Genomic DNA, 57,671 nt, shown 5'->3' with positions numbered 1-57,671 from the left:
TCTTATGTATGAAGATCAATATGGACAGACGCAGCAGATCTCTTATTCGCCGTTTGAAGGCGGTATGTTTGGGACGGCCCCTAACGGGAAGTCGGGGAGCGTGAGTTTTCAGTTAGATAACAATCTCGAAATGAAGATCAAGTCGGATCGCGATTCGACAGGTGAGCGTAAGATCAGTCTGATCGATAAGTTGTCGTTGGGGATGAGTTATAATATGGCGGCCGATTCGTTCAAGTGGAGTGACTTGAGTGTAGGCTTGCGTCTCAAGTTTTCGAAGAGCTATACATTGAACCTGAACGGTACGTTCGATACCTATACCTATGGCTACGATGAAGCGACGAAGACCGTTCGCCGGTTGGATATTCCGCGTTGGCAGGCCGGTAAAGGATTAGGCCGTTTGCGCCAGACCGGTACGAGTTTCTCTTATACCTTTAATAATGATACGTTCGGCAAATTGTTCGGCAAGAAAGATAATAACGACGATTCCAACAACCCTCCGACAGACCCCAATGCATCGAACGATCCGGAATTCGAACAAATCTCTTCGGGAGAGGAAGGGGACCAACAGGGTAAAATGGAAGGAGGCCGATTGCGTGGTGCCAAGAAAGATACGGGTGAGTTCGATTCGTATGGCTATATGGTCAATAAAGTGCCCTGGAGCCTTTCGTTCAGCTATAGCATGCAATTGCGTTATGGAGACTTTGACCCGAGCAAGCTCGAATATAAGTACAAGCTTACACATGCATTGAGCTTTAACGGTAATATTCAGCCGACGAAGAACTGGCGTTTTAACTTTAATGCCACCTATGACTTCGATACGCATAAGATATCCTATATGACTTGCAATATCACTCGCGACCTGCATTGCTGGCAGATGACTGCCAGTTTTGTGCCGGTGGGACCTTATAAGTCCTATACCTTCAATATTGCAGTAAGTTCGTCTTTGCTGAAAGACCTGAAATGGCGCCAGAGCAGCAACTATCGTGACGGGCAGAAATGGGAGTAATTCCAATTGTCAATTGATAATTACCAATCTATTGGTGTCTGTCCGGTTGCGATCAGATAATCATTTGCTTTGCTGAAATGCTTGTTCCCGAAGAATCCGCGGTAAGCGGAGAGGGGAGACGGATGAGCCGATTTCAATATCAGGTTGCGGGAGGCGTCGATGAAAGCGCCTTTCCGTTGTGCATACGACCCCCACAGGATGTAAACGATATGGCTTCGCTCTTCTGTCAGGCGGTGGATTACGGCATCCGTGAATTCTTCCCAACCTTTATTCTGGTGTGAGCCGGCTTGGTGTGCACGAACCGTCAGGGTTGCATTGAGAAGCAGGACGCCCTGGTCCGCCCAACGGAGCAGATTGCCGGTTTGCGGTATGGGTTTGCCTAAATCGCTTTCGATTTCTTTGAAGATGTTGACGAGCGACGGGGGAAAGGGTGTCCCGTCTTGGACGGAGAAACAAAGTCCGTGTGCCTGTCCGGGTTCATGATAGGGGTCTTGTCCGAGAATGACTACTTTGACTTTGTCGAACGGACAGTGTTCGAACGCACTGAAGATACAGGGACCAGGAGGATAGATGGTTCTTTGGCGGTATTCTTCTTTAACAAAGGTGATCAACTGGCTGAAATAATCCTTTTCAAACTCAGAACTTAATCGTTCTTTCCAGCTCTGTTCTATCTTGACGTCCATAACGGTAATTGAAAATTGAAAATTAGAAATTGGAAATTCTCTTTATTACGCGAATATCAGAAATAATTATCAATAATCCATCCTTAATTTTCAATTTTCAATTTTTAATTATCAATTAGATCAAGTACATACCGGCAGCACGGGCTTCACGACGCATTTCTTCCGGCCATATACTTGCTTGAATTTCACCGATATGGGCTTTGCGGAGGTAAAACATACACAAGCGACTTTGTCCGATACCTCCCCCGATACTTAGAGGCAGTTCGTTGTTTAGCAAGCGTTTGTGGAAATATAGTTCTTTTTTTTCTTCCGCGTTGCAAATCTCCAACTGGCGGAGCAAGGCTTCCTTATCCACACGAATACCCATGGAGGACAGTTCGAGCGAACGGTTCAGTACTTCGTCCCAGACGAGCAGGTCGCCGTTTAATCCGACTTGTCCGTTTTCTGCAATTGTCGACCAGTCGTCATAGTCCGGAGCGCGTCCGTCATGTTTCTCTCCGTTGCTTAACTTACAACCGATACCGATAATGAAAACGGCTCCGTATTCTTTCGTAATCGCATCTTCCCGTTCTTTCGGCGTGAAGGTCGGATATTTTTGCAATAAATCTTCGGCGTGTATGAAATGGATTTGCTGGGGCAATGTAGGACGGATTTCGGGAAACATCTCATAGACCAGATATTCGGTACGTACCATGGCTGCGTAGATGCGACGTACGATTTCTTTCAGAAAATCTACATTCCGTTCTTCGGCTCCCATGACGCGTTCCCAGTCCCATTGGTCGACATATAAAGAATGTAGGTTTCCCAACTCTTCGTCAGAGCGGATAGCGTTCATGTCGGTATAGATACCGTAGCCTTTTTCGATTTGATAATCAGCAAGAGTAAGTCGTTTCCATTTGGCAAGCGAATGGACGATTTCAGCTTTGGCATCGTCCAAATCCTTGATCGGAAACGTGACCGCACGTTCCGTTCCGTTCAGGTCGTCATTGATACCCATCCCTTTTAAAACGAACAACGGAGCAGTGACGCGCCGCAACCGTAATTCGGAAGACAGGTTTTGCTGGAAAAAGTCTTTGATCTTTTTGATACCCATCTCGGTCTGCGATAAGTTCAATAAAGCCTTATATCCTGCTGGTTTAATTAAGTAACTCATATACTTGTTGTGCTTTATGTTTGTGAATAATGTGTGGCAAAGATACTAATTAATGGCAAAATAGCAATTATGTGCCTTTTTTTATTTGCAAAATGGAAGTGATTATCGTTAGGATGCTTGCAAAATATCAAAAGTAATCTTTTTTTGTCCGTTCATTTGTTTTCCTGCAAGATTATATATACTTTTGCGCTGTCTTTGGCTGGGTAGCTTAGCTGAATAGAGCGTCAGATTCCGGTTCTGAAGGTCGTGGGTTTGAATCCCACCCTGGTCACAAAAGGATTTCCAAGTGTTGGAAGTCCTTTTTTTATGGGGTTACGCGTAAACTTTTCTTTTTTATTTATGTTTTATAAATGAATAACTAATTTAAGAAAGAACAAAGATTATGTCAGTGGTTTATAAATTTCTTTTTCCTGCCAAGCCGGTAGGAAATGCTTTTTCTCTTTTTTTGTTGGCGTTGCGTATCCTTTTCGGAGTATTGCTGCTTTCGCATGGTATCCAGAAATGGACGAATTTTAGTGCTATGTCGGAATCTTTCCCGGATCCATTGGGTGTAGGAAGTACGTTGTCGTTGGGGCTGGCTGTTTTCGCTGAGGTATTTTGCTCCGTAGGCTTTATATTCGGTGCGTTTTATCGTCTGGCTATGATCCCGATGGTCTTTACAATGGGAATGGCTTTTTTTGTGATACACGGGAATGATCCGTTTGCCGTGAAGGAACTGGCCTTTATTTATCTGGTGGTATTTGTGCTGATGTACATAACGGGACCGGGTAAATTTTCTATCGATCATGTCATATCTTCTGCATTATATAAAAAGAAACGGTGAGGTTCTATAGGGGAAGCCGTTAGGTGTATACGAAAGGAAACAAAAAGGCGGGAATTATTATTCCTGCCTTTTTTGTTGTGTTAGCCTTCTTTTAAAGAATAGTGGGAGAATAAGGTGTTTCTTTGTGTTGGTTGGGAAATAAAAAAAGCAATCAAAAAAAAGTGGGCGTTGACGGATTCGAACCGCCGACCCTCTGCTTGTAAGGCAGATGCTCTGAACCAGCTGAGCTAAACGCCCGAATATGAAATCATTTTGGTGATGAGTGGGCGTTGACGGATTCGAACCGCCGACCCTCTGCTTGTAAGGCAGATGCTCTGAACCAGCTGAGCTAAACGCCCAAAGTGAAATCAATTCGTTATGAAAGGTGGGCGTTGACGGATTCGAACCGCCGACCCTCTGCTTGTAAGGCAGATGCTCTGAACCAGCTGAGCTAAACGCCCTTTCATTTGTTCATTAAGTTTGATATGCTCTATCTCTCTAAAGCGCTGCAAAGATACGGCTTTTTTTATTACCTCCAAATATTTTTGCGAAAAAGTAGAAAAAAACTTCATCTCCGCCTATATGTATTAAGATTTATAGTAACTTTGCAACTCCATATTAATAATGTATATGATATTTTCGACACTGACAGCAATTTCGCCTGTAGACGGGCGATATAGAAATAAAGCCGAGAACCTGGCGGCTTACTTTTCAGAGTATGCGCTCATTAAATACAGAGTGCAGGTTGAGATCGAGTATTTTATTACTCTGTCTGAATTCTTACCGCAGCTTCGTGCGTTGGCGACTGGGGAGAATAAAGAGGCTTTGCGGAAAATTTACCGCGAGTTTTCGGTTGAGGACGCTACCCGTATTAAAGAGATCGAGAGTGTGACAAATCATGATGTAAAGGCTGTTGAATATTTTATAAAAGAGAAATTCGATTTGTTGTCTTTGCAGGAATATAAGGAATTTATCCATTTCGGATTGACTTCCCAGGATATTAACAATACATCCGTTCCATTGTCTATCAAGGATGCACTGAACGAAGTGTATTTTCCCGGTTTGCAAGAAGTGATCGACATGTTGAAGAAATATGCCGAAGACTGGGCGGATGTTCCCATGTTGGCCAAGACACATGGGCAGCCGGCTTCTCCTACCCGTTTAGGAAAAGAAGTGATGGTGTTTGTTTACCGTTTGGAACAACAGGTGAAGCTGTTGAAAGCTACTCCTGTTTCTGCTAAGTTCGGTGGAGCAACCGGTAATTTCAATGCGCATCATGTGGCTTTTCCGGAATATGACTGGAAAGCTTTCGGGAATAAGTTTGTGAATGAAGTGTTGGGACTGAGCCGTGAGGAATGGACGACACAGATTTCCAACTATGACAACATGGCTGCTATTTTTGACGGGATGAAACGTATCGATACGATTTTGATCGATTTGTGCCGTGATTTCTGGCAGTATGTTTCTATGGAGTATTTTAAACAGAAGATCAAAGCCGGTGAGGTCGGTTCTTCTGCTATGCCGCACAAGGTGAATCCGATCGATTTCGAAAATGCGGAAGGTAATTTGGGTATGGCAAATGCTATCCTGACGCACCTGGCAACCAAGTTGCCGATTTCACGTTTGCAGCGCGACCTGACAGACTCTACAGTCCTTCGTAATGTCGGTGTGCCGATGGCTCATGTCGAAATCGCATTCAAAAGTTTAACAAAAGGGCTGGGTAAGTTGTTATTAAACGAGAAAGCATTGTACCGGGATTTGGATAACTGCTGGGCTGTAGTGGCCGAAGGAATTCAGACTATCCTTCGTCGTGAAGGGTATCCGAAACCTTATGAAGCATTAAAAGCCTTGACTCGTACAAATGAAGGTATCACAGCCGAGTCGATCAGTAATTTTATTGATACGTTGCAGGTTAGCGATGCTGTTAAAGCTGAATTAAAGGCGATAACGCCGCATAATTATACAGGTATTTAGTGAGAAACAATGGGTAGCCGTGAGGTTACCAAGTAGTTAATTATCATTTAATTTACATCAAATGAGCACAGAAGAAAGAGATGAATCTCAACCGCGTCCAAGAAAGGTGATACCAAGTATCAGACGGGAAAACACAGACCAGGATTCTGAAAGAAGACCTTACAATCAAGGTTATAACAGACCTGAGGGAAACAACTATGAACGGAGACCATATAACCGCGGAGGTTATAATTCTTATGGGGACAACCGCTCTTATGGAGACAGACCGAGTCGCCCGCGTACGTATGATAACCGTGATGGCGGTTACAACAAACCGTATAACCGCGATAATGGTGGAAACCGTAGCTATGGCAACTCTAATCGTGAAGGCGGCTATAACAGCAGACCTTCTTATGGTAGCAATCGCCCTTACGGTAACAACGATCGCCCTTCTTACGGCAATGACCGTTCTTATGGGAACGATCGTCCGTACAATCGTCCGTCTCGCCCGAACTATGAAGACAGAGGAAAGGCTTATTCGGCTACTCCGTCCGGCGAAGGTGTTTCGGGTGATGGTGTAAAGAAAAGAAGACCGCGTGTAGGTGATACCCGTGTAAGTTCGTCTTACGATAATCGTGATAATCGTGGTGGCAGACCTTCATACGGTAATAACAACAACCGTTATGGAAATGGCGGCGGACGTGGCGGCTACAATAACAACAGACGTCCGAACAACAATCGCCGTACCGGTGATTACAATCCGAATGCCAAGTATAACTTCCAGAAGCAGTTGAAGTATAAAGAAGTGCTGGCAGATCCTAACGAACCGATCCGCTTGAATAAGTTCTTGTCCAATGCAGGTGTTTGTTCTCGTCGCGAGGCGGATGAATTTATCCAGGAAGGAGTTGTTCAGGTAAATGGTCAGGTTGTAACTGAATTGGGAACAAAGATTACGCGTCAGGATACGGTGTTGTTCAAAGACCAGCCGGTTCAGATCGAGAGTAAAGTGTATATCGTCCTGAATAAGCCGAAGAACTGTGTGACAACTTCGGATGATCCTCAGGAACGTCTGACTGTCATGGATTTGGTAAAGAACGCTTGCCAGGAACGAATTTATCCGGTGGGACGTCTGGACCGTAATACGACAGGTGTACTGTTGCTGACGAACGATGGCGATCTGGCTTCCAAGCTGACGCATCCTTCTTTCAAGAAGAAGAAAATCTACCATGTATGGTTGGATAAGAACGTATCTATCGAAGATATGGAAAAGATCGCTAACGGATTAGAGCTTGAAGACGGAGAAATCCATGCTGATGCCATCAGTTATGCAAGCGAAGATGATAAGAGCCAGGTCGGTATCGAAATTCACTCAGGGCGTAACCGTATCGTCCGTCGTATTTTCGAATCACTGGGCTATCACGTGGTTAAACTGGATCGTGTATATTTTGCCGGTCTTACAAAAAAGAACCTTGGACGTGGAAAGTGGCGTTATCTGAACGAACGTGAAGTGAACGCGCTCCGCATGGGGGCTTTCGAATAATATAGAGTTTAGCCGGTTGGAAAAGCCGGCTAACTTGTTTTGATTACCTAAGAATAAAAATATAAACATGGAAGCAATTAAAAGAACAAAAATTGTAGACGTACTGAAAAGCGAAGCTTTCGGTACGACCGTTAACGTGAAAGGATGGGTCCGTACCCGCCGTGGTAGTAAACAGGTTAGTTTCATAGCCTTGAATGACGGTTCTACAATAAATAATGTTCAGATCGTTGTAGACGTGGACAAGCTGGGCGAAGAATTTCTGAAGCCGATAACAACAGGTGCGAGTATCAGTGTAAACGGTACGTTGGTGCAGTCGCAGGGAAAAGGCCAGAATGTGGAGATCCAGGCTACTGAAATAGAAATTTACGGTTCTGCCGATCCGAATACTTATCCTTTGCAGAAAAAAGGCCATTCGATGGAGTTCCTGCGTGAGATCGCTCATCTCCGTCCACGTACGAATACATTCGGTGCGGTGTTCCGTATTCGTCATAACATGGCTTATGCCATTCATAAATTTTTCCATGACAGAGGGTTCTTCTATTTCCATACACCGCTGATCACAGCTTCCGACTGTGAAGGTGCGGGTCAGATGTTCCAGGTGACGACCATGAACCTCTATGATCTGAAGAAGGATGAAAGCGGATCTATCGTTTATGATAACGATTTCTTCGGTAAACAGGCGAGCCTGACCGTTTCCGGACAGTTGGAAGGTGAATTGGCGGCTACGGCTTTGGGACAGATTTATACATTCGGTCCGACTTTCCGTGCGGAAAACTCCAATACGCCGCGCCACTTGGCCGAGTTCTGGATGATCGAGCCGGAAGTGGCTTTCAATGATATCCTGGACAATATGCAGTTGGCGGAAGAGTTCATCAAGTATTGTGTACAATGGGCTTTGGACAACTGTATGGATGATGTCAAATTCTTGAACGATATGTTCGATAAGGGTTTGATCGAACGTTTGCAGGGAGTGTTGAAAGACGATTTCGTCCGTTTGTCTTATACGGAAGGAATCAAGATTCTGGAAGAGGCCGTTGCTAAAGGCCACACGTTCGAGTTCCCGGTATATTGGGGTGTCGACCTGGCTTCTGAGCATGAACGTTTCCTGGTTGAAGAGCATTTCAAACGTCCGGTAATCCTGACTGACTATCCGAAAGAGATCAAAGCTTTCTATATGAAGCAGAATGAGGATGGCAAGACGGTTCGTGCGATGGATGTGTTGTTCCCGAAAATCGGTGAAATTATCGGTGGTTCCGAGCGTGAAGCCGATTATGACAAACTGTTGAACCGCATCAATGAAATGGGAATTCCTATGAAGGATATGTGGTGGTATTTGGATACCCGCCGCTTCGGTACGGTTCCTCATTCCGGTTTTGGTTTGGGCTTCGAACGTCTGCTGTTGTTTGTGACAGGTATGACAAATATTCGCGACGTGATTCCTTTCCCTCGTACACCGAAGAATGCCGATTTCTAATTTCGCATAGAATTGAAAAATCAAAACTCCGCATAGAACGTTCAGAGGACTATGCGGAGTTTTTTATTTAATCTTCATCTTCCAAGTCGATTGGGATCTGCCGTTTGAACGCTTCCTTGAAAGAGATCAGCGATTCGGTTCGGGCAAGGCCTAACGGTTGAAGCTTATTATGGATAATGCTTAGCAAATGCTGGTTATTCTTTGCATATATCTTTATGAATAAATCATATTGTCCAGTCGTGTAGTGACATTCAACCACCTCCGGGATTTCCTTCAGAGCCTCCGTCACCGATGGAAACTGCCCGGGAGATTTGAGGTACAAACCCATGTATGCACAAGTTTCATAACCTACTTTTGTGTTGTCGACGATAAATTCAGATCCTTTGATTACACCCAGGTTGGTAAGTTTTTGTATACGTTGGTGTATTGCTGCACCCGATACATTACACTCCCGTGCAACTTCGAGGAAAGGCATACGGGCATTGCCTATGATTAGTTTTAATATCTTCTCGTCAAGTTCATCCAGTTGATGGTGTGCCATAATTTATCTATATTTGTATATCTGTATAAATCAGTTCTTACAATCTTAATACAAATATAAATAATCTCTAATGATTAACCTCTATTTTTTAGTGGAATATTTTAGTTTGTAAGTTTCTTTAGTAATAATAATCTTCAATTTTATAGTTTTATGAGTTTACAATCAGTAGTAGCATGTAGGTCTGTAAAAGACTTTTCTGATCCGGTATTGGATCTGATAGAGAGAACGTACACAGAATCTTTTCCGGAAGTGGAACGCCGTGACTTTTCGCTTGTCCGCAATTTGGTTAGAGACGAATCCCGGTTTATCGTGTATGCTTTATCAAAAGAAGACCGGTATGTCGGCTTCATCACCGGTTGGCTTTTTGACGGTTATACTTATGTGGAGCATTTTGCAATTGATCCGGCGGCCCGTAATGGAGGAATAGGGGCTGAGGCAATGAAGCAATTTCTGGTCTTCTGCGGTACTCCGGTTGTTCTGGAAGTAGAAATGCCTACTGATGAGATGAGCAAGCGCAGGATTGGCTTTTATGAACGTTTGGGCTTTAAACTGGACAATCAGGTTTATCACCAGCCTCCTTACCGGGAAGGTGGAGAATGGCTGGAGATGCGGCTTATGACATATGGCGATGTTGATCTGGAGCATTCTTTCGAGCAGGTGAAGAATTGTCTTCATAAGAATGTGTATGGAGTGAAAGATGGGCTCACCCGGTGATCGTTTTGCACATTGCCTATTTGTTTTCTCGTTCTAATTCGACGATTTAAGTGGCAGTAGCCATGTTTCTGTTGTCAAACAGTCCAACTGTAGAGCTTTTGCCCTTAGTCGAATGTGCTTTCGCCCTTGGTCAAAAGCGCTTTCGACTAAGGGCAAAAACCTTTTCGACCAAGGGCGAAAAGTAAAAAAGTAGTAGCTATTGCTGTAAATAGCTATGTGTCTATTTATTATTGGATGGGTGTCATCTCCTTTGAGGGAAAGGGCTCTGATCGGTGACTAAAAGGCAATAAAAAAGGCGGGGTTAGAAACCTCGCCTTTTTTATTTTGTATATCCAGAGATTAGTCAGCAGCCTGACGGGCAGAATAACTAATCTTCAATGCGTATGCTTCACGAAGCGCCTGCTTAACGTCTGTGATCAGACCCATCTTGGTTTCCTTATCGGCCTTGATGGACACTGTCATAAACGGCTGGTCTTCTTCTTTCATACTGGATTTTTCCTGAGCGATGTAGTCCTGAATTTCCGATACTTCAGCGAACTTGTCGTTCAACTGCAAGCGGGCTTCAGAACCCATTTTAGCCTGATATTCTTGGGTCGGCTTTCCTACATAGATGAATGTAACCAACGATTTCTTTTCCAGCTTCTGAAGTTCAGTAGCCTGTGGAGCGCGGAATTGCACCATCAATGTTACTTCACGCATGGATGTTACCATCATGATGAAGAACAAGAATGCGAACACCAAGTCAGGTAATGATGACGTATTCAATTCGGGCATTTCACGTCCGCCCGCTTTACTAAACTTTCCCATTACTTCTTATCTCCATAATTTTTAGGTTCTGCCTCAGAAATCTTTTGCGGATAAATCTGCTGCACAGCCTTTTGTTGATCTTCATCTAGATCTGCGAATAATTTTCCGAATTTCTTTCTGGAAATATCATCACGCAATTCGTTGTATGCCTTTGCCAATTCGTTCTGAACGCTGATATAAGCCTGATATTCGGTACCACGGTCATTCTGTAAAGAAATTACGTGTTTTTTAGCGGTCATTACTTTTCCGAAGAAAGGAACGTCCTCTTCAACCTTTTCAGGTTTATTTGCGTCATTATACGGGTTGTCAATGAACTCTTTTACCTTGTCTTTCAGTTGCTTGATGTCGGTAGGTTCACCGTTAAAGAGGATTTGGTTACTGCTGTTGATCAGCACGACAACCAAGTTTCTCTTGTTAACATCAACATCATTCTTCTTTTGGTCTTTAGGAACAGGAGGCGGCAAACGTCTTGCCAGACCTTTATCTGTATCCATGGATGTAGTAATAAGGAAGAAGATAAGCAACATGAAAGCAATATCGGCTGAAGACGATCCATTAATACCCGGTGTCTTTCTTTTACTACCCATTTCTTTCTTGTTTTATCAATTCGTTATTACTATTATTTACCGAGCATTCTTTTGACAGAGCCCCAAACCACACATGCAACGATTAAAACCAGCAGGACAACTGTAGACCAAATCCACATATCTGTGATTTGCAACCAACCGGCTGTGTTATATTTCTGAGAATCTGCATTCAGACCTTGTAACGGAGTTCCATCACCGATTGAATAAGTGATAAACAGCATTGCAACGAAAGCAACTACGACACCTAAAGCAGAAAGAGCTGATTTAGGATTAACTTTCAGCAGGGTGATAAACTGCCAAACAGCAAATAACACCATGCAAATGATTGTGACGAAGAATAATGCTGAAGTCCAATTAAGCAAAAGACCTGTATATACATATTCTTTCATTTCTTCTCCCGGATTCGTGATGCCTCCGCCGAAGAACATACCCAGAACGACAATACTGATAAGCGATACTATCAGTAATGTCCAACTGGACATTTTTCTTATTTTAGTAACTGCCATAGTTGTTTCTTATTTTTTAAATTTGAGGTTATATTTAATAACTAAGTCCAGCAAAGTGATAGAAGCATCTTCCATCTGGTTCAGGATAGCTTCCAGTTTGCTCAACAAATAGTTATAGAATATCTGAAGGATCAAAGCAACGATCAAACCACCTACTGTTGTGATCAAGGCCACTTTCATACCACCTGCTACAACCGTCGGGCTGATATCACCAACCTGTTCGATTTTATCGAACGCCATGATCATACCTACTACAGTTCCCAAGAATCCTAATGACGGAGCCATTGCGATAAACAATGTGATCCAAGACATGTTCTTTTCCAAAAGACCACCCTGAACACCACCATAAGAAACAATAGATTTTTCAACAACATCAATACCTTGGTCGATTCTCATCAAACCCTGGTAAGCGATAGAAGCGATAGGACCTCTTGTGTCACGAGCAATAGCTTTTGCACCTTCTACATCACCTTTATCCAAAGCATCTTCGATACCTTTCAGCAATTTGCTGGAGTTAGTTTCAGCCAAGTTCAGGTAAATGATTCTTTCCAAGCAGAAAGCCAAACCGAAAATCAATGCGATGGCAACCAAACTCATGAAGTCGGCACCACCTTCGATAAACTTAGTCTTCAAAGCCTGGTACATGCCACCTTCAACAGCGGTTTCGGTAGCTTCTTGCGCGAATGCTACAGAAGAGATTCCAAGAGCACATAAACTCATGAACGTTTTTGCAAAATACTTTTTCATTGTGTGTTTAATTTTTAAGATTAATAATTCTCTTATTTGTTTTTATTTTTTGTTATTAATAATCGTCATGGTATCTTAAAGCGGAGAGAGCGGGATTCGAACCCGCGAAACCCTTTAGGGGTTTACACGCTTTCCAGGCGTGCCTCTTCAACCACTCGAGCATCTCTCCAAAAACGAGCTACCGCTTCTCTAAAACGGGTGCAAAATACGAAAAAAATCGCATATCCAAACGTTTCAGTGCACAAATCTATAGTTTTTGCCTGACATATACACAATATCTGGTGGATAAATTTTGAATACGCGCGAAAATATCTCACGATATTGGTTTATTCTCGATTTTAAATAGTTTTAGAGCATTTATCCGTGTTGTTTCAACGGTCTCTTCGAGTGTCAGTCCATAGGTCTGGGCTACTTTTTCAGCCGTTTTCCAGATATAGGCCGGCTCGTTCCTTTTTCCTCTGTAGGGAACAGGGGCGAGATAGGGGGCGTCTGTCTCCAATACTATTTTTCGGATGTCTGTCTGCCGGATGATTTCCGACAGCCTGGAGTTTTTAAATGTAATGACTCCATTTATCCCGATTTTGAAATTATTTAATTTTTTAATCTCTTCCAATTCGGCTTCATTACCGGTAAAACTATGAAAGACTCCGGTGAGCGTGTCGGCTCCTACCTTATATAGAGAATCGAAAACTTCCGGGTATGCTTCGCGGGTATGAATGGCGACCGGCAGGTTGAGGTCGATGCTCCATCTGAGCTGTTCCTCGAATACTTCTTTCTGCTCCTTCAGGTATGTTTTGTCCCAATACAGGTCTATACCTATTTCCCCGATTCCGCAATAAACACGTTTACCGAGCCATGACTCTGTTTCCTTCAGATTTTTTGCATAATGCTCGTCAACGCTGGTCGGATGCAGTCCCATCATCGGATAGGCGAAATCCGGATAACGGTCGCATAAGTCATGCATCCGCCTGATGGTGCTCGTGTCGACATTCGGAAGTAGCAGGGTGTCTATGCCCGACTCTTTTGCGATTGTGACCAGTTGATCCTGTTCCGGATCAAAATCCTCTAAGTACAGATGGTTGTGTGTGTCGATCAGTTTCATTTTAAGACTGGCGGTTCATTAAACGGGCGCTGACTTCTTTCAGTATGTTTAGCCTTTCGGGAGCTACGTTTAATGAGGTTAGGCAGTTCATTGCCTGATTATAATATGCGTGTATTTTTTCTTCGGACAACTCTTTTAACCGCAATTGGTCATAGATGGCTGTTACGGCGGCGATTTTCTCTGCCGGATCGAATGTCTTTTTACCTATCCAGCTGTTCAGTTCCGCTTTTTGAGTATTTGAAGCAAGGCGTAAAGCGTTGATCAGCATGAATGTCTTTTTGTTGCAGAGTATGTCTCCTCCAATATTTTTGCCGAAAGTGGCCGTGTCTCCGTAGACATCCAACAGGTCATCCTGCAATTGGAAGGCCAGTCCGATGTTGATGCCGAACTGATACAGCGTTTCGGCATCGGCTTTCGGAGCGTTCCCCATGATGGCTCCCATCTTCAGGGCACAGGCTAGCAATACGGCCGTTTTCAGTCGGATCATTTCGATATATTCCTCTTCCGTTACATCGGTTCTCGATTCGAACTCCATGTCGTACTGCTGCCCGCCGCATATTTCAAGCGCCGTACGGGTAAACAGGTCTAATATTTCTTTTAATGATTCGGATTCTGTTTCGCCGATCAGTTGATAGGCTGCGATCAGCATGGCATCGCCGGATAGGATGGCTGTGTTGGCATTCCATACTTTATGGACGGTCGGTTTGTTTCTTCTTTTATCGGCATCGTCCATCAGGTCGTCGTGCAAAAGGGTGAAGTTATGGAATACTTCAAGCCCTAACGCCGGATTGACGGCTGTATCTACGTTTTCCTTATATAAGTTACATGCCATCAGTACGAGTGCCGGACGGATTCTTTTTCCACCGAGTGAAAGTATGTACTCGATTGGGGCGTATAAGCTTTTGGGCGGATAGGTGAATTGGAGCCGGGTAATTTCCTGCTCTATTTTCTGTAGGATGTCATTGAAAGCGAACATAGATTATTTGTTTAAATAAAAAAGGCTGCGATAGAAGCAGCCTTTTTGTACTATTTACATGTTATTATTGCAGTCTGAATGTAACAGGCACTGTGTATTTAACACGTACGGGTTTACCTCTCTGTTTGCCCGGTGACCATTTCGGCATGCTGTTGATCACACGGAGAGCCTCTTTATCCAGTGACGGGTCAACACCACGGATAACTTCTGCGTCTACGATAGAACCGTCTTTGTTAACCACAAACGAGCAGGATACACGACCCTGGATACCGTTTTCCTGAGCAATAACCGGATACTTGATTGATTTTGCCAGGTATTGTAACAAAGCTCCTTGTCCGCCGGGGAATTCAGGCATTGTTTCTACAACAGTAAAGATCTGCTGTGAAGATTCCTCTTCTTCTTCAACTACTGTGGGAGGAGTATAAGCTTCAACCTGTGCAGAAGCGGCATCGTCTTCGGATGATACGATTTCGACGTCGTCCAACTTGACGTCATCTTCTACAACGGTTAATACTTCTGCCACAGCAGGTGCGGGAGGTGGCGGTGGAGGGGGAGGAGTGTCCTCCGGTCTCGTAATTTCAACTTCTTCTTCTGCGATGATATCAGCAACGCCCTGATCTTGGACGATTGTGATTTCACGGTCGCTCCATTCGAAGCCCACGAACAGTACTGCAAGTCCGACGATCATACCCATCAGGATACCCATCGTCTTACCTTTTTCCAGGTCCGCTTTCGGTGATTTCTTAACTTCCATATCTCTTAGTGTTTAAAGATGTGTTTTTCTTCTGCGACAAATATACGGAGTTATTTTTTAAATCCGAACAATTCGTATTAAATATACGCTATTTTTACTTTTTTTTTGACTGAGAATAAAAATAATAGCTCCCAATATACCTTTTTCGGCTTTTTCCCGTTTCTGTAAGTGGGGTGTATGTACCCGTTTTATTTATCTTTGTATGCATTTTACCAGAGAAATATGAGAAATATTCTATTTATATTCTTCTTTTCCTTCTTGTTACGGGCTGTTGTCGCGCAAACCGGCGACACCGGATATACTTTTCTTCGCTATCCTTCTTCGGCAAGAGCCAATGCGATGGGAGGCAATACGATGTCTCTGGTCGAAAGGGATCCTTCCCTGATTTTTCATAACCCGGCTTTATTGGGAGCCGAGATGGACCAGATGGTTAATCTGAATTACCTGAACTATATATCGGATATCAATGTCGGGAGCGCTCTTTTTACCAAGGCGTATAAAGAAAAAGGAGCTTGGGGTGTGGGAGCCTCGTTCTTCAGTCAGGGAAAGATACGGGGAATGTCGGAAGAAGGTCTTCCGACGGGAGATTTTACGGCAAAGGACATCAGTGTGAACGGTTTCTTCTCGTATGACCTTTCCGAGCGCTGGCGTGGCGGGGCTTCGTTGAAGTTTTTATATTCGGGTATCGGCGATTATACTTCGATCGGCATGGTGGTCGATGCCGGTTTGAGTTATTATGATTCTGAAAAAGGATTTTCTTTCGGTTTTGCTTTTAAAAATATCGGAGCCCAATTGAAAGCCTATGAAGATGAGCGCCAGAAGATGCCCTGGGATATCCAGCTGGGGATCACCAAACAGATGGCCCATGCGCCGATCCGTTTGTCGCTGACTGCACAGTATCTGACGAAATGGAAGGTTGAGTATGTAGACGATTACGACAGGGAGTATACAGGAGATAATTTTTTCAAGTCTTTTGTGAAGCATCTGGTGATCGGTGTTGATTATATCCCTTCCGACAACTTCTGGCTCGGTATCGGGTATAACCCCAAGACGGCGTTGGACATGAAATTGCAGGGAAGTAACGCTCTTGCCGGTTTTTCCGGTGGTGCCGGTGTGCGGATCAAGATGTTCGACGTCGGTTTTTCCGTAGCCAAATACCATCCTTCAGCTCTTTCCATGATGTTGAGCATCTCCACTACGATCAGCGATTTCTAAGTAAATTCGGTTTTTCGTTCTCCTTTACGATAGGACCTTTTGCCAATGGATTACTGGTCCGTTGGCTTCTTTGTCGTATCTCATAGATCGTCCGCTTGGCTGCGAACGGTTTCCGGATTATATGGAAAACAATAAAATATAAGGATGAATAGGATAATTTATAAGGAAGGGAGCGATAAACTGTTGTATATTTGCATTTCCTTTACATTAATATATGTAGTGATGAAAAAGATAATTATAGCGATAGATGGTGTCTCTTCTACCGGGAAGAGCACGATGGCAAAAGATTTGGCAAGGGAGCTGGGATATACCTATATCGATACAGGGGCAATGTACCGGGCTGTCACTTTGTACAGTTTGCAGCACGGTTTCTTTACAAGCGGTGGTATCGATGAACAGAAGTTGCAGGATGCCATGAACGATATCGATATCTCTTTCCGCTTTAACCCGGAAACCGGACGTCCGGATACCTATCTGAACGGCGTGAAAGTGGAGAAAGAAATACGGGGGATGGAAGTGGCCAACCGCGTGAGTCCGATTGCGGCTTTAGGTTTTGTACGCCGTGCGATGGTCGCCAAGCAACAGGAAATGGGGAAGGCGAAAGGGATCGTGATGGATGGTCGCGATATCGGTACGGTTGTCTTTCCGGATGCGGAACTGAAGATTTATGTGACAGCCAGCCCGGAAGTGCGTGCCCAACGGCGTTTGGACGAACTGAAAGCCAAAGGCGAGGTTGCTTCTTTTGAGGAAGTCCTTGAAAATGTGAAGACGCGTGACCATATCGATATGACTCGTGTAGAGAGTCCGCTTCGTAAAGCTGATGATGCGCTGGAGCTGGATAACTCGCATTTGACGATTGCCGAGCAGAAGGCTTGGCTCTTGGAACAGTATGAAAAGGTCGTTACATCAGACTAGCCATGATAGAAGTCGAGATAGATAAGGGTTCCGGCTTTTGTTTTGGCGTGGTAACGGCTATCGAGAGTGCAGAACGCGAACTGAAAAATACGAATACGTTGTATTGCCTCGGAGATATCGTGCACAATAGCTTGGAAGTGGAACGGTTGGAAAAGTTGGGACTGCGGACGATCGGGCACGACGAGTTTACCCGTTTGAAGGGAGAAAAGGTGTTGCTTCGGGCGCATGGGGAACCGCCTTCGACCTACGAGATCGCCCGGCGGAACAACATCACGATCGTGGATGCGACCTGTCCGGTGGTGCTCCAGTTACAACGTAAGATTCATAAATGCTACGTGGCTACGCGCGATAGTCATACGCAGGTCGTGATCTATGGAAAGAAAGGGCATGCCGAAGTAAATGGTCTGGTCGGGCAAACGGAAGGGACGGCCATCGTTATCGAGAAGGTACAGGACCTCGGCCGGTTGGATTTTAGCCGGAATATCTGCCTCTTCTCGCAAACGACCAAGTCGCTTGACGGGTTTCGTGAAGTCGTGGCTGAGATCCGGCGGCGTATTGCAGATGGGGTACAATTCGAGTATTTCGATACGATCTGCCGCCAGGTGGCCAACCGTTTACCGAACATCAAGGCGTTTGCTTCCAAGCATGATTGGGTGTATTTCGTTGCCGGAAAGAAGAGTTCAAATGGCAAGATGCTGCTGGAGGAATGTCGGAAGGCAAACCCGAACACGGTCTTTATCTCGGAGGTAAAGGAGATTACCGAGCCGTTGCCTGAAGATGTGGGGAGTGTCGGGGTGTGCGGGGCCACATCCACTCCGAAGTGGCTGATGGAAGAGGTGGCTGTGCGTATTCGTGAATTGAATGCCAGCCGTTGACTTTTAGGGGTAAGATTTGATGAAGTTTTGGAAAATAGACAGGTTTTTGGCAAATAATTATTACTTTTGCCGCGAACATATAAAATATAAGACGCTATGTCTACAGTTAAGTGTATTGGCATTTTAACGTCCGGAGGTGATGCTCCCGGAATGAACGCTGCCATTCGCGCAGTGACACGTTCCGCTATTTATAACGGAATGTCCGTTAAGGGTATCTATCGTGGATACAAGGGTTTGATAACCGACGAAATTGAAGATTTCAAGACTCAGAATGTAAGTAATATTATTCAGCGTGGCGGTACTATCCTGAAGACGGCCCGTTGTGCGGAATTCAAGACGCCGGAAGGCCGTAAGCAGGCTTACGACAAACTGATGGAGCATGGCATCGATGCTTTGGTCGCCATCGGTGGTGACGGAACGCTGACGGGGGCTCGCATCTTTGCACAGGAGTTCAATTATCCGATTGTCGGCCTGCCTGGTACGATTGATAATGACCTGTATGGCACGGATATCACGATCGGCTACGACACGGCTTTGAATACGATCATGGAATGTGTCGATAAAATCCGTGACACGGCAACCTCCCACGACCGTCTGTTCTTTATCGAAGTGATGGGGCGTGATGCCGGATTCCTGGCTCTTAACGGAGCGATTGCATCGGGAGCCGAAGCGGCTATCATTCCGGAGATATCGATGGAGAAAGACCAGCTGGCCGAGATGATCGAAACTGGTTTCCGTAAGTCCAAGAACAGCAGTATCGTCCTTGTTGCGGAAAGTGAGGTGACCGGTGGTGCGATGGGCGTGGCTGAACGTGTAAAGAAGGAATATCCGCAGTTTGACGTACGTGTTTCAATTTTGGGACACTTGCAGCGCGGTGGTTCACCGACTGCACAAGATCGTATCTTGGCAACCCGGATGGGAGTGGCTGCCGTCGACGCGTTGTTGGATGACCAGCGTAACGTGATGATGGGGATCCAGAATGATGAGATCGTTTACGTTCCTTTCTCCAAAGCGATCAAGAACGACAAACCGATCAATCGTGATTTGTTGAATACGCTTCGTATTTCTTCTATTTGATCTGTTATTGGCAAGTATATGAAAAGCCCCGCGGATATTTTTCATCCGCGGGGCTTTTTGCATATAGAGTTCAGCTCTTGTTTACTCGTTGCATTTGAAAGCATAAACATTGCCTCCGAAATCGGTTGCGAAGATCATGTTGCCGTTTGTTGACAGGGTGGAGAATAGCGGAGCTCCCGTTTTATGTTTCCATCTCGTTTGCCCGCTTTCCTTATCTATGCCATAGATGATGCCGTCGGATGCTCCGAAGTAAATCGTATCTCCGATGAGTAGGGGGCTCGTTTCGACCGTGGCAGCCGGATGGCGGGAATAGGGAGCCGTATAAACCAGAGCTGGAGATGTCCGGGCTTTCCATCTGACCTCGAATGTCTCACGGTCGAGTGCGACCAGGCCATCAGTCTGCGTCCCGAAAACAATCAGTTTATCCGTGACCAACGGGGTCGAATTGACTTGGACATTGAATGGTAACTCTTTACGGACAATGACTTCCCCCGAATGGCAGTCGATGATAAATAAAGACTGGCGCGAAGTAACATAAAGCAGATTACCGTCATATGCCGGTGTTGCGCCTCTATCCGTAATTCCGTCTTTATCGAGTTTCCAAAGCAACTCTCCCGTTTGTGCGTCGTTGCCGTAGAAGCCTCGCCAGTTGGCGCCTGAAATAACTACTCCGTTTGCCAGCAGAGGAGTCGATGTCGTGGCTTCTCCTTGCGGCCAGCCTTTGTTCAGCCAGACTGCGTCACCCGTTTTACCGTTGTATGCTCCGAATGCCTTTCCACTTCCGGCATAGACAATGCCATTGGTGGCTGTCAGCCCGTCCACAAGGACAGGAAGGCCGGCGACATCCATCTTTTTGTCCCATTTTAGTTTGCCAGTCTGTGAGTCGATGGCGTATAAATAACCTTCCGCATCTTGTGCGAAGACGGTTCCTTCGTCTACGGCAATCGTGTTTTTGATGGAGTTGCGAACCGGATATCTCCATTGTAATTCACCAGTCTTTGCATCCAGAGCGAAGATTGCACCTTCTCCCTTCAAATCTTCATCGAGAGAAGCGACATACACTTTACCGCCGGCAACGACCGGAGAAGAGAAATACAGGTTGGCATTTACGTTACGGGTCCATGCCAGTCGGAGTGTTTTGCCGATCTCTTCCGGCTGGTATACGAATGAGGAACGGCTGATTGCTGTTTCCCCATTGTTGAACAACGCTTTGGCTGTAATGAAAATCCGTTTGCCTTTACAGTCTGCCGGGAGTTTGGCCATTCCGGACCAATTCCAGTCTGTATTTTGAGTAAGCTGTGTTTCCGGTAGGACAGTATTGCCGTCTACGACGCAACTGTAAGTGACACGTATGGCAGGAGCAACCGCATTGTAGGTGTTGACCGATACCGGAATCTTTCCGTCTGATGTCATTGCACATGCATCATTCGCGATAGAGGCGGTTTCGATGGACTTGTTTATATAGGTATAGCGGAGCATAGTCTGGACATCTCCTTTCCGATCCACATCTACCACACGGAAAGCGGAAGTCGAGTGGTCGATTCCCCCTTTGTCGAGTGTTGCGGTCGAGATTGTCAGGACATCTCCTTGTTTCCGCACGAAATGATTATGCCAATGGCCGTACAGCCACGCTTTCAGGTTATGTTCGTTCAGGTTAATCTTCTCGTTATCGTCGATACCGAAAACAAACTCGTTTCCGGAAGTCAGCAGGTCATGGTTAAAGACGATGATCGGTTTTCCTGTCGGTACTTGCGCCAGGTCATTCTTTAACCAGCGGTATACATCTTCTTTTGTATAGCCGGGCTGATGATCTCCTCCTGCCATTGGTGTAACGACGTAGTGGACATTTCCGAAGTCGAAGGAATAATAAACCGGACCGTAAACATTTTCAAAAACCTCTTCTCCATATTTCCCTTTTACAAGGTCATGGTTACCGATGCAGTAGAACATCGGGCAGTCCATGTTTGACGTGTTCATCAGATGGATATGGTTCTTCAATCCATTTTCATAGCAGATATCACCGGTATGGATGATAAATGAGATATTCTCGTTAGCCGCATAATCCCGGATGTTATTCGCCCAGTCTTCTTGGTTTTCCGTATTGAATATCTCGGTATCGGAAATATGGATGAACCTGTGACTGCCATTCGGCTTGATGCGTCCTTTCCAGGGTTGCAGGCCGAAATCGTATGTTTGCCCTGTGCCGTTGATCCGCCGGTAATATTGATTGTCTGTCCTATAGCCGGAAGGAGTGGTGATGAAGATAAATCGTTCTCGTTTGTGTCCGGGAAGTGTATATACTCCTTCGGCATTCGTTTTGACAACGTTCAACCCGTCGGAAACCCGGATGCCTTTTAAGACTTTCTCTCCTTTGTCGTAGATTCCGTTCCGGTTGGAGTCTACATATACGTGGCCTTGATAGGCAGCATGAGCCTCCGTGATTACCGCGCAACTTAGTAATAGCAGTATAAGTTTTTTCTTTTCCATTTATTTATTTCTTTGCAGACAGATTTTCCAAGAACAGGTCCATCATCCGTTTGGCTGCAACGAACGAACTGATCTCGTTATTCAATACCTGCTGCTCCGTGAAGTTCAACATTTTTTCTACCGCCGGATTGTGGTAGAACGTTTCGCGGAGTGTGTCGTTGATACTTTCGTACATCCAATATTTGGCTTGTTCGTTGCGCTTGTAGTTGAAGTAGCCGTTCTTTTGAGTGAATTCCATATATTCTCCGACCATATCCCAGATTTCTTTAATCCCCAAATTGTAATAACCGGAATAAGTCAATACTTTCGGGCTCCAACCGGATTCGGGGGCCGGAAACAGGTGCAAGGCGTTGCGGAATTGCGCCGCTGCCAGTTTTGCTTTTTCGAGGTTGTCACCATCCGCCTTATTGATGATGATCCCGTCCGCCATCTCCATGATCCCGCGCTTGATGCCTTGCAATTCGTCTCCAGTACCGGCAAGTTGGATCAACAGGAAGAAATCGACCATCGAGTGGACAGCCGTCTCGCTTTGTCCGACACCGACCGTTTCGACAAATACCGTATCGAATCCGGCAGCTTCGCAAAGAACGATCGTTTCACGTGTTTTACGGGCAACGCCACCTAAGGAACCTGCTGATGGCGAAGGACGGATGAAAGCGTTCTTTTCACGGGACAAGGCCTCCATACGAGTTTTGTCGCCGAGGATGCTGCCTTTCGAGCGTTCGCTGCTGGGGTCGATTGCCAGCACAGCCAGTTTACGTCCTTGCCCTATCAAGTGCATGCCGAACGCATCGATCGAGGTGCTCTTACCTGCTCCCGGTACTCCGGTGATGCCGATACGGACAGACTTTCCTGCATGCGGCAGGCATTTTTCGATAATTTCCTGTGCCATTTGCTGGTGTTCGTATTTGGAGCTTTCCACCAGTGTTACCGCCTGGCTGAGGATCGTAATGTTTCCTTTCAGGATACCTTCTACAAATTCGGCAGGCGTATATTCTTTGCGTTGAATCCTTTTTTTTAGATAAGGATTTACGGTCGGTACATCGGCTACTCCCTTGTTCACCTTTAATCCTTTGTACAGATCGTCGTTTTCGGGATGTTCCATAATTTAGTTGAAAGTTGAAAGGTGAAGGTTGAAAGGTGGAAGAGGAAGCTGTTTTAACTTTCACCTTTCAACTTTCACCTGGTTATTTATTGGCTGTCACCTTCACAAGCCGTACCGGACCGTTCGGGTCGTTGCATACGAAATTGATGAGGGCTTCCAGTTTTGTTTTTATCTCTTTCGGGCGTACTGTCACTTTGAAAGTGGCTGTCGTGCCCGGCTTTATTTCTCTTTTGCCACCGGAAACAGCTACGCGTTCGTCTTCGCAGGTCACACTATAGATGACAAGCGGTGATTTTCCTGAGTTGGTAATTTCGATCGTGCCGCTCACCCGACCGCCGACCAGTGGGATGAAACTGCTTTTGTCAGGTAGTTTGCCGAAGTCGAGCAAGGTACCCGATAGCTGGGCTACCGGAGCTTTCGCCTTCTCCGAGGCAGTCAGTTTGCTGAAGTCGTCTATGATATTGGCTGCAACATGTAGTTTGCCTTCTGTTCCTTTCTTCTGACCGATACTTTCGACCGTTACCGGAATTTCGGCTGTCATGCGGCCTTTCCGTTTTGCCTCTTTCGCATTCATGAGGATGGATATTTCGCCTGTTTCACCCGGAGCCAGTTTTGTAGGATTGGCTACGACGTTCAGATAATGAGGCGTCTTTCCTAAATGGATGTTCAGGGATGTTTTTCCTTCATTGATCAGGTTGATCTTTTCTCCCAATGTTTCTTCGGGGCGGATCGTGCTGTAAAGAATATTTTTTGTTTGCAGTTTCAGGTCGCCGATGCTATACGGATAAATCAGTATGGGTTGAGCTTCTTTAGGGGTTACGTTTCCTTTGATACCTAAGGAGAAACTGCCTTTTTTCCCGTTACTGTAGATCGCTATAGTTTTGTAAAAAGGGCCGGGACGTCCTTTCGGGTTGTAGGTTACTTTTACTTCTCCGGTCTTTCCCGGAGCGATGGGCTCTTTGGTCCATTCGGGCTGCGTACAGCCGCAGGATGCTGTGATCCTCGTGATGACAAGCGGACCGTTACCTGTGTTTTTGATCGTAAATATGTGACTTGCCAATCCATCGGATTCTCCAATCGTACCGAAGTTATAGATCAGCTCATCTGCACTGATTCGGGCGTTATTTTGTGCCGATATACTGCTTATTGCAAACAGTATACCGGCAAGAATAAAGACTAGTTTGTTTCTGTTCAACATTCTTTATCGTTCAGTTTTCCTGTTATTATTCTACTTCTCCCCGGATCGTCAGGATAAAACTACCGGTTTTACCATTACTGTATACGGAAATAGTCTTGACAAAAGGACCGGGGCGGTCTTTCGGATTATAAGTGATTTTGATATCACCTGTTTTACCCGGAGCTATCGGTTCCTTTGTCCATTCCGGTGTCGTACAGCCACAAGAGGCGATGACACGTGTCAAGACCAACGGTGCTTCGCCTGTATTCTTTATTTTAAAAGTGTGCGACACATTGCCGTTCGCTTCCTTGATCGTTCCGAAATCGAAAGAGGTTTCATCTGCCGAGATTACAGCTTTGTTTTGAGCTGAAGCTATTCCTGTTGCCAGCAGGATTGCCATAAAAATAAAAATAATCTGTTTCATCTTCTCTTTTTATTTAGCTATTGTTTAAAATGCAAAGATAATGTTTACTACTGAATTAGTTTCTTTAAAAAATAAAATTCTGCTTCCATCGCGAGTCGGGGATACCGGATTTGTGTGCACTTGCCATCGCTGGGAGTCTCACTCAATCTACCTTGATGATGTTTCCTTCCGTATGCGATACGAATTCCGGTGCGTACAGGCATTGGATCGTACTGATTCCTCCTGCATATTCACCGGTACGTGACACGTATACGGCATATTCTAATACAAAAGTCCCCTGGGGCAGGCGTTCGAAGAAGAAATTCTCCGAAACATCCGTCGGCGACTGGTAATACCAGACCCCGTCCCTATAGATAGAACCGGAAAGTTGGTCTGCCGGTTCAAAACATCCGGCTCGGAGGTCTTTCAGGAAGACGTAATCCATTTCGCGATCGGTACGGACCACAAGGCGGACGACCACTTTGTCGCCGACACTGAGCGGTTCATCCGGGGTGACCGGACGAAGTTGCCGCTCAGTCCCGTTATTGGTTTCTACGAATAGCAGCTTTTCTACGTTCAGGACGCCTTTCTGTTTTTTTACCTCGTTGATGTTCTGGAAGTATTGCTCGTAGACAGCTCCCCATGCAGGCGCCGAGCCTTCTTTCCGGATAGAGATGGAGGTTCCTTCGGATGAGGTCGCTTTTTCATCCGATATGGTTACTTTCAGATAGCCGGTGGCCAATTCGCCGCTTGTCGTGCTATAGGTTTGCTTGCCCCATTGGGCGGTGCAAGTGTTGGCAGTGTCCAACCAGTTGCTGCCTGTCAGAAGCAAAGTATAAATAGCGTTGACCGTTGCCGGTACGGATTTCCAGTTCTGCGTCTGTTTCTGGTTGAGTAACCATTGTTTCATACGATCTGTTTCTTGTTTGTCGGGCGAAACTTCATTGAAGAAAGCCATCAGCAGGCAATGGGTGTCGATCGGAGAGGCAAAGGCGTTTGCTCTGCTCCGGTTGTTCGCCCAATACATACCTTTGTCCGGAGAGGTCGAAGCTGTTTTACGCAGCCAAGTGATAATCTTTCCGGCAATCTCTTTATTTCCATTCCTCCACATGAGCCACCCTATTTCTCCTTTGCCGTGGATGGATTGTTTGTCCCACTGCTTTTCCGCCAGGTTCGTATAGTAGCGGATTGCTTCACGGGCCGAACCCAACTCCGGAATGTCTCGGTAATTGCTGCGGACAAACAGATATTCGATTTCCAATGGAGAAATTTCGTTTTTCTGCCAGTTCTTGATCTTTTGTAATGCCTCATAATCGGACTGGATTTGTTTGTCAACGAATTTGAGTGCTTTCATCTGCATCTCTTTTTCCTGCTGGTTATATTCGACTGCATTCAACTCCGTCAGTTGGCTCATCCCTTTCAGAATATAGAGTGTGATCTCCTGGCTCGGATACATGCCTTTGAACCAACCCCAACCTCCATCCGGCGTTTGCAGGTCGAGAAGATGTCGGAGGGCGGTTTCCCGCTGTCCTGCTGCCCGGTTCATATCGAAAAGGAGGGACAAACGCTGTTTTTGTTCCGTTTCATTGTCTGCTTCCAATACCCAGGGTGTTTCCTGTAGAAGGATGTTTTTCAGTTCTGCATTCTTTTCCAGGTTGGAATAGAGCGTAGAGGCATTTCCGCCCTGTGCTTTCCACTGGCTGATGACCTGCTGGATACGCGGGTGGACGGTGGCGATGTAGTTTGCTAACGTATTGCTGTAATAGGAGGCGAACCAGGAAATGACGTTGTCGTTTTCCGGTTGGGATAGGGTCGGCAATGCCTGTACGGCGTACCAGATCGGGTTGGCGGTCAGCTCCAGTGTCGTGCGGAACGGCCGGATACCTTTGCTGTCTTTCAGGCGGATCACTTCTTCGCTTTTGTCGAACAGGTAGAACGGGGTACTTTCCGTTACCAATATCTCATTCGAAAGAACCGGAATCAAATGTTGTTCGCCGTCACTCCCTTTATCCGAATCGGCCACGATACGGCAACCGATGACGCCGCCCGCTGCTGCCGGAACCTTGAACGACCAGCTTACGGTCGTGGTGCTGTCGGCCGGCAGTGTGAACGGTTTCTGCGATTTGGTGAGGCAGATCACCGGCTGGCCGTTGCCCGGATCGAACAGTTCCAGGCTGGCGCGTCCGTCCATAGTGGCAGACGACTGGTTGCTGATTTGCGCCGTGATGGTCACTTCATCGCCCTGGCGCAGGAAGCGCGGAAGGTTAGGGGTTACCATCAACGGTTTGCTGGTGATGATTTCGCGGGACAGGTAGCCGTATTTCAGGTCTTCCGTCTGGGCCAGCAGTTGCAGTTTCCAAGTCGTGTTGCTTTCGGGCATCGTGAAGCTGAACGCTACATCGCCTGCTTCGTCGGTCACTAAGGCCGGATAGAAGAATGCGGTTTCGGCAAAGTTTTCACGAAGTTCGACCGGTTTGTTCGGGAAGAACGGTGTTCCATTTTCTTCCACTTCTTCTTCTGCTATGATATTAGCGACACCCTGGTACGCTTTTACTGCCGGTTCTTCTAGTGGCATACTGTCTTCGGTGATGTTGAGAACTTCGGTTATTGCCGGTGCTGTCCCTGATTTCATGACGGCTCCGGTTGCATAGCGTCGTTCGCTTTGTTCATATTGCCAACCGATTCTCAGTACGTCCTGCCAGTCGAGTCGGTCGTATTGGAACTGTGGGACGTTCAATCTTTTCCGATCTCCTGTTTCGTACCTGCTGCTGTTTGTGAATGCTGTCCCTTCAGAAAAACGAGGAGCATACAGATAAACATATCTTTTAGGAGAGAAAGACCAGCTGAAAGGCAATAACTTGTCCAATGAAGCATCGTACATGCCAGCCAAAACTTCAGCGGAGACGGTCAAGGAATCAGCATCCGTAATACGGAATTTCCAATTTTCCTTGCTTCCCGGCAGCAGGTGGTCACGGAATGTCTTTGCCTGGATATTCAATCTCCGATCCGGTTGCCGGCGTTGAACCGGAATTTGTTTCACATACATCTTGCCGTCTTTGACAAATGTGAAAGACACGGTGAAACCTTCCCCATCCGTTTCTTTGAACGGGATGCGGAATGTCCGGTTTTCATCGCTCAACCGGATCAGTTTGCGTTCCGTGCATTTATTGTCTGCTGTATAAATTTCATATAATATATGTGTGTCTTTGTCGGATGTTCCGAAAATAAATGCGGCCTCTTCTCCCGGCGCACAGGTCGTGTGCTCATTAACCAGCCAGGTATGCATAAATACGGGCGGCCGTTTATCCCGGCGGTTGTACAAGATGAAATCTTGATTGGCGGAAACTTCTTTTCCGTTGGAGTCGGTCGATTTTACTTCCAGGCGATAGCGTCCGGCGGGAAGTTCGCGGAATACGACAGGTGATATTTCGTCTCCCGTTATGAAAGTTCCAACAGTCACCAGTTTATTGATTTTGTACCGGTCTGCACCGAACATATCCTTTTCTGGTTTTTCGTCCGACAGAGAATAAATCGTGTAACTTCCTTCCGCAGATGTTTTCTGCCTGTTCACGGTATAGGCTGTTACCACAGCTTTGGCGGAATCGTTTTCCATTTCCTCTCCGGGCATTTGGATATCCAACAGGATACCTGTATCGCCGACGGAGAAGGTATAGCTTGCCTCTTGTGTCTCTCCTTTGCTGTCGGTCAGGGTTGCCGTTACTTCGTAGCTCTGGAAGGCAGGGCGCATATCTGAAGTTTCCGGCCGTTCGGGTATGAAGGAGATCGTGAAGTTTCCTTTATTGTCAATTTTTGTCGTTCCGTTAGCCACCTGCTTGTATGTAAAATCGAACGGGTCCGGCATATAAAAACGTGTCCAGAACGGGCGACGGGTGATCGTCCAGTTTATTTCGCCTTCCTGCAAGTTTATACCGGAGAAAGTTTGTGCTTCACCTGTCAGTTTCACCGGATGGCCGAAAGACACCTCTTCCTTGAGCGGCAGGAAACTGACTTTGAAAGTCGGGCGTTTGTATTCTTCTACCCGGATATTCGTACGAGACCTTTCTGTGACAAGCGTGAAGTTCCCGCTCAAAGTCTGTGCCGGGATGGTGAACTCTCCGTTGAAGGAACCGAACCGGTCGGTCTTGAATTCTTTGCTGGCTACTTCTTTATAGTTGGCATCCCGCAGGGTGACGGTATAGGAGCGTCCAGCCACGACATGCGGGTTGTCCGTATCTTTCACATAAGCGATCCCTTTGAAGAATACGTTTTGCCCCGGCCGGTAGATGCCCCGGTCCGTAAAGAGTGACAAACCGACTGTCTCCTTTTCCTGTCTGGAGCGGGAAGTGCCGTAAGGATATATATTTGTGATGATGGAAGAGGAGTCTTCACGAAGTACCGGACGTATGTGCTCGATCTTCTTTTTGGCCGGGAGAATGGCGATTCCCAACTGGTCAGTTTTGACTTCTCCCTGGCGTTGGATGGTTCCGTTCATCATGTTGGTTTTGTAATAGATGACGGTTGCCCCTTCGATCGGTTTGCCGCTTTCGAGGTCGGTGACAAGTACTTCCGGGTTGTTTGTCTGGCTACGGGTGAGGGCTGCCAGACGGCTGACGCTAAAACGGTTGGAGACTGTCAGCTGCTTGCCGGGAACCGTGATCACATATTCGTATAATCCCAACCTGTCCATCGGAATGGCCAGCGTGGAATCGGCTTCGGTGTATGAGTTGGCGAGATTCATCTTGAATGTGACCTCTTTTACCAGTTCTCCCCGCATGCTTTTACTGTTCTTGCCGTAATTCCGCCAGGCATCTTCCGGCTGGCGAAGGCTTTTGTAGATGCGCACAACTAACCGGGGTGTGTTGACATACTTGATTTGCAATGTAAGGTCCTTGCCCGGATACACATTGTTGTCGGATTGGATATTCAGGACCGGCGTTTCCATTTCGTTTAACTGGTTCTTGAAAACGTTTATGCGGTCGTATTTGGGATATTGCGCGATACTTTCTTTGCAGAGCGAATAAATGAGCGCCTGGACGGAGTCTTGGTGAGCCTTGTTGCCTTGATAACGTTCCCGTTGGAGAAGATTCATCTCGGCAATGCGTATTTCGGCGGCAAACGGCTCTTTGCCGTATACATTATACAAACTGTCCAACGTGTTTCTGTAGTCGTTGGTGTTTGTAGACTGGCTGTCGTATTTATATTGCCAGTAGTCCAGTTCGTCCAGTAATAAGGCTTTTTTCTCCGGTTGTGTACGGCGGAAGTCGATCACATCTTCATACCATTTATCCGACGACTGTATGTCGATCGCTCGGAAAGCCAGGAAATCATACAGAGTAGGGCGAAGTTGAGGCGTGTCTTTCCCTTTTTTCAGAATCAGGTTATACTGGCTGACCGGTGTTTGTTGCAGCAACCGAGTCGGTTGGAGAGATAGTGTCAGTTCCTGTTTGATCTTTTCTCTGAACAGATTGGAGGTCCATTCCCGGATATCATCGGGAACATAGCCTGCCAGTTCGGTCCGCTGGTTGACGTTCCAACGGTTTTGCATATAATAGTTGTTATACATCTCCGCGATCATGGAGTGGAGTATGGCTACAGATGCGGAGTCGGGACATGTACCGGCATAAGTTTCCACCTCTTTGATCAGTTCGGGGAATGTATTGACGTCTTTTTCCAGTTGATTTTTCATCCGGGTGATAAGCGCCTGGATCAATGCCGGAGTGTTTTTCGTTTGGATGGCTTCTATGATAGCCTTTTCGTTGGTGGATACCTGATTTGCTTTCACGTAGAAGATCGTGGATACTATTCCGCATGCGATCAGGGCTAAAACAATAATTGCTCTTATCTTCATATCTTTCAGATTTATGATTTCGGATTTATGAAGTATGACTGATAAATCATAAATTATAAATCCGAACCCGTTTCTTATATAGATACAAAGAAAGAGCAAAAAGTTGTAAAATTACCGTTAATTAGGAGTAATTTTATTTTTTACGGACGTAGGTCAGGAATGTGTAAGGATACGGATTTTTCTCGTCAGCGGGAAATTCCTGTCGTTCCACCTCTTCCCACAGATCCCAGTTGACAACCGGGAAAAATGCGTCTGCATCCGGAAACTCCCCGTGAATACGGGTCAGATACATCTTGTCGGCAATCCCTAATCCTTGTCTGTAAACCAGAGAACCTCCGATGATGAAGATGTTTTCTTCCTTTTCGCAGATATCCAGTGCGTCATGCATGGATTCGCAGGCAAAGCAATTGATGAAACCTGCTTCAGGCATCGTCGTCAGCACGACATTTTTACGGTTGGGCAATCCGCCTTTTGGCAAAGATTCGAAAGTTTTACGCCCCATTATTACGGCGTGTCCTGTTGTCAGGTCTTTAAAACGCTTCATGTCTGCCGGCATGTGCCAGAGCAGACCCAGATTCTTCCCGATCGCATTGTTGTCGGAAATCGCTGCTACAATTGAAATAGTACTCATTGCCATTTATGATTTATGATTTATAATTTATGATTTATGATTTCAAGTTTATGGTTTATGAGGTCTGACTATATGCAGTTCATGAATCATAAATCTGAAATCATAAATCTCTTATACGGCCACTTCTCCCTTGATATGAGGATGAGGGTCGTATCCCGTTAGGTTGAAATCCTCGTACTGGAAACCGAATATATCTTTTACATCCGGGTTGATTTCCATCCGGGGAAGAGGCCGTGGATCGCGTGTCAGTTGCAACTTTACCTGTTCAAGATGGTTCGTATAGATATGTGCGTCACCAAGCGTATGGACAAAATCTCCTGCTTTCAGTCCTGTTACTTGGGCCATCATCTGTAATAACAGGGCATACGAGGCAATATTAAAAGGTACGCCTAAGAAAATATCGGCACTGCGCTGGTACATTTGCAGGCTCAGGCGGCCGTTTGCCACATAAAACTGGAAAAAAGCGTGGCAGGGAGGCAGATTCATATTGTCCAGGTCTGCTACATTCCAGGCGCTGACGATGATACGGCGTGAATCCGGATTATGCTTGATTGTCTCTACCGCTTCACTGATCTGATCGATATTGCCGCCTTTATAGTCCGGCCATGAGCGCCATTGGAAGCCGTAGATATGTCCTAAGTTTCCATCCGGATCTGCCCACTCGTTCCAGATCCTCACTCCATGTTCCTGCAGGTATTTTGCATTTGTATCGCCCTGAAGAAACCAAAGTAATTCGTATATAATGGATTTCAAATGCAGTTTCTTTGTTGTGAGCAGAGGAAAACCGTCTTCAAGGTTGAAGCGCATCTGATGTCCGAATACACTGTATGTACCGGTTCCTGTCCGATCTTCTTTCTTGACTCCTTCACGGAGGACACGATCGAGTAATTCTAAATACTGTTTCATTTTTCTCTATTATGACAGACAAATGTACGAAAGTGATTTGTATTAAGCAACATTATTCTACAGCATCGTTTGTTTTTGATAATAATAGCGTATATTTGTTGCCTATCTAACAAACATTAATTTATTAGTATCGAAAATGAAGAGACTATGTATGGCTGTCATGGCAATGTGTGTTTTGTTGTCATGCACTGAGAAAAAAGAGGAAGCCACTCTTTCTGGACTGATGAAATCTAATTTCGTATCAGAAGTACAGGGAAAACCGACTGCATTATATGTGTTGAAGAACCAGAATGGTGCAGAGGCCTGTGTGACAAACTGGGGCGGGCGCCTGGTATCGGTTATGGTTCCTGACAAGAATGGCAAAATGACGGATGTCGTCCTGGGATACGATAATATCCAACAGTATGTGGACAATCCAAACAATAACTACGGCGGGTTGATCGGTCGTTATGGAAACCGTATTGCAAATGGCAAGTTTACGCTGGATGGTGTTGAGTACCAGCTTCCGCAGAATAACAACGGACATTGCCTGCATGGTGGTCCGGAAGGTTACCATACGGTTGTTTGGGATGCCAAACAGGTAAATGACCAAAGTGTGGAATTGACGTATCTCTCCAAAGATGGTGAAGCCGGTTTCCCCGGAAATCTGAACCTGAAAGTCACATACACATTGACGAATGACAATGCCGTCGATATCAAATACGAAGCTACAACGGACAAACCGACTGTCGTGAACCTGACGAACCATAGCTATTTCAACCTTTCCGGTGTTCCGGGTTCTCAGATCTTGGATCATTCTATTATGATTGCTGCAGATACTTATGTTCCGGTTGATGAAACATTGATCCCGACCGGCACGCTTGATCCGGTAGAAGGAACTCCGATGGATTTGCGTACGGCTGTTGCCGTAGGCGCACATATCGATGATCCGTTCGATCAGTTGGTAAGAGGCAAAGGCTATGATCATAACTGGGTGTTGAATAATAATTGCGACATCAATGTGTTGGCTGCAAAGGCTGTTTCTGCAAAGAGCGGTATCGGCCTTGAAGTGTACACAAACGAGCCGGGTATCCAGTTCTATGCCGGAAACGCAATGACGAAGGATGGAGATAAAGGAAAGTTAGGTGTGATTTATCCGCATCGCGGTGCTTTGTGTCTCGAAACACAACATTATCCCGATTCTCCCAACCAGCCGAGCTTCCCAAGTGTGGTGCTGCGTCCGGGCGAAAAGTATTTCAGCGAGTGTATTTATAAATTCACGGTTGAAAAGTAGGATACGTATTATTTTTAGGGAAACTTTCCGGTAATCGGAATGCTTGGAGGGGCGGCAGTAAAAGGCCGCCCTTTTTTTGTTTCCAAAAATCTTTGATTTATATCTGTTAATGTTTCTTCGTAAACAATATGGTTTGCCGTTTTTCATTATCTTTGCGATTGACATAGGATTGTCGAAGCTTTGACTTTTCGGCTGTTCTGTCGATGGATAACGTTAAGCGTTTAAGATATTATCTTTGGAACTGAAAATCGCCAACTTTCCAGTCGGACAAAGATAATAGACAACTGGACGCTCACGCTTGTTATATATACTTGTGTATATAGAATAAAGCGTGGGCTGTTGTTTATTATTTGTCCGATGGGTGTTTGGCGATACCTCAGTTTCAAAATAGTAGATTAACAGTTCCCACGCTTTTTAATTAATATAGATGCCAAACATAGGGGAGCAGGGCGGCACCATAATTTGAGTATGAGCTCAGAAGAATCGGAAAGAATTGCAATCTGTTGCGTATTATTGGATATTGTGGAAGCTATGGGCACAAGTGCCGACATAAAGGGCTGCCGACATTATCAATCGTTGAGAGATAAAACGGATATTACCGATTCTGACTTTGAAGGGGCACGCTCCGTTTCGGTATTGTCCAGTTTGGTTACTTTGAAGGGGATGCATTATAATAAAAAGATGCTGCTTGCATTGACTGTATGTGATCTTTATTCCGGACACACTCCTGTGTCTCTTAATTTAAAGATTGCATTCGAAACATTGATGAATGCAATCGAATGGCCGATATCGTTTTCCGAGATATTGACGATCAGCCGGACGGAATAACTCTATTCATGTTTGGATGATACATATAGTCTTTTCTTGTCGGATAAGTATCTTAATTACAATTAGTCAGTATGAAAAGACTCTGTGCATCCGGGTGTAGCCGTCCCGAACATCCGGATGTAGAGAGTGGCTACATCCGGGTGTAGAAAGCCGGAAGATGGGGGTGTTTCTGAACATTTCTGCTTGCTTTCCGCTCTTTTCCTGCTTGTTTTCTGCAAAAAAGTATCTTATGTTGACGAAATAACCTTCTTACAAATGTATATTGACATGTTTCCTTCCGTGTTTGAAACAATACCGGCTATCTGTTTCAATGTCAGGGAGAGTGATACAAGTGTGACATAGGAGTGATACATGGATCAGGCATGTATCACTCTTGCTCTTATTGTTTATCAATGCTTACGAAGCAAAATGTGATAGAGTGATAGAGAATCTTGGAAAAACGATAAAAAGGAATCGGCCGTTTTTAGTCGTATTCAACATATTGCGGTCAGAATCAACAGCAATCATATAATGGGGATGGGGAAATGTCCGGATACAAAAAAAGGCTGATGAATCTGATTCACCAGCCTTTTTGTATATCCAATATAATAGTTAAAACATCCCTTTTTCCAAATCAGCAGCTTTTACGCGGAAGATGTATCCGTTGCGCGAGAAGACTAATTCACCGTCTTCTTTCTTTTTCTGGTTTACTAATCGCTGGAATGCGATATTGGCACCTTTAACTATATTCTCTTCAAATTCTCTAACTTCTTGTTCACTCATGATGCTCAAGTTTTGTATAAATATCCGAATTATATATCTCTTTTTTATCACTCCTGAAACCTTTGGCGATTACTTCCATCGGTGACATGGAGTTGTCTGCAATCATCCAATAATCACAAATGGGGATATATAGTTCAAAGAGATTGTGAATACCTGCCTCGTAACGACGGCGGATAGTACTCTCCGGAATGTTATGTCCTCCGGCGGCCACTCTCATTTTTACTCGCTCCACTGCCAGATCCGGTGTGTTCAGCCAGAAATATAACAATGTCACATAATACCCTTCCCTTTGTGCTTCCCGAATCAGGTTTGCGCCTGAACGGGTGGCCAGTGTAGTTTCCATAGCAAACGTTTCGCCTGAAGCGATTAGTTCTTTAATGCGTTTATACATAATACGACTGGCTTCAACGGCTACCGCGATACTATCAGAATTAAAAGGGGAAAGCCCCTTGGCAATCTCGTCGGAATTTACGAACTCTTTACACTTCAACATCTCTGGAAGAATTGTGAAGGAAGCTGTCGTTTTTCCTGCTCCGTTGCATCCCGATATTATGTATAGATATGGCACTACTTACTGTCTTTTGTTGGGGCAAATATAGATAATAGTTTAATATGTTGGTTAATTTTATTCTCAAAAATAGTAAAAATGTGCAGAAAATGTACGGATAACCCCTCAGTTCGTTGTAAAAACAGGCGGTTTGGTGTAATTTAATGGCTTTGTCAAATGTCTGCAGCATACCTTTATACCCATAAAAGGTCGCTCATTATACCGTCTGAGATGAAAATGCCTTTTTTCGAGAGGGTTAAAGTGTCGTTTTCACGGATAAGCAACCCTTGACGCAAATAGGTAGCTGCCTGCTGTTCGAGATAGGTTTGCTTTTCTTCTCCGAACCGCTCCCGGATATCAGCTGTCCGGATTCCCCACATTGTGCGTAGTCCGGTGATGATGAAGTCGTTGTATTTTGTGTTGATGTCCAATTCTTCTATCTCTATATCGGGAATGCCTGCCTTGATCCCTTGTAAGTAGCGGGGAAGGGAAGATATGTTCCATTGCCGGCTTTCTCCATTATAGGAATGGGCGGAAGGTCCGATGCCTATATATTTCGTGCCGGTCCAATAGGAACTGTTGTGCCGGGAAAAATAACCGGGACGGCCAAAATTGGAAATCTCGTAATGGAGATATCCGGCTTCGGTCAGCCGATTGATTAAGGTGGAGAAAAGGGTGACGCTCAAGTCTTCTTCTATAGGAGTCACTTTCCCGGCTTCCATCAATTTATATAGGGCTGTCCCTTCTTCATATATTAAGTGGTAGGCTGATATATGGGGAATTTCCAGACGGATCGCGTCATCCAGATTCTCTTGCCACTCTTCCAAGGTCTGTCCGGGCAACCCGTATATCAAGTCGATGCTTATGTTTTGGATGCCATTTTCTTTGCAAAGCCCGACTGCGCGCAAAGCCTGTTCGCGGTCATGGCGCCGGTTCAGGAAACGGAGGTCTTTTTCTTTGAAACTTTGTACTCCCATACTGATCCGGTTGAAGGGCAGGTTGCGGAGAGAGGCGACGTATTCCGGTGTCATATCGTCAGGATTGGCTTCCAGCGTAATTTCTGTGCATGAGCTTGTGCCGAACAAGCGGTCCGCAGCCTCGAATATCCGTTCGAAGTCGACCTGTTGAAGTTGGGAGGGCGTACCGCCTCCGAAATAAATGGTGTCAAGAGGTTCCCCTCCTATATATTCCTGACGTAATTCCATCTCCCGGATAGCTGCATCGATATACGGCTCTTTGAACTTCATATCCGTATTGGAAAAGAAGTCGCAATACAGGCATCGTTTGGCGCAAAAGGGAATATGGATATATAAACCTGCCACTTAGTTCTGCTTTTTAACGATACAAAGATAGCAACTTTTATCTCTATCTGTCTTTCTTTCCGCTCTTTATCTTTGAACTGTTAAACAACATAGTTCTCAAACACTGGATTTGAAATTGTTTTTCTCCTTTACAATCTCTAATTTGCGGTCCCGTGAATGAAAAGGGTTTTCGGGGCAATCTTTATTGTTAAACACAAATTAATACCTTGATATCATGAAAGTATACCAAACAAACGAAATTAAGAACATCTCTATCTTGGGAAGTTCGGGCTCTGGGAAAACCACTCTCGCTGAAGCGATGCTTTACGAGGGTGGAGTTATAAAACGTCGCGGAAGTGTGGAGTCTGGAAACACTGTGAGCGATTATTTCCCGGTTGAGAAGGAGTATGGTTACTCGGTATTCTCGACCGTTTTCAGTGTAGAATGGCAGGACAGAAAGTTGAATTTCATTGATTGTCCGGGTTCAGACGATTTTATCGGCGGTGCAGTTTCCGCTCTGAACGTGACAGACACGGCACTGATGGTACTGAATGCCCAGTACGGCGTGGAAGTCGGCACAATCAACCAGTTCCGGTATACAGAACAATTTCATAAGCCGGTTATCTTTGTTGTGAACCAACTGGATAACGATAAAGCTGATTATGATGGGACAATCGCCCAGCTGCGTGAACAATGGGGAGGTAAGGTTGTTCCTATCCAGTATCCGGTTTCTACGGGTTCGTCTTTCAATGCGGTTGTCGATGTGTTGAAAATGAAGATGTATCGTTGGAAACCTGAAGGTGGTGTTCCCGAAGTGTTGGAAATTCCGGCGGAAGAAATGGATAAGGCGATGGAACTTCACAAGGCATTGGTCGAATCGGCTGCCGAACATGACGATATGTTGATGGAAAAATTCTTTGAAGAAGGTACATTGAGTGAAGACGATATGCGTGCCGGTATTCGCGCCGGTCTCGTTATCCGGGGGATGTTCCCCGTATTCTGCGTATGCGCGGGCCGTGACATGTGCGTTCGTCGTACACTTGAATTCTTAGGTAATGTCGTTCCTTGTACGGATAAGATGCCTCGCCCGGTTACGACAGAGGGTGTGGAAGTGACTCCCGACTCCAACGGACCGACCAGTTTGTTCTTCTTCAAGACGACTGTAGAGCCGCATATCGGTCAGGTTTCTTATTTTAAGGTGATATCAGGTAAGGTAAAAGAAGGTGACGATTTGTTGAATGCCGATCGTGGTTCGAAGGAGCGTATCGCGCAGTTGTTCTCTGTTGCCGGACAAAACCGTAACGCCGTCACCGAAATGGTTGCCGGAGATATCGGTGCTACCGTTAAGCTGAAGGATGTTCGTCGTGGTAACACATTGAATGGTAAGGGATGCGATTATCGTTTCGACTTTATCAAATATCCGGACCCGAAATATCGTCGTGCCGTGAAGCCGGTTAATGAAGCAGATGCTGAAAAAATGATGGAAATCTTGATGCGTATGCGTGAAGAGGATCCGACGTGGATAATCGAACAGTCCAAGGAATTGAAGCAGACGATCGTTTCCGGCCAGGGAGAATTCCATCTTCGTACGTTGAAATGGAGAATCGAGAACAATGATAAATTGCCGATCGAATTCTACGAACCGAAAATCCCGTATCGTGAAACGATCACGAAAGCAGCCCGTGCGGACTACCGCCATAAAAAACAGTCAGGTGGTGCGGGGCAGTTCGGTGAAGTTCATCTGATCGTCGAACCGTACTACGAAGGTATGCCGGCTCCGGATACATATCGTTTTGGCGGACAAGAGTATAAAATCAGCGTACGTGATACGCAGACTATAGATTTGGACTGGGGCGGAAAGCTGGTATTTATTAACAGTATCGTTGGTGGAGCCATCGATGCCCGTTTCCTGCCGGCTATCCTGAAAGGTATTATGGCTCGTATGGAGCAGGGACCGTTGACTGGTTCGTATGCCCGTGACGTGCGCATCATCGTCTATGACGGAAAGATGCACCCGGTAGACAGTAATGAAATTTCTTTTATGCTGGCAGGCCGTAATGCTTTCAGTACCGCTTTTAAAGAAGCCGGTCCTAAGATCCTGGAACCTGTTTATGATGTAGAAGTATCGGTTCCGGCTGATTATCTGGGCGACGTGATGAGTGACCTGCAGGGACGTCGCGCCATCATTATGGGTATGAATAGTGAAAAAGGCTACGAAAAGCTATTGGCAAAAGTGCCTTTGAAAGAGATGTCTTCGTACTCGACATCTTTGAGTTCCATCACAGGTGGACGTGCTTCATTTACCATGAAGTTCTCCAGCTATGAACTGGTTCCGTCGGATGTCCAGGACAAGCTGTTAAAAGCTTACGAGGCAACTCAGGCAGAAGATTGATTTGGATTTTCTATAAATTGTATGAAGGCTGCCCCTGTGAAGGAGTGGCCTTCATTGTTTTTTCATATGGCTGTTGCAATGCCGTAATATGAAGTACGTTTTTTTGTATCGTGTTAATAGAAACAACATGAAACTGAGAAAGTATTATCCAACCATTGTCCTGTCGGACATTCACCTGGGTTCTGAACATTCCCGGACCGAAGAAGTGACGAATTTCCTTAAACATGTTAACTGTGGCCGTCTGATACTGAACGGCGATATCATTGATGGCTGGCAACTCCGGAAATCAGGTCGCCGCTGGAAACAACAACATACCGATTTCTTTAAAGTCCTGATGAAGATGATGGAAAAGCAGGGAACGGAGATTATCTATGTCCGTGGGAATCACGACGATTTTCTGGACAACCTGGTTCCGTTTACCTTTTCCAACCTCTCTATCGTGAAAGATTATATTCTGAATACGCACGGGAAGCGCTATCTGGTGACACATGGGGATATCTTCGATACGGTTACGACGAATATGCGCTGGTTGGCGATGTTGGGAGATATGGGCTATACTTTCCTGTTGTGGCTGAACCGTATATACAACCAGCGTAGAGAGAAAGCTGGAAAGCCTTACTTTTCACTTTCCCAGCATGTCAAACATAAGGTGAAAAGTGCTGTTTCTTATATCTCCGATTTCGAAAAGGAGCTGGTTAAGCTGGCGGAAGCGAAGAAACTGGACGGTATTATCTGCGGGCATATTCATCAGGCAGCTAATGTTTGGTACGGGAATATTCATTATCTGAATTCCGGTGATTGGGTGGAAAGCCTTACGGCTCTTGTCGAAAATGAACAAGGTGAATGGAATATTGTTTCTTATAATAGGGAGGGATACACAGCGGATGAAATGCTACCTTCCTGTTTACACTATGCCGAAGTGATATGAAAATATTGTTTATCATACAGGGTGAAGGCCGGGGACATCTGACTCAGGCACTTTCTCTCCGTCAGAAGCTGACGGACGAAGGCCATCAGGTGGTTGGTGTCCTGGTTGGCAAAAGTCCTGCCCGCCGTCTTCCAGATTTCTTTAGCAAGAAGATCGAAGCACCTGTCTATCCGTTTGAAAGTCCCAACTTCCTGCCTTCCGCCCAAAATAAACAGGTCAACCTGGTCAAAAGCGTAGCTTATAATGTTTTCCGGTTGCACAAATATATGTCGAGTGTCCGGTATATCAACCGGATGATAAAGGAGACAGGAGCAGATGTGGTCATAAACTTTTATGAGCTGTTGACCGGACTTACTTACCTGTTTTGCCGGCCGAAAGCTGTCATGGTCTGCATTGCGCACCAGTACTTATTCCTGCATCCGGACTTTACTTTTCCGAAAGAAAATCGTCTGTCGCTTGCTTCCTTGAAGTTCTTTACCCGCATTACGGCTATCGGAGCTGCTAAGAAGTTGGCGTTATCTTTCCGTAAGATGCGGGAGGTTCCGGCCGACGGGATCGTGGTGGTTCCTCCTCTTTTGCGTAAGGAGGTTTTAGAAATGACACCGACAAAAGGGGATTATCTGCATGGCTATTTATTGAATAGTGGATTTGGTGAAGAGATATGTTCCTGGCATAAGGTACATCCGAGTGTCGAACTGCATATCTTTTGGGATAAAAAAGAGGTGCTTCCTGAAGTGAAAGTTGATTCCCGTCTTTCTTTCCATCAATTGAATGATACACTGTTTGTCCGTTATATGGCAGGAGCGAGGGCGTATGCCACGACTGCTGGGTTCGAGTCTGTTTGTGAAGCGATGTATTTGGGTAAGCCTGTTCTGATGGTTCCGACACATATTGAACAAGCTTGTAATGCTTTTGATGCCGTTCATGCCGGGGCCGGCGTTATTGCGGATCGGTTCGATCTGGATGCTTTGTTGCAACTGTCGCAAACGCATCAGCCGGATCTTGCTTTTTCTCATTGGGTGAAGCAGGCGGATTGGCTAATCCTGCGTGAGTTCCGCCCGGACTTATTGATGGAGGAAACACCTGCTTCCCTATGGCATCGCTTGTCTACCCGTTGGATATACCGGTTTGGAAAATCGTTATCGATTTGATGGTGGTTTATTGATTCATGATTTGACAGATTTGAAACATGAAAAAAGATCTATCGGTGAATTAACAGACAATGCGCAGCCTTGTCTGTTAATTCACCGATAGATCATCATTTTAAGGTTCAAATATTCTTATATACTATTTCAACGCCTGCTCGATATCCGCAATGATGTCATTTGCATTTTCGATGCCGACAGACAGGCGGATCAGGTCGGGAGCTACGCCTGCTTCGATCAGCTGTTCGTCCGTCAACTGGCGGTGCGTATGGCTGGCGGGGTGGAGGACGCAGGTACGGGCGTCCGCTACGTGGGTCACGATGCAGATCATCTTCAGGTTATCCATAAAGCGGATCGCATCTTCGCGGGAACCTTTCAGGCCGAAAGCGATCACGCCACAAGTCCCGTTCGGCATGTATTTTTGTGCCAGATCGTAATATTTGTTGCTCTTTAATCCGGGAAAGTTCACCCAAGCAACCTGCTCGTTTGCCTCGAGCCATTCGGCAACCTGCTGGGCGTTCTTGCAGTGTTGAGGCATACGCAGGTGCAGGGTTTCGAGTCCTAAATTCAAGAGGAAGGCGTTCATCGGAGCCTGGATGGAACCTAAGTCACGCATCAACTGTGCCGTTGCCTTTGTCATATAAGCCATCTTGCCGAAAGCTTTTGTGTAGGTCAGGCCATGATAGGATTCGTCCGGGGTTGTCAGGCCGGGGAATTTGTCGGCATGTGCATCCCAGTCGAAATTGCCGCTGTCCACAACCGCACCGCCTACGCTTGTCGCATGGCCGTCCATATACTTGGTTGTAGAATGCGTCACGATATCGGCTCCCCATTCGAATGGGCGGCAGTTGATCGGCGTAGCGAATGTGTTATCCACGATCAGAGGCACACCATGACTGTGGGCGATACGGGCAAACTTTTCGATATCGAGCACACTCATGCCCGGATTGGACAAGGTTTCGCCAAACAAAGCCTTTGTGTTCGGACGGAAAGCAGCCGATATTTCTTCTTCCGAAGCATCAGGGTCGACGAATGTCACTTCGATGCCTAACTTCTTCATTGTCACGCCGAACAGGTTGAACGTTCCACCGTAGATCGTGGACGAGCAAACCATATGGTCTCCGGCCTGGCAGATGTTGAATACGGCATAGAAATTGGCTGCCTGTCCGGAAGATGTCAGCATGGCGCCTACGCCACCTTCCAAAGCGGCGATCTTGGCTGCGACAGCATCGTTTGTCGGGTTTTGCAGGCGGGTATAGAAATATCCGCTCTCTTCCAAGTCGAACAGTTTGGCCATCTGTTCGCTGGTGTCATACTTGAATGTCGTGCTCTGATAGATGGGCAGGACGCGCGGTTCTCCCTTTTTCGGTTGCCAGCCTCCCTGCACGCAGAGGGTTTCCGGCTTTAATGAATTGTTCATTATGATAATGTTTTACTATGTATTTGTTATTATCCGGCAAAAATAAGGAATAGTTTGTTTGTATCACAATATCTTCTTCTGTAAAATACGGAACCAAATGAATGCGACGATCCCTTTCAGCATACTGGAAATGCTGATTGCCCACCAGACACCGGTGATGCCCAGTCCCATTGCTGTCAACCCGATCGCCATCGGGATACGAAGGCTGTTGAACGTGATGCTGATGATGGCGGGTGGGAGCGTGCGGCCCGTACCGTAGAATAATCCCTGCATTGTTATTTCCAGCATCATGAACAACATAGAGTAGCCGTCGATGCGAAGGAAAACGCCTCCTGCCTCATAAGCGGCCTTTTCGGGTATGATCAGCGAGAATACTTCGCTGCCGAAGAACACGAAAAGCAACGTACAGAAGATTCCGAACAGGGCAGTCATTTTCAGTGTCGTATGGTAAGCACCCAGGACACGTTCTTTTTTCCGGGCGGCAAAGTTTTGCGCCACGAACGTGCTTAGAGCCGTGCTGAATCCTTGTGAGGTATTCCAGGCGATCGCTTCGATCTGTCCACCGGCTGTCATCGTCGTCAGTCCGATATGTCCGCCATAGGTGGAGGCCGTGCGTGCCATCATCAGGTTGATAACGGCAAACAGACTGTTTAGCAGTGCTACGGGAAGCCCCAACTGAAAGATTCGTCTGCTGTAGCGGCTTTTCAACCGGATGAGGAAAGGGAATCCTCCGAACAGCCGGTTTTTCTTTTTCAGGTAATAGATAAAGATGGCCAGTACGGTCGCTTCCGACAACCAAGTCGCACAAGCCGCTCCGTTTGTTCCCATTCCAAACCCGAATATAAACAACGGATCGAGTACCATATTCATGATCAATCCGCTACCGCTGACGTAGAACGGGATTTTACTTAGTCCAGCCGCATTATAAATTCCGGTACAGGCGGCTGCCAAGAAAATGAACGGAAACCCGGTTGCCACGATCCTGAGATAAGACACTGCTGTGCCGGAAATTTCTGTGTCGAGCTTGAAGAAACTGATGATCGGATTTGCCAGGACGAACAACAGGAATCCCCAACAGACGGAAATCATGAGGGCGATCGTCAGGTTGTGGGAGGCAAAGGCGCGGGCATCATCTTCCTCACGGGCTCCGATGCTTTGTGCCACGCTGACTTCCGAACCCACTTTATTCAGATAGGAGATCGAAGTCGTCATCCACGTCAGGATACCGACAGCTCCGATAGCGGCTACCGCTTCGCTACCCAGACGCCCTACCCAGGCCATATCGGTGATACTGTAGGCCATTTGTATAAACGAGGTTCCCATGATGGGAAGCGCCAGGTTGAACAGTTGCTTTTTAATAGGCCCTTCTGTCAGATTTTTTGTTCCTTGCATGTTTGTTTATTTAATTCGGGGACAAAGATACGATGTTTTCCGCTGAAAAGATGTCGGCATGCAGCATGCCGGGGAGCTTTTGCCTGAAAACAGCCTCGCATGTCTCATGCCAGCTTCTCTATAAACAAAAACAGCCTGTCGCGAGTGGCGGCAGGCTGTACGGATAAAAATTAGTATCAGAAATTGATGTTTACCCCGATCATCGCGCTGAAACTCTGCATCGGATAGCCGTAATAGAGTTCGTATTTCTGGAACAGGACGTTGTTCAGTTTCAGATACAGCCCGAAGGTGTCGTTTAGGGTGTAAGTTCCGGTCAGGTTGAGTTCGTTGATGTTTTTCATCTTTTCACCTTCCGGTCTTCCTAAGAACGTCTTGCGGCCAGTTGCTAAATAATAATCCAAAGAAGCAGTTACTTGGCTGATCGGGCGGACGGTGATGCCGGCTGTCAATTCCATTTCGGGTTTACCGTAAGCATCTTCGATATCGTCGACATTCCAACTATTGTAGACACCTTTCAGGTTGATATCGAATAATTGCTGGTAGCTATATTTCAGATTGACACCGCCGAACGCATGTTTCGCGTTTGCTTGCATCGCTACGCTGGTATTGGCAAAAATATCTCCTTGCAGACTTGGGGGAAGAAGCGTCGGAACGAAGAAAACTTCGTCGTTCGTGATCTTATAACCTCCGAATACATCGAACCAGAAACCGGGAGCGATACCGCTTCTGATACCGACCGTCCCATCCAGATAGTTACGGGAAGGAAGCAGCTCCATCGTCGGGTTGATGTAGCGGTTGACCTGCGAAATTTCGTACATGCTGTTTGAGTAGAGTTTGCCGCCGGCAACCAGGTAAAGCTCGGTTTTATCGGCAACTTCCACGTCAGCCGTAATATTCGGGGAGGCCATAAATTTGCTGTTGTCACCGGTCACGAACATGATGTTCGCACCTAACTTCAAATTCCAATTGTCTCCCGACACTTTGTAATAAGGCGAAAGAGTTGCTTCGGCATGGTTTTCAAATTCCAGATATTCCTGTCCGCCCATTGTCGGCAGGCTGTAATTGAAGTATTCTACGTTTCCTCCTAATCCGATGCGCTGCTCACCGCCGAAACGGGCGTTCAAATCAAACTTTACGTCGAACGTATGTTCCGTAGGTCCGTCCTGTTCCTTGCTTAATGCATATTTATGGGAGAAGTTGGTATATCCGAGATCTAACAGATAGCCGACAGGAGCGTCTTCTTTCGATTCGACTCCGATCTTTGCCTGGATAGTTTGGTTTACCTGATTGGTCTCACGGTCGAAATTTTCCGGAACTAATGTTACTGATGATTCGGGACTGTAAACCGGTAACCCGTAGTAATTGAATGCGGAGTATCCGTATTTGATCCCCATGTCCAGCGATAGTTTTTCAAATGCGTGTTTGAAGTTGAGTCCACCTAAGTTATCATTCAATTTGGCCTTAACCTTGTCGAAGTCCGTATCGATATATTTCACCTTCCCGTTTGTCGAACGATGGGAGAACCAGATATTCAGCTTATCCTTGTCCGTGCTCAGGATGTGGTAGCCTAAGTCGCCGTTCAGGTTCAGATACGTACCGCCGCCGAAGTTGAAATAACCGCGGCGTTTGTTGTACTGGATATCCGTCATGATATTGCCTGAAGGCAGGAGGCTGATCTCCTTCTCCGGATCGGCGGGGACGGTGAAAGTTGCGTAGTCGATCGGCATCTTCTTGACAACCGGTTCTTTGATGACCGGCAATGTGTTCACTTTGCTGGCATCCTGTACGGTCGGGTCATATTCGCGTTCGAGCGTCATTTCCCGGTTCAGGTTTTTTTCCTTCGTTTTGTCTTCCTGTGCGCTGATGGTTGCGACGCTCCCTAACAGGGCCATCACACACAATGCTTTGATGTTGTATATTGTCTTCATCACTTTTTCTTAGTTCTTAAGTTTACCCAATCTATTTTCTATCATACCGGCGATATCGTCGTCACCTTTATAATTGTTCTGCAGGCTGGTGAGGTATTGACGAGCCTGGAAGTCATCGCCCTGGCGGATATAGATGTCGGCCAGCAGGATAAATCCGCGAGCCAGCCAGTATTGGTGAGGCGTACCGTTCTCAATGAAGTTCATGAGCACCTTTTCGGCATTCTTGTCATCGTTGGTATCGTAATATAGTTGGGCCAACAGATATTTGGCCTCCGCACCGTGTACCGTACGGGTATCTTTGCTCAATTCTTTCAGGTCGGCAAGCGCCTTGTTCGCCTGTTTTTGGGCGATATAGGCTTTAGCACGTACGTAACGGGCTTCGGCTTCCAGTTCGGGAGAGAGCTTCGGTTCTTTCAGTAATTCGTCTGCCGCCAGAAGGGCATCCTTTTGCTGTCCCGTCTGCAAGGCGCAGCGCATGATGCCTAAACGGGCGGCCTGTCTGTTCTCCGGATTCTCGGCTACGATCTGCAAGCGTTTGAAGCTTTCCAATGCGGCCGGATAATCTTTGCTCAGGTATTCAATTTCGGCCGTGCGGGCAACCGATTCTTCGAGGAACTTGGTGTCGCCGCTGGCAATGACCGATTTGAACCGTTGGATGGCTTCGTCGAACTCTTTCTTGGCAAAAGCGATGCTACCTAAGTAGAAGTTGGCATTCGAACTGAATGCCCCTTCGGGGAATGTTTGCAGGTAACCCGCCAGGCTACGGCGAGCACCGTCGTTGTCACCGCGCATGAAGAGTTTTTCGGCGGCGATATAGGTCAGCGAATCCTGTTCGCCTACTTCCAAGCGGATATTGCCGCCTATGGAGTTCACATAGCTGGCATAAGCATTGATATCGTTGAGGTCGATATAAACAGATTTCAAGTCCTGCAATGCGATTTTAGCCTCTTCGCTGCCCGGATAATTGCTGATCACCTGCTTGTAGGCAGCGAGCGCCTTTTCCGGCTGGTTGTCGTTGTAGTAAAGTAAACCGAGCTGGATGCCTGCTTTACGTGCCAGGCTGCTCTGAGGAAATTCGCGGATCAGCTTTTCGAACGCCTGTGCGGCGGAAGAACTGTTTTCGAGCAAGACATAAGAGCGTCCTTTCTCGAACAACGCATCGTCTACATATTGCGATTCCGGATATTCGCTGATCAGGCGGTCCATTGCGCTGATCTTGCCTTTATAGTCTTTCTGCAACCCTAACAGGAATCCTTTCTGGTAGATCGAGTAATCGCCAGCGGAAGGAGACAACTGGGCTGCACGTGAATAGTTTTCTTCAGCCAGGCTGAACTGGCGGTTCTGATACAGGCAATCGCCGATACGGTTGTAAGCGTCAGCCAAAGAAGCGGCCTGCCGATTACTTTCCAAGTCGACATATTGGCGGAAACGGTTCAGGGCCGCACTGTAATCCCGCAGTTTGAAATAGCTGTAACCTAAGTTATAATAAGCCAGAGCATACATGTCCGTATTGCGCTGGCGCGTATTGTTTAGATACGTGCGATAGTCCGATATCGCGTTTTCATATTCTCCCATGCGGTAGTAGGATTCGCCACGCCAGAAATAGGCGTCGTTGCGGGCTTCCATATTATAAGAACCGAGCTGGATTGCCTGGCTGAACAAACTGACGGCGTCATCCAGCTTGACATTGGCAAAAGCCTGTGTTCCGAGTTGGAAAAGGATGTCCTGTTTGGCTTCCAGTATCTTGGTACTCGGATGTTTGATCTTGTTGATTGATTTCAAAGCGGCTTCGTAGTTCTTGGTAGTCAGGTAGACTTCGACCAGATAGTCGTTCACCTTGTCTGCGTATTGCGAGTTAGGGAAATCGTTCAGGAAGTCTTCAAAGATCGTCACCGACTCGCCGAACCCTGTAAATGCCGTTTCGTGGATGAGCAATGCGTAGTTGTACATGGCGACTTCCTTTATCTGCTTGTCGAATGAAAAGGTGGCAGCAGCCTCGAATGCCATGCGGGCATTGTTTTTGTCGCCTAACTTCAGGTAAGACTGTCCGAGATAGAGATAGGCGTTCTGTGTCTGCTCGTCGTTCTGGCGTACGGTCCGGCTCAGGGCGTTGACCGCATTGCTGTAATTTCCTTTATTGAAGTAGCATACACCTAAGATGTACAGATCGCTGCGGAGCGGGTTTTCCGTAGATGAAACATATTTGCTCAACATCCGGATCGCTTTTTCCTGGTCGCCCAAATGATAATATGAATCACCGACGATCCGGTACATCTCGCTGTTGTTCTTGCTATCGGGATAGAGAGAGAGAAGTTCTTCACCTTCTTTCACCACCTTTTCGTATTTGCTCTGGATAAAATAAATCTGTGCGATGTAGTATTGCGACTGCTCACGGTATTTCGGGCTCTCTTTCAGACGGGAAAACTCGATCAGAGCATTGTTGTAATTCCCCATCGCGTAGTCGATGTAGGCGACATAATAGGTCGAGGCTTCCTTATATTTGTCTCCGACCTGCTCGATCCGTGCGAAGTAGCCGCGGGCTTTTTCCATCTCACCGGTCTGCAACAGCGAATAAGCCAGGCGGAAAGAATAAGCCTCCTGCTGTTCGGGACTCAACATGTCGATATCGGCCTCGTTGAACCAGAAAATAGCTTTTTCATATTCACCGCGTTCGAAATGTACGGAACCGATCATGTAACCGATCTCGTCGCTATGGCGGGAAGCTGGATATTCTTCCAGATAGTCTTTTAGCAACTCGTCAGCATTAGGGCGTCCCTGTTCATAAGCGGCATAGACCAGCATATAGTCTGCCTCTTGGATCAGGTCGGCATTCGTGGAATGCTGTTTGTAAGCCTCCAACTTGTCAATGCAACCGGCATAATTTTTTAAACTAAACAACTCTTTCCCTTCTACAAATAGGCGATCCGGTGCATCAAACTGGTACGACCGCTGCCCGTATGCGACATGACTCCCTACCACTATGCACAGTGGAATAAGTATTCTTTTCATCACTCCTTAGCTTTTATAATACAGATATATGTAAATATAACGGTATATGTTGGTTCTAAGTTGCAAATATAAGAAATATATTACTTTATATAGCGGTCTACTGCTTTTTTGATAGATTGCAATCCGAAATCGTCCGGATTCAACTGGTTGGCTGGCAGAATAATGATCTCGGCTGCATCGTCTTCAGCTTTTGCTCCGTCGAAGGATTCGGTCAGACATTCGAAGAACATATCGACCGTATGTACCTCGAAGCCGGAATAGGGATAAAGATTGGGAATGGAAAAGAGATAACGGCAGCCGGCGATGTCAAGTCCCGTTTCCTCTTTCACTTCCCGGTGGGCTGCATCTTCGGCTGATTCATACATATCGACAAAGCCTCCCGGCAAGTCGAGTGTCCCTTTAGCGGGTTCTTTGGCACGACGTACCAACAGCAGTTCTCCTTTTGAATTGCGGATGAAGCAGGCGACAGCCGAGGAAGGATTGAAATAATAGACGAACCCGCAAGTTGTGCATTGTTTGGCTTTCTCGTTGCGTTCCACAAATGTCCTGGCTCCGCATTTCGGACAATACGTAAATTGATGTAAAGGATGGGACATGATATTTTATTTTTAATAGTCAGGCACGGATTACACGGATTTCACTGTTCTAACAAACTGTGCAATCCGCGAAATCCGTGCCTGAAATAGCTTTGTGTTTTTATTACTTCACTTCCCAACCCAGTGCGCTTGCGCCCAATACGGCTGCATCGCTTTCTTTCAATTGGGAGAATAATAATTTTGTCTTGCCTTCGAACACTTTCAACATGTTTTTTTCCATTGAACGTTTGATCGGATTCATAATCAGATCTCCGGCTTTAGTTAGGCCTCCGAACAGGATGATCGCTTCTGGGCTGGAGAATGCAACGAAATCAGCGAATGCTTCACCCAGGATGTTACCTGTGAATTCGAAGATTTCCAAAGCCAGCTTGTCATTCTTCATTGCTGCGTCATACACGTCTTTGGATGTGATTTCGTCCGGATCCAATTCGCGAAGCAAGCTGTCATCCTTACGGATTTCCAGAAATTCGCGTGCCGTACGGGCAACTCCTGTAGCAGAAGCATATGCTTCCAAACAACCTTGACGACCACAACCACAAGGACGTCCGTTATTACGACGCATGATCACGTGACCTAGCTCGCCTGCAAATCCATCATGCCCGTAAACCAGGTTACCGCCGATTACGATGCCGCTCCCGACACCTGTACCTAATGTGATCACGATAAAGTCTTTCATACCGCGGGCAGCACCATACGTCATTTCACCGATAGCAGCTGCATTCGCATCATTTGTCAATGCCACGGGCACACCACCCACCTTTTCGCTGATTAACTGAGCCAAAGGAATTTTACCTTTCCAAGGAAGGTTTGGTGCAAATTCGATACAACCGTTAAAGAAGTTACCGTTCGGAGCTCCTACACCTATACCTTTTATTTTATCTACGCCACCTGCCTGGTCGATCACTAATTTCAGGCCATTTGCAAGTTCGCTGACATAATCGTCGACATCAGTATACTTTCCGGTTTTAATTGAACTACTGTACAAGATCGTTCCTCTTGCATCTACTACGCCAAAAACAGTATTGGTACCACCTATATCGATACCTACTACATAAGGCTTCTCCATGATTTTATATTTTAGATTAATAATGCTTTTTCTGGAAAGCAAATATAAGAGGAATCTGGTAAGGTACAATGATTTTATTCAAAAAAAACCGAAATGGACGTGAATATGTTACCCGATATGTTATTTAGCAGGTAAAATTTCAATCCAATAATCGTCTGGATCATTGATGAAATACAAGCCCATCTCGTTATTTTCGAAACAGATGTATCCGAGTTTTCGGTGATATTCGCGTACCTTGTCATAATCGCCGGCTACACGGAAACAGAGATGGCTTTCATTGTCTCCCAATTCGTATGCTTCTTTCCGGTCGCGAAGCCAGGTCAGTTCCAACAGAAATCCTGTCTCGTTGTCTGTCAGATAAACCAAGGTGAACGAACCGTCTGTCGCTTCCTTGCGGTGATGTTCTTTCAAACCAAGCGCTTTTCCATAAAACGCAATACTTCTGTCCAGATCCAGGACATTGATATTAAAATGATCAAATCTGCTCTTTATTTCCATTTTCTCTCTATTTTTTAATTTTCCATTTTCAAATGTCTGTCCCTTCTCCCGGAACGGATATCAACGCATACCGGCAACCACGCGATTCCGCGTAAGGTCTGAAAGCAACCACCTCCGCCGGACGATCCCAAAAATGCATCGGTACAAAGATATTGGTTTTGATATGATCTACAAACTGTTGTGCACCGCGCATGAAGTCGGTCCCGATACGCGGATCGACCGGAAACATGGTAGCATCCAGCTTGTCGGTCGCCTTTGCCAAATCGTCTAATTCTTTCAGATAATTTTGTTCTGCTTCTGCGGCTTCTTCGGGAGTCGATTCGTCTTTCCAGTGCCAGTTATTCAGGTCGCCAGCATGGAAAAGGCGTTTCCCTTCGGCTTCGATCAGGAAGGATATGCCGGAGTCTGTCGATCCGAATGCCTTGATCCGCAAGTTATGATCTTCATAGAAATCTCCTTTTTTGAGATAGATCGCATCTTCTTTCCCCGCCCGGTTCCTTTTCAAAATATCTTTGCCGAAAAGATAGACGATATCTTTTTTGTATGTTTTCCATCTCAATACCTCCGGATTGAAATGATCCGGATGGAAATGGGATGACAATACATATAATGTACCCGCACGATTCAATAGTTTCTCATGCACGAAACCTTTTTCCGGTGACCTCCCTGTGTCTTTATAATAATCGATCAAAATGGCAAATTCGTCTGCCTCGATGGCAAAACCACTGTGGTAGATATAAGTAAGTCTCATATATATTTTCCTTTCTTTTTATAAACAAAACACGGAAGGTCGCATTCTTGTTGTGCAAATCAGCGTTCGTTTGCGTCCGGTCAATGCTGATTACGATATTACAACTTTATTTCCAGTTGCTCCATCATCACCCCTGTCTTTCGGCGTGCATCGGCCACATCCAATCCGCGTGCCAGCAGCACTGCCATACGGCGATGTCCGTGGACTTCCGGTTTACCGAAGAAGCGCATTTGGGTGTCCGGCTGTTCCAAGACCTTATCCAGGTTGCCTAATGAAAGTTGGTTGCTGTCCCCTTCGACCACAACAGCACGCGAAGCGCCTGCACCGTGAAAAGCTATGTTCGGGATCGGTAGGCCTAATATAGCACGGGCATGCAAAGCGAACTGCGAAAGATCCTGCGTGATCATTGTGACCATTCCTGTGTCATGCGGACGGGGAGAGACTTCGCTGAAAATGACATCTTCGCCCTTAACAAACAATTCGACCCCGAAAATACCGCGGCCGCCGAGCGCCTCCGTGATTTTGCCTGCAATTTCGCGTGCCTTTTCTTTGGCAACCGGGTTCATTGCCTGTGGTTGCCAGGATTCACGATAGTCGCCGTCAACCTGTACGTGTCCGACCGGTTCTAGGAATGATGTGCCTCCAATATGACGGACGGTCAACTGGGTGATTTCGTAATCGAAATCGACAAACCCTTCCACGATCACTTTTCCGGCGCCGGCACGTCCGCCTTCCTGTGCATAGTGCCAGGAGCGGTCGATATCTTCTTCTTTACGGATAATGCTTTGTCCGTGTCCGCTCGAGCTCATGATCGGCTTGACGACACATGGCATTCCGATAACTTTGACAGCCTCGATAAATTCTTCTTCTGTCTCGGCAAAACGATAAGGAGAGGTCGGCAAACCCAATTCCTCGGCAGCCAAACGGCGGATGCCTTCGCGATTCATAGTCAACCAGGTGGCACGGGCTGTCGGGATGACATGGAATCCTTCTTTTTCCAGTTCCATCAACGTCTGTGTTGCGATGGCCTCCACTTCGGGAACGATATAATCTGGTTTTTCTTTTTCTACAATCTCGCGCAAAGCGTCTCCGTCCAACATCGATACGACATACGAACGGTGGGCGACTTGCATGGCCGGAGCATCTGCATATTTGTCCAAAGCGATTACTTCCACTCCATAACGCTGTAATTCAATTACAAATTCTTTGCCTAATTCGCCAGAACCGCAGAGCAAAACTTTCGTTGCGGTAGCCGACTTCGGTGTTCCTATTGTTACCATATTTATTGAATGTATTATATTTCTTTTGTTCATAGGTGCAAAGGTACAGTAATATTGGCAATTGACAAGTGGTTCTCAATAGGGGATTTCCGAATGGATACAAGTGTAATCTGTTTTCGACATTGTAGAAAATAAAATAGATGCAAATCTGATTAGGTTTCCATGCAGATGTAAATGTCGTTTTCTACAAAGAAATATATACCTATGTGAGGTTAATTTGGGTTAAATATAAGTACCTTGTGATACAAGGTATCTTGGTAAAGCATATATTTGTGGCAGTTAATGACAAAATATTTTTCTATTTATGTAACGATTTTGCAAAATGTTCGTCTAATAGATAAAAGTAACAACAAATATAATGATTCATCTGGAAGGAATTAACAAAACGTATTTTAATGGTGCGCCGCTACATGTTTTGAAAGGCATAGACTTGGATATAGAGAAGGGAGAGATGGTGTCTATTATGGGGGCGATACGGGCATTTATACCCTGAACGGGCAGTTGATCCGCAATCTGAGCGAAACCCGTGCGGCGGAACTGCGTAACCGGATGATCGGTTTTATCTTCCAATCCTTTAACCTGATTTCATTCAAAAATGCGGTGGAGAACGTAGCGTTGCCCCTGTACTACCAGGGAGTAGGTCGCAAGAAGCGAAACGCTATGGCGTTGGAATATCTGGATATGGTCGGGCTGAAAGACTGGGCGGAGCATATGCCGAACGAAATGTCCGGTGGACAGAAACAGCGTGTTGCCATTGCCCGCGCCCTGATTGCCAAACCGCAGGTGATCTTGGCGGATGAACCGACCGGAGCGTTGGACAGTAAGACGACGGTTGAGGTGAAGTAAACCTCGAAGGGCTGACGATGGTGATCGTGACGCACGAACCTTCCGTGGCCGAGGCAACCGACCGCATTATCCGCGTGAAAGACGGTCTGATAGAAACAATAGAAAAAGGATTGGGACATGTTTGACTTTGATAATTTCCGAGAAATATGGAGTACGATCCAAAAGAATAAACTCCGTACCTTCCTGACCGGCTTTTCCGTAGCATGGGGGATTTTCATGTTGATTGTCCTCTTGGGGGCAGGAAACGGGATGAAGAACGGGATCATGTCGAACTTTCGCAACTTTAGCCTGAATCGGGTGGAGACATGGCCGCGCTACACGAGCAAGCCGTACAAGGGAATGCAGATGAACCGGAGGATCGAATACAAAGATGAAGATCTGATTGCCATCCCTCGCGAAAATCCCGAAGTGGATTTGATCACGGCGAGTATCAGCCGGAGCGATACGCTTTCCTATGGAGACGAATATAACGCCTATTCCCTGAACGGAGTGCACCCTTCGAAGGCGGTGATTGACAATATCGAAATGACGGTAGGAAACGGCCGTTTTATCAATGATATAGATGTAAAGGAAAAAAGGAAGGTGATTGTCTTGAGTCCCCGCATGAAAGAAGTCCTTTTCAAAGGTGAGGACCCGTTGGGCAAATATGTGAATGCCGGAAGTGTCGCATACCAGGTTATCGGTGTCTATAAGGCGGAGGACAACGACAACAACGCGCCGGCCTATATCCCTTTCAGTACGGCGCAGACCTTGTATAACGCTGGCTACGGACTGGATGAGATTATCTTTACGGTGAAAGGTATTTCCACGCAGGAAGAATTTGACGCTTTCGAGAAACGTTTCCGCCAGCAGATGGGAGCGCGGCATAAGTTCGACCCCGAAGACCGGCGGGCGATCGGTATGTGGAGCACGCTCGAAAACTTCATGATGCTGAACGGGATGCTGAACGGTATCGCCCTCTTTATCTGGGTGATCGGCATCGGGACACTGACTGCCGGGATCGTAGGCGTGAGCAACATCATGCTGATAACGGTACGTGAGCGGACGAGGGAGTTCGGCATCCGGAAGGCGATAGGGGCGACTCCGTTCTCCATCCTGAAACTGATCATTGTCGAATCGATCCTGATCACGGCAGTGTTCGGTTATTTGGGCATGATCTTAGGGATCGGGCTGACAGAAGGAATCAATTCGGTTATGGAGATGATGAATGCCGGAAAGAATGTTTCGCAGGATGACATGAGCATCTTCCTGAATCCGACGGTGAACCTCAGTGTGGTGTTGTCCGCTACGGCCCTGATCATCGGGGCAGGCGTGCTGGCCGGCTATTTCCCTGCCCGCAAGGCGGTCAAGATCACGGCGATCGAGGCCATGCGCAATGAATAATTGGTAATTGAAAATAGAAAGATTATGTTCATATTTGATATAGATCGCTGGGTGGAAATATGGGTGACGATCACCCGTAATAAAACCCGTAGCCTGCTGACCGGCTTCGGTGTGTTCTGGGGCATCCTGATGCTGGTGATCCTGTTGGGTTCCGGCAACGGTTTTAAGAATGGCGTGTTGAAGAACGTCGACGGTTTTTCGACGAACTCCGCATTCTTCTTTTCCGAACGGACCGGCGAACCCTACAAAGGGTATAAGAAAGGGCGTTACTGGCAGATGCGCAACCGCGACTTGGAGACGATCCGCCAGCGTGTGAAAGGAGTGCGCTATCTTTCGCCGATGATTATGCAATGGGGCGGACAGAATAATGTAGTGAGAGGACAGAAAGCTGGTACATATAACGTGCGTGGCGTCTATTCTGAATATTTCAATATCGAAACGCAGCATATCTTGGCGGGACGCTTGTTAAATGAAATCGACATGATCGAAAAGCGTAAGGTGTGCCTGATCGGTAATATCGTGCGCGAAGTCCTTTTTGCCCCGGATGAAGATCCGATCGGACAGTACATACGGGTGAATGGCATCTATTACCAGGTAGTCGGTGTGATCAAGCCGAAGCCCCGTGCCCAGATTGGCGGGCGTACGGAGGAAAGCGTAATGATCCCGTTTAAGACGCTCCAGCAGGCTTCCAACCAGGGAGACAAGTTCTGGTTCCTCTGTGCGACGGCCGACGACGGTTATTCCTGTGATAAGATGGTGGAAGACATAAAGACGGTCCTGCGTTCGCAGAACGAAATTTCCCCGACGGACGAACATGCTATCAGCAGCTTTACGATAGCCAAACAGTTCGAAACATTCGATATGTTGTTCACCGGTATTAATATTCTGGGGTATCGGAACTCTGCTGGCTGGTATTATTGGGGTTAGTAATATTATGATGGTGACAGTTCGGGAGCGGACACGCGAGATCGGAGTGCGCCGTGCGATCGGTGCGAAGCCTTTCGATATTATATCGCAGATCATGAGTGAGAGCCTGCTGTTGACGTCCCTTGCCGGGTTGATCGGGCTTAGCGTGGGTGTATTCCTGCTCGATGTGGTGAACAATGCGATGGCAAGCGGCGGAGATGTGTCTAACGACACGTTTTTTTCCAATCCCGAAATCCATATCGGGACAGCGGTGGCAGCTACCATAATTCTGTTGTTCAGCGGTCTCCTTGCCGGGTTGATCCCGGCCTGGCGTGCCATGCAGATCAAGGCGATAGATGCTATCAGAGAAGAGTGAATTGGATTTCAGATTTATGATTTATAATTTGTGTCTACGTATAAATCATAAATATTTCCATTGTCAATTAATAAAAAAGTATAGTTATGAAGAATCGTATCGTAAAAAAAGTCCTGCGGATCATCTTTTTGGTATTTGTGGGAGTTGCTGTTGTCGGCACTTTCTATTTCTTGTGGAAGAAAGCGCAACCTGTCATTACCCTCTATGAGTTGGTTACCCCTGCACGTGACACGATTGAGACGAAGACCGTGGCGACCGGAAAGGTCGAACCTCGTGATGAAGTCCTTATCAAACCACAAATGTCGGGTATCATCTCCGAATTGCTGAAAGAAGCTGGACAGATGGTGAAAGAAGGGGAGATCATTGCTCGTATCAAGGTTATTCCTGAAATGGTTCAGTTGAATAGTGCCGAATCGCGTGTACGGGTGGCGAAGATCAGCCACGAACAGATCAGTGCTACCTTCAAGCGGGATAAAGAGTTGCATAAACAGGGGGTTATCTCCAAAGAAGATTACGAAACATCTCTTGCCAACTATAAAAAGGCGCAGGAAGAGGCAGAGAACGCTCAGGATGCTCTTGAGATTATCCGTGAAGGTATCTCTAAACGGTCTGCCGCTTCCAGTACGACACAGGTTCGTTCTACTATCACCGGTATGATCTTGGATGTGCCTATCAAGGTCGGTAACTCGGTGATCCAATCGAATACTTTCAACGACGGTACGACGATCGCTACTGTTGCCGATATGAGCAATATGATCTTTAGGGGGAAAGTAGACGAGACGGAAGTCGGCCGTATCCATGAAGGGATGCCGATCAAATTGACGGTTGGCGCTATGGAAAGCCGCACGTTCGATGCTGAACTGGAGTATGTGGCTCCTAAAGGTGTGGAAGAGAACGGGGCTGTGCTGTTTGAGGTGAAGGCAGCCGTGCATATGCCAGGCGATGCCTTTATCCGTGCCGGCTACAGTGCCAACGCCGAGATTGTGTTGAAGCGTGCGGAGAATGTATTGTCCGTACCCGAAAGCTGTGTCGAGTTTAGCGGTGATTCTACTTTCGTACA

General features: G+C 46.3%; 46 protein-coding genes, 5 tRNA genes and 2 pseudogenes (1 of these 53 running past the window's edge). 20 read left to right on the top strand and 33 right to left on the bottom strand.

Annotated features, from left to right (window positions below):
- Window positions 1-1,006, top strand: the end of a protein-coding gene (locus tag BHV83_RS16275) for a putative LPS assembly protein LptD (RefSeq protein WP_022321790.1). 1,760 nt of this gene lie to the left of the window's left edge; the window shows 1,006 of its 2,766 coding nt (coding positions 1,761-2,766); the start codon falls outside the window, past its left edge; it ends in the stop codon at window positions 1,004-1,006.
- Between the two features lie 20 nt (window positions 1,007-1,026).
- Here the strand turns inward: BHV83_RS16275 and ung are convergent, their stop codons facing one another.
- Window positions 1,027-1,689, bottom strand: a complete 663-nt coding sequence (gene ung / locus BHV83_RS16270; RefSeq protein WP_055284729.1) for a uracil-DNA glycosylase — start codon at window positions 1,687-1,689, stop codon at window positions 1,027-1,029.
- Window positions 1,690-1,804: 115 nt separating this feature from the next.
- Entirely contained in the window at window positions 1,805-2,842 is a 1,038-nt protein-coding gene (gene asnA / locus BHV83_RS16265) for an aspartate--ammonia ligase (protein ID WP_122205287.1), read from the bottom strand.
- Window positions 2,843-3,039: 197 nt separating this feature from the next.
- On the opposite strand from asnA, the gene BHV83_RS16260 reads away from it, so the two are divergent.
- Window positions 3,040-3,113, top strand: a tRNA-Arg gene (locus BHV83_RS16260).
- Window positions 3,114-3,224: 111 nt separating this feature from the next.
- Window positions 3,225-3,665, top strand: a complete 441-nt coding sequence (locus BHV83_RS16255; protein WP_022321792.1) for a DoxX family protein — start codon at window positions 3,225-3,227, stop codon at window positions 3,663-3,665.
- Between the two features lie 162 nt (window positions 3,666-3,827).
- Here the strand turns inward: BHV83_RS16255 and BHV83_RS16250 are convergent.
- The 3 genes from BHV83_RS16250 to BHV83_RS16240 all read right to left on the bottom strand — a co-directional run bounded on the left by BHV83_RS16250 (window position 3,828) and on the right by BHV83_RS16240 (window position 4,105).
- Window positions 3,828-3,902: transfer RNA gene (locus tag BHV83_RS16250), tRNA-Val, on the bottom strand.
- Window positions 3,903-3,928: 26 nt separating this feature from the next.
- Window positions 3,929-4,003 (bottom strand) — tRNA-Val (locus tag BHV83_RS16245).
- A gap of 27 nt (window positions 4,004-4,030) precedes the next feature.
- A tRNA-Val gene (locus tag BHV83_RS16240) sits at window positions 4,031-4,105 on the bottom strand.
- 169 nt (window positions 4,106-4,274) lie between these two features.
- Here BHV83_RS16240 and purB point away from each other — a divergent pair.
- From purB to asnS, 3 genes are all read left to right on the top strand, one after another.
- On the top strand, window positions 4,275-5,618 hold the full coding sequence (gene purB, locus BHV83_RS16235) for an adenylosuccinate lyase (RefSeq protein ID WP_119215299.1): 1,344 nt from the start codon (window positions 4,275-4,277) through the stop codon (window positions 5,616-5,618).
- Window positions 5,619-5,679: 61 nt separating this feature from the next.
- On the top strand, window positions 5,680-7,137 hold the full coding sequence (locus tag BHV83_RS16230) for a pseudouridine synthase (protein WP_005648211.1): 1,458 nt from the start codon (window positions 5,680-5,682) through the stop codon (window positions 7,135-7,137).
- Between the two features lie 67 nt (window positions 7,138-7,204).
- A complete protein-coding gene (gene asnS, locus BHV83_RS16225; protein ID WP_286757749.1) occupies window positions 7,205-8,611 on the top strand; it encodes an asparagine--tRNA ligase in 1,407 nt (468 codons plus the stop codon).
- 67 nt (window positions 8,612-8,678) lie between these two features.
- Here asnS and BHV83_RS16220 read toward each other — a convergent pair whose 3' ends face one another.
- Window positions 8,679-9,152 (bottom strand): Lrp/AsnC family transcriptional regulator, encoded by a 474-nt coding sequence (locus BHV83_RS16220; RefSeq protein ID WP_005637278.1) that lies wholly within the window; start codon window positions 9,150-9,152, stop codon window positions 8,679-8,681.
- A gap of 150 nt (window positions 9,153-9,302) precedes the next feature.
- Between BHV83_RS16220 and BHV83_RS16215 the strand changes: the two genes are divergently transcribed.
- Window positions 9,303-9,866, top strand: coding sequence for a GNAT family N-acetyltransferase (locus BHV83_RS16215; RefSeq protein WP_286757748.1), 564 nt, complete (start codon window positions 9,303-9,305; stop codon window positions 9,864-9,866).
- A gap of 339 nt (window positions 9,867-10,205) precedes the next feature.
- On the opposite strand, the gene BHV83_RS16210 is transcribed toward BHV83_RS16215, so the two are convergent.
- From BHV83_RS16210 to BHV83_RS16175, 8 genes are all read right to left on the bottom strand, one after another.
- On the bottom strand, window positions 10,206-10,673 hold the full coding sequence (locus BHV83_RS16210) for an ExbD/TolR family protein (RefSeq protein ID WP_005637276.1): 468 nt from the start codon (window positions 10,671-10,673) through the stop codon (window positions 10,206-10,208).
- Window positions 10,673-11,260, bottom strand: a complete 588-nt coding sequence (locus BHV83_RS16205; RefSeq protein WP_005637275.1) for an ExbD/TolR family protein — start codon at window positions 11,258-11,260, stop codon at window positions 10,673-10,675. Before BHV83_RS16205 ends, BHV83_RS16210 begins: the two co-directional genes overlap by 1 nt.
- Window positions 11,261-11,292: 32 nt before the next feature.
- The gene (locus BHV83_RS16200) at window positions 11,293-11,766 is read right to left on the bottom strand and encodes a hypothetical protein (RefSeq protein WP_005637274.1); all 474 of its coding nucleotides are present in this window, start codon (window positions 11,764-11,766) and stop codon (window positions 11,293-11,295) included.
- 9 nt (window positions 11,767-11,775) lie between these two features.
- Entirely contained in the window at window positions 11,776-12,513 is a 738-nt protein-coding gene (locus BHV83_RS16195; RefSeq protein WP_005637272.1) for a MotA/TolQ/ExbB proton channel family protein, read from the bottom strand.
- An 81-nt stretch (window positions 12,514-12,594) separates the two neighbouring features.
- Window positions 12,595-12,682, bottom strand: a tRNA-Ser gene (locus BHV83_RS16190).
- 144 nt (window positions 12,683-12,826) lie between these two features.
- Window positions 12,827-13,615 carry a TatD family hydrolase gene (locus tag BHV83_RS16185; protein ID WP_005637271.1) on the bottom strand — a complete coding sequence of 263 codons (789 nt, stop codon included), beginning with the start codon at window positions 13,613-13,615 and terminating at the stop codon, window positions 12,827-12,829.
- A gap of 1 nt (window position 13,616) precedes the next feature.
- Complete coding sequence (locus tag BHV83_RS16180) at window positions 13,617-14,591, bottom strand: polyprenyl synthetase family protein (protein WP_122205289.1); 975 nt, start codon at window positions 14,589-14,591, stop codon at window positions 13,617-13,619.
- Between the two features lie 64 nt (window positions 14,592-14,655).
- On the bottom strand, window positions 14,656-15,345 hold the full coding sequence (locus BHV83_RS16175) for an energy transducer TonB (protein WP_286757747.1): 690 nt from the start codon (window positions 15,343-15,345) through the stop codon (window positions 14,656-14,658).
- Window positions 15,346-15,567: 222 nt separating this feature from the next.
- Between BHV83_RS16175 and porQ the strand changes: the two genes are divergently transcribed.
- The 4 genes from porQ (at window position 15,568) to pfkA (ending at window position 19,427) form a co-directional block, all read left to right on the top strand.
- On the top strand, window positions 15,568-16,560 hold the full coding sequence (gene porQ, locus BHV83_RS16170) for a type IX secretion system protein PorQ (RefSeq protein WP_122205290.1): 993 nt from the start codon (window positions 15,568-15,570) through the stop codon (window positions 16,558-16,560).
- Between the two features lie 222 nt (window positions 16,561-16,782).
- Window positions 16,783-17,475, top strand: coding sequence for a (d)CMP kinase (gene cmk / locus BHV83_RS16165; RefSeq protein WP_036724312.1), 693 nt, complete (start codon window positions 16,783-16,785; stop codon window positions 17,473-17,475).
- 2 nt (window positions 17,476-17,477) lie between these two features.
- Window positions 17,478-18,350 carry a 4-hydroxy-3-methylbut-2-enyl diphosphate reductase gene (locus tag BHV83_RS16160; RefSeq protein WP_005637253.1) on the top strand — a complete coding sequence of 291 codons (873 nt, stop codon included), beginning with the start codon at window positions 17,478-17,480 and terminating at the stop codon, window positions 18,348-18,350.
- A gap of 96 nt (window positions 18,351-18,446) precedes the next feature.
- Window positions 18,447-19,427, top strand: coding sequence for a 6-phosphofructokinase (pfkA, locus tag BHV83_RS16155; RefSeq protein ID WP_005637251.1), 981 nt, complete (start codon window positions 18,447-18,449; stop codon window positions 19,425-19,427).
- Window positions 19,428-19,508: 81 nt separating this feature from the next.
- Here pfkA and BHV83_RS16150 read toward each other — a convergent pair whose 3' ends face one another.
- The 7 genes from BHV83_RS16150 to BHV83_RS16120 form a co-directional block, all read right to left on the bottom strand.
- Window positions 19,509-21,914, bottom strand: a complete 2,406-nt coding sequence (locus tag BHV83_RS16150) for an outer membrane protein assembly factor BamB family protein (protein ID WP_286757746.1) — start codon at window positions 21,912-21,914, stop codon at window positions 19,509-19,511.
- Window positions 21,915-21,918: 4 nt separating this feature from the next.
- A complete protein-coding gene (gene meaB, locus BHV83_RS16145; protein ID WP_022321802.1) occupies window positions 21,919-23,019 on the bottom strand; it encodes a methylmalonyl Co-A mutase-associated GTPase MeaB in 1,101 nt (366 codons plus the stop codon).
- Between the two features lie 82 nt (window positions 23,020-23,101).
- Window positions 23,102-24,217, bottom strand: coding sequence for a DUF1573 domain-containing protein (locus BHV83_RS16140; RefSeq protein ID WP_046451853.1), 1,116 nt, complete (start codon window positions 24,215-24,217; stop codon window positions 23,102-23,104).
- Window positions 24,218-24,242: 25 nt separating this feature from the next.
- The gene (locus tag BHV83_RS16135; RefSeq protein WP_022321804.1) at window positions 24,243-24,620 is read right to left on the bottom strand and encodes a DUF1573 domain-containing protein; all 378 of its coding nucleotides are present in this window, start codon (window positions 24,618-24,620) and stop codon (window positions 24,243-24,245) included.
- Window positions 24,621-24,762: 142 nt separating this feature from the next.
- Window positions 24,763-30,447, bottom strand: coding sequence for an alpha-2-macroglobulin family protein (locus BHV83_RS16130; protein ID WP_122205292.1), 5,685 nt, complete (start codon window positions 30,445-30,447; stop codon window positions 24,763-24,765).
- 133 nt (window positions 30,448-30,580) lie between these two features.
- Window positions 30,581-31,078 carry a dihydrofolate reductase gene (locus BHV83_RS16125; RefSeq protein ID WP_005648179.1) on the bottom strand — a complete coding sequence of 166 codons (498 nt, stop codon included), beginning with the start codon at window positions 31,076-31,078 and terminating at the stop codon, window positions 30,581-30,583.
- A gap of 111 nt (window positions 31,079-31,189) precedes the next feature.
- The gene (locus BHV83_RS16120) at window positions 31,190-31,984 is read right to left on the bottom strand and encodes a thymidylate synthase (protein WP_005637244.1); all 795 of its coding nucleotides are present in this window, start codon (window positions 31,982-31,984) and stop codon (window positions 31,190-31,192) included.
- Between the two features lie 136 nt (window positions 31,985-32,120).
- On the opposite strand from BHV83_RS16120, the gene BHV83_RS16115 reads away from it, so the two are divergent.
- Both BHV83_RS16115 and BHV83_RS16110 read left to right on the top strand, forming a co-directional pair.
- Entirely contained in the window at window positions 32,121-33,257 is a 1,137-nt protein-coding gene (locus tag BHV83_RS16115; protein WP_036658961.1) for an aldose epimerase family protein, read from the top strand.
- Between the two features lie 468 nt (window positions 33,258-33,725).
- A complete protein-coding gene (locus BHV83_RS16110; protein WP_119215259.1) occupies window positions 33,726-34,085 on the top strand; it encodes a hypothetical protein in 360 nt (119 codons plus the stop codon).
- A gap of 591 nt (window positions 34,086-34,676) precedes the next feature.
- Here the strand turns inward: BHV83_RS16110 and BHV83_RS16105 are convergent.
- From BHV83_RS16105 to hemW, 3 genes are all read right to left on the bottom strand, one after another.
- Window positions 34,677-34,847, bottom strand: coding sequence for a DUF8506 family protein (locus BHV83_RS16105; protein ID WP_005637232.1), 171 nt, complete (start codon window positions 34,845-34,847; stop codon window positions 34,677-34,679).
- Complete coding sequence (locus BHV83_RS16100; protein WP_008154394.1) at window positions 34,840-35,415, bottom strand: ATPase; 576 nt, start codon at window positions 35,413-35,415, stop codon at window positions 34,840-34,842. The genes BHV83_RS16105 and BHV83_RS16100 overlap by 8 nt, the downstream gene beginning before the upstream one ends.
- 173 nt (window positions 35,416-35,588) lie before the next feature.
- Complete coding sequence (gene hemW, locus BHV83_RS16095) at window positions 35,589-36,716, bottom strand: radical SAM family heme chaperone HemW (protein WP_122205293.1); 1,128 nt, start codon at window positions 36,714-36,716, stop codon at window positions 35,589-35,591.
- 214 nt (window positions 36,717-36,930) lie between these two features.
- Here hemW and fusA2 point away from each other — a divergent pair, with 214 nt between their 5' ends.
- The 3 genes from fusA2 (at window position 36,931) to BHV83_RS16080 (ending at window position 41,166) form a co-directional block, all read left to right on the top strand.
- On the top strand, window positions 36,931-39,087 hold the full coding sequence (gene fusA2, locus BHV83_RS16090) for an elongation factor G2 (protein ID WP_122205294.1): 2,157 nt from the start codon (window positions 36,931-36,933) through the stop codon (window positions 39,085-39,087).
- Between the two features lie 127 nt (window positions 39,088-39,214).
- A complete protein-coding gene (locus BHV83_RS16085) occupies window positions 39,215-40,015 on the top strand; it encodes a UDP-2,3-diacylglucosamine diphosphatase (RefSeq protein ID WP_122202841.1) in 801 nt (266 codons plus the stop codon).
- Window positions 40,012-41,166 carry a glycosyltransferase family protein gene (locus tag BHV83_RS16080; RefSeq protein WP_005648170.1) on the top strand — a complete coding sequence of 385 codons (1,155 nt, stop codon included), beginning with the start codon at window positions 40,012-40,014 and terminating at the stop codon, window positions 41,164-41,166. The genes BHV83_RS16085 and BHV83_RS16080 overlap by 4 nt, the downstream gene beginning before the upstream one ends.
- Before the next feature lie 136 nt (window positions 41,167-41,302).
- On the opposite strand, the gene BHV83_RS16075 is transcribed toward BHV83_RS16080, so the two are convergent.
- The 9 genes from BHV83_RS16075 to purT form a co-directional block, all read right to left on the bottom strand.
- Window positions 41,303-42,580, bottom strand: coding sequence for an O-acetylhomoserine aminocarboxypropyltransferase/cysteine synthase family protein (locus BHV83_RS16075; RefSeq protein WP_122122434.1), 1,278 nt, complete (start codon window positions 42,578-42,580; stop codon window positions 41,303-41,305).
- Window positions 42,581-42,643: 63 nt separating this feature from the next.
- Window positions 42,644-43,972 (bottom strand): MATE family efflux transporter, encoded by a 1,329-nt coding sequence (locus BHV83_RS16070; RefSeq protein WP_122122433.1) that lies wholly within the window; start codon window positions 43,970-43,972, stop codon window positions 42,644-42,646.
- Between the two features lie 176 nt (window positions 43,973-44,148).
- Window positions 44,149-45,900 (bottom strand): TonB-dependent receptor, encoded by a 1,752-nt coding sequence (locus BHV83_RS16065; RefSeq protein ID WP_286757744.1) that lies wholly within the window; start codon window positions 45,898-45,900, stop codon window positions 44,149-44,151.
- A gap of 9 nt (window positions 45,901-45,909) precedes the next feature.
- Entirely contained in the window at window positions 45,910-48,909 is a 3,000-nt protein-coding gene (locus tag BHV83_RS16060) for a tetratricopeptide repeat protein (protein WP_122205296.1), read from the bottom strand.
- Between the two features lie 80 nt (window positions 48,910-48,989).
- Window positions 48,990-49,505 carry an NUDIX domain-containing protein gene (locus tag BHV83_RS16055; RefSeq protein ID WP_046451859.1) on the bottom strand — a complete coding sequence of 172 codons (516 nt, stop codon included), beginning with the start codon at window positions 49,503-49,505 and terminating at the stop codon, window positions 48,990-48,992.
- A gap of 103 nt (window positions 49,506-49,608) precedes the next feature.
- A complete protein-coding gene (locus BHV83_RS16050; protein ID WP_005637207.1) occupies window positions 49,609-50,571 on the bottom strand; it encodes an ROK family protein in 963 nt (320 codons plus the stop codon).
- A gap of 120 nt (window positions 50,572-50,691) precedes the next feature.
- Complete coding sequence (locus tag BHV83_RS16045; protein WP_122115777.1) at window positions 50,692-51,069, bottom strand: VOC family protein; 378 nt, start codon at window positions 51,067-51,069, stop codon at window positions 50,692-50,694.
- A gap of 28 nt (window positions 51,070-51,097) precedes the next feature.
- On the bottom strand, window positions 51,098-51,820 hold the full coding sequence (locus BHV83_RS16040; protein WP_122205297.1) for an MBL fold metallo-hydrolase: 723 nt from the start codon (window positions 51,818-51,820) through the stop codon (window positions 51,098-51,100).
- A 98-nt stretch (window positions 51,821-51,918) separates the two neighbouring features.
- Window positions 51,919-53,100: a formate-dependent phosphoribosylglycinamide formyltransferase gene (gene purT / locus BHV83_RS16035; protein ID WP_005650442.1), complete on the bottom strand. Its 1,182-nt coding sequence runs from the start codon at window positions 53,098-53,100 to the stop codon at window positions 51,919-51,921.
- Between the two features lie 358 nt (window positions 53,101-53,458).
- On the opposite strand from purT, the pseudogene BHV83_RS16030 reads away from it, so the two are divergent.
- The 4 genes and pseudogenes from BHV83_RS16030 to BHV83_RS16015 all read left to right on the top strand — a co-directional run.
- Window positions 53,459-54,071 (top strand): annotated as a pseudogene (locus BHV83_RS16030) (ABC transporter ATP-binding protein).
- On the top strand, window positions 54,064-55,329 hold the full coding sequence (locus BHV83_RS16025) for an ABC transporter permease (protein WP_122205299.1): 1,266 nt from the start codon (window positions 54,064-54,066) through the stop codon (window positions 55,327-55,329). The pseudogene BHV83_RS16030 and the gene BHV83_RS16025 overlap by 8 nt, the downstream one beginning before the upstream one ends.
- A gap of 30 nt (window positions 55,330-55,359) precedes the next feature.
- Window positions 55,360-56,611: pseudogene (locus BHV83_RS16020) on the top strand (ABC transporter permease).
- An 86-nt stretch (window positions 56,612-56,697) separates the two neighbouring features.
- On the top strand, window positions 56,698-57,671 hold a 974-nt coding region (locus BHV83_RS16015), incomplete at its 3' end, for an efflux RND transporter periplasmic adaptor subunit (protein WP_286757743.1).

This window comes from Parabacteroides sp. merdae-related_45_40 (assembly GCF_001915675.1).
The sequence above is the reverse complement of the archived record's forward strand: the minus strand, read 5'-3'. Positions and strand labels throughout refer to the sequence as shown.

What these genes read in the sequence shown, in the direction of transcription:
- ung (WP_055284729.1), bottom strand. Translation starts at nt 1,689, where the DNA reads ATGGACGTCAAGATAGAACAGAGCTGGAAAGAACGATTAAGTTCTGAG.
- asnA (WP_122205287.1), bottom strand. Translation starts at nt 2,842, where the DNA reads ATGAGTTACTTAATTAAACCAGCAGGATATAAGGCTTTATTGAACTTA.
- BHV83_RS16255 (WP_022321792.1), top strand. Translation starts at nt 3,225, where the DNA reads ATGTCAGTGGTTTATAAATTTCTTTTTCCTGCCAAGCCGGTAGGAAAT.
- purB (WP_119215299.1), top strand. Translation starts at nt 4,275, where the DNA reads ATGATATTTTCGACACTGACAGCAATTTCGCCTGTAGACGGGCGATAT.
- BHV83_RS16230 (WP_005648211.1), top strand. Translation starts at nt 5,680, where the DNA reads ATGAGCACAGAAGAAAGAGATGAATCTCAACCGCGTCCAAGAAAGGTG.
- asnS (WP_286757749.1), top strand. Translation starts at nt 7,205, where the DNA reads ATGGAAGCAATTAAAAGAACAAAAATTGTAGACGTACTGAAAAGCGAA.
- BHV83_RS16220 (WP_005637278.1), bottom strand. Translation starts at nt 9,152, where the DNA reads ATGGCACACCATCAACTGGATGAACTTGACGAGAAGATATTAAAACTA.
- BHV83_RS16215 (WP_286757748.1), top strand. Translation starts at nt 9,303, where the DNA reads ATGAGTTTACAATCAGTAGTAGCATGTAGGTCTGTAAAAGACTTTTCT.
- BHV83_RS16210 (WP_005637276.1), bottom strand. Translation starts at nt 10,673, where the DNA reads ATGGGAAAGTTTAGTAAAGCGGGCGGACGTGAAATGCCCGAATTGAAT.
- BHV83_RS16205 (WP_005637275.1), bottom strand. Translation starts at nt 11,260, where the DNA reads ATGGGTAGTAAAAGAAAGACACCGGGTATTAATGGATCGTCTTCAGCC.
- BHV83_RS16200 (WP_005637274.1), bottom strand. Translation starts at nt 11,766, where the DNA reads ATGGCAGTTACTAAAATAAGAAAAATGTCCAGTTGGACATTACTGATA.
- BHV83_RS16195 (WP_005637272.1), bottom strand. Translation starts at nt 12,513, where the DNA reads ATGAAAAAGTATTTTGCAAAAACGTTCATGAGTTTATGTGCTCTTGGA.
- BHV83_RS16185 (WP_005637271.1), bottom strand. Translation starts at nt 13,615, where the DNA reads ATGAAACTGATCGACACACACAACCATCTGTACTTAGAGGATTTTGAT.
- BHV83_RS16180 (WP_122205289.1), bottom strand. Translation starts at nt 14,591, where the DNA reads ATGTTCGCTTTCAATGACATCCTACAGAAAATAGAGCAGGAAATTACC.
- BHV83_RS16175 (WP_286757747.1), bottom strand. Translation starts at nt 15,345, where the DNA reads ATGGAAGTTAAGAAATCACCGAAAGCGGACCTGGAAAAAGGTAAGACG.
- porQ (WP_122205290.1), top strand. Translation starts at nt 15,568, where the DNA reads ATGAGAAATATTCTATTTATATTCTTCTTTTCCTTCTTGTTACGGGCT.
- cmk (WP_036724312.1), top strand. Translation starts at nt 16,783, where the DNA reads ATGAAAAAGATAATTATAGCGATAGATGGTGTCTCTTCTACCGGGAAG.
- BHV83_RS16160 (WP_005637253.1), top strand. Translation starts at nt 17,478, where the DNA reads ATGATAGAAGTCGAGATAGATAAGGGTTCCGGCTTTTGTTTTGGCGTG.
- pfkA (WP_005637251.1), top strand. Translation starts at nt 18,447, where the DNA reads ATGTCTACAGTTAAGTGTATTGGCATTTTAACGTCCGGAGGTGATGCT.
- BHV83_RS16150 (WP_286757746.1), bottom strand. Translation starts at nt 21,914, where the DNA reads ATGGAAAAGAAAAAACTTATACTGCTATTACTAAGTTGCGCGGTAATC.
- meaB (WP_022321802.1), bottom strand. Translation starts at nt 23,019, where the DNA reads ATGGAACATCCCGAAAACGACGATCTGTACAAAGGATTAAAGGTGAAC.
- BHV83_RS16140 (WP_046451853.1), bottom strand. Translation starts at nt 24,217, where the DNA reads ATGTTGAACAGAAACAAACTAGTCTTTATTCTTGCCGGTATACTGTTT.
- BHV83_RS16135 (WP_022321804.1), bottom strand. Translation starts at nt 24,620, where the DNA reads ATGAAACAGATTATTTTTATTTTTATGGCAATCCTGCTGGCAACAGGA.
- BHV83_RS16130 (WP_122205292.1), bottom strand. Translation starts at nt 30,447, where the DNA reads ATGAAGATAAGAGCAATTATTGTTTTAGCCCTGATCGCATGCGGAATA.
- BHV83_RS16125 (WP_005648179.1), bottom strand. Translation starts at nt 31,078, where the DNA reads ATGAGTACTATTTCAATTGTAGCAGCGATTTCCGACAACAATGCGATC.
- BHV83_RS16120 (WP_005637244.1), bottom strand. Translation starts at nt 31,984, where the DNA reads ATGAAACAGTATTTAGAATTACTCGATCGTGTCCTCCGTGAAGGAGTC.
- BHV83_RS16115 (WP_036658961.1), top strand. Translation starts at nt 32,121, where the DNA reads ATGAAGAGACTATGTATGGCTGTCATGGCAATGTGTGTTTTGTTGTCA.
- BHV83_RS16110 (WP_119215259.1), top strand. Translation starts at nt 33,726, where the DNA reads ATGAGCTCAGAAGAATCGGAAAGAATTGCAATCTGTTGCGTATTATTG.
- BHV83_RS16105 (WP_005637232.1), bottom strand. Translation starts at nt 34,847, where the DNA reads ATGAGTGAACAAGAAGTTAGAGAATTTGAAGAGAATATAGTTAAAGGT.
- fusA2 (WP_122205294.1), top strand. Translation starts at nt 36,931, where the DNA reads ATGAAAGTATACCAAACAAACGAAATTAAGAACATCTCTATCTTGGGA.
- BHV83_RS16085 (WP_122202841.1), top strand. Translation starts at nt 39,215, where the DNA reads ATGAAACTGAGAAAGTATTATCCAACCATTGTCCTGTCGGACATTCAC.
- BHV83_RS16080 (WP_005648170.1), top strand. Translation starts at nt 40,012, where the DNA reads ATGAAAATATTGTTTATCATACAGGGTGAAGGCCGGGGACATCTGACT.
- BHV83_RS16075 (WP_122122434.1), bottom strand. Translation starts at nt 42,580, where the DNA reads ATGAACAATTCATTAAAGCCGGAAACCCTCTGCGTGCAGGGAGGCTGG.
- BHV83_RS16070 (WP_122122433.1), bottom strand. Translation starts at nt 43,972, where the DNA reads ATGCAAGGAACAAAAAATCTGACAGAAGGGCCTATTAAAAAGCAACTG.
- BHV83_RS16065 (WP_286757744.1), bottom strand. Translation starts at nt 45,900, where the DNA reads ATGAAGACAATATACAACATCAAAGCATTGTGTGTGATGGCCCTGTTA.
- BHV83_RS16060 (WP_122205296.1), bottom strand. Translation starts at nt 48,909, where the DNA reads ATGAAAAGAATACTTATTCCACTGTGCATAGTGGTAGGGAGTCATGTC.
- BHV83_RS16055 (WP_046451859.1), bottom strand. Translation starts at nt 49,505, where the DNA reads ATGTCCCATCCTTTACATCAATTTACGTATTGTCCGAAATGCGGAGCC.
- BHV83_RS16050 (WP_005637207.1), bottom strand. Translation starts at nt 50,571, where the DNA reads ATGGAGAAGCCTTATGTAGTAGGTATCGATATAGGTGGTACCAATACT.
- BHV83_RS16045 (WP_122115777.1), bottom strand. Translation starts at nt 51,069, where the DNA reads ATGGAAATAAAGAGCAGATTTGATCATTTTAATATCAATGTCCTGGAT.
- BHV83_RS16040 (WP_122205297.1), bottom strand. Translation starts at nt 51,820, where the DNA reads ATGAGACTTACTTATATCTACCACAGTGGTTTTGCCATCGAGGCAGAC.
- purT (WP_005650442.1), bottom strand. Translation starts at nt 53,100, where the DNA reads ATGGTAACAATAGGAACACCGAAGTCGGCTACCGCAACGAAAGTTTTG.
- BHV83_RS16025 (WP_122205299.1), top strand. Translation starts at nt 54,064, where the DNA reads ATGTTTGACTTTGATAATTTCCGAGAAATATGGAGTACGATCCAAAAG.